The sequence below is a fragment of the Tissierella pigra genome (assembly GCF_009695605.1).
GTDB lineage: Bacteria > Bacillota > Clostridia > Tissierellales > Tissierellaceae > Tissierella > Tissierella pigra.
On record NZ_VUNQ01000001.1, the window covers coordinates 1 to 57,671 of the forward strand.

Consider the following 57,671-nt stretch of genomic DNA (forward strand, 5'->3'; position numbering starts at 1 on the left):
GATTCCATTTTAAATCCCGTCCAAAAGTGTGCATAGTAGAGATAATACCAGGTTTAAAATTCTCAGATTTATTAAGCTTAGAAAACCAAGTAAGAATAGTGTCGGCACTAGCTTTAAAGAGTAAATGTAGTAAATTCCTGTCTTTACGAAAGAAGATACGAAGTTCTTCTGGAATGGTAAAAACAATATGTCTATGTTTACAATTAATAAGCTTGGAAGAAATCTTAGAGGCACGATCTTGAATATATTTAGCACCACAAGAATTACAAAACCTGCTCTTACAAGTAAAATAAACATGTTTGAATTTACCACAATGGTCGCAATGATAAAGAGCATGACCCATAGAAGGGTCACCACATTTAATGATTTTATCAACATTTTTTAAGACAGCAGGACGAAGGGGATATCCTTGCAAGACAAAGGCATCCCAATGGTCCAAAAAAACATCTTTTATTTTAATAGAAGAACTGCTCATATTATCACCAATTTATTTATACCAAAAATAAATAGAATATTAACATGAGCAGAAAAATTTAATTTTCAAATCGAAGTATAGTACGCAAATATTTAACGCGTCGTAGACGCTCTTTTTATGATATATGAATGTTGACAAAAATACTAGGTTATAATATACTTATAATAAATACCAAGTGAACTAGTGGGGATTAAAAAGAGGTGAAAAGATGAAGCTTTCTACAAGAGGAAGATATGGGCTAAAGTCAATGTTTCAGTTATCTTTATACTATGGTAATGGACCCATAGCTTTGAAACAAATTGCTGATGAACAAAATCTATCTGAAAACTATTTAGAACAACTTTTCTCCACTCTTAAAAAAGAAGGATTAATAAATAGTGTTAGGGGTGCACAAGGTGGGTACATGTTATCAAAGGAGCCTAAAGAGATTACCGTAGGGCAAATATTAAGAGTATTAGAAGGGAATATGGCACCATCAGATTGTGTAATGGGTGATGAACATGAATGTTCTAGAGAAGATAGATGTGTGACTAAACAGGTGTGGGTAAGGATAAAAGATAGTATAGATGAAGTCATAGACTCTATTACTTTGCAAGATATGATAGATGATGAAAATAAACTAAATGGAAAAGAATAGGTATAGGAGGAAAACAGATGGATAAATATATATATATGGATAATGCAGCTACTACTCCAGTAAAGAAAGAAGTCTTAGATGAAATGATACCATATTTTACTGAGAAATATGGTAACCCGTCATCAGTATATTCTCTAGGTTCCATATCAAAAAGAGCTATGGAAGATTCAAGAGAGAAGATTGCGAAAATAATAAATGCAGATAAAAGAGAAATGTTTTTTACAGGTGGTGGATCTGAAGCTGACAACTGGGCAATAAAAGGTATTGCTTATGGAAACAAACAAAAAGGAAACCATATAATAACTACTAAAATTGAACACCATGCAGTATTACATACTTGCGATTATTTACAAAAAAATGGATTTGACATAACTTATCTAGATGTAGACGAATATGGTATGATAAGTTTAGATGAACTAAAAGAGGCAATAACAGATAGAACAATACTTATATCTATTATGTTTGCAAACAATGAAATAGGAACTATTCAACCTATTAAAGAAATAGGAGAAATAGCTAAAGAAAGAAAAATATATTTCCACACTGATGCTGTTCAAGCCATTGGAAATATAAAAATAGATGTAAAAGAATTAAATATAGATTTAATGTCCATATCAGCTCACAAATTCTATGGACCAAAAGGCATAGGAGCATTATACATTAAGCAAGGAGTAAAAATCGATCCTCTTATATCTGGTGGAGGACAGGAAAGAAATAGAAGAGCAGGTACAGAAAATGTAGCAGCTATAGTAGGAATGGGTAAAGCTATAGAACTAGCATATGAAGATTTAGAAGAGCATAATGACAGGTTAACTAAACTAAGAGATAGTTTAATTAAAAAAATAGAAGATAATATTCCTTATGTAAGATTAAATGGTCATCCAACTAAAAGATTACCTGGAAATGTAAATATTTGTTTTAGATTTATTGAAGGAGAATCGTTACTTCTTAGTTTAGATATGGAAAAAATAGCTGGTTCTAGTGGTTCAGCTTGTACTTCTGGATCTTTAGATCCATCTCATGTACTTTTAGCTATTGGACTTCCTCATGAAATCGCTCATGGTTCTTTGAGATTAAGCTTAGGTGACTTCAATACTGAAGAAGAAATTGATTTTGTAGTAGAGAAGCTTGTAAAAATAGTAGATAGACTAAGACAAATGTCACCATTATACGAAAAGATAAAGGAGGAACAATAATGTATTCAGAAAAAGTAATGGAACATTTTCAAAATCCACGAAATGTAGGAGAAATATTAAATGCAGATGGAGTAGGAGAAGTAGGAAATGCAAAATGTGGAGATATAATGAAAATGTATCTTAAAATAGAAGATGGTGTAATTGAAGATGTTAAATTTAAAACCTTTGGTTGTGGCTCTGCCATAGCATCTTCCAGTATGGCTACAGAGTTGATTAAAGGAAAAACTATAGAAGAAGCTATGAATTTAACAAATAAAGCAGTGGCAGAAGCCCTAGATGGACTACCACCAGTTAAAATGCACTGTTCGGTTTTAGCAGAACAAGCTATTAAATCTGCTTTGTTAGATTATTCGAAAAAAAATAATATTCATATTGATGGATTAGAAGATATAAATTTTGATGATGACCATCATGCACATGAGTTAGAAGAACTATAAAATAATATTGGATAAATTTGATAGAATTATTATCTCCTTTTAGTGGAAAGATATAATATGTAAATGACTATAAAGGAGATGATATAATGTTTAACAGTAGAAATAAATATAATAATGGAGCTTTTTGGGGAACTATTATAGGAACATCTATAGGTATAATAATAAGTAATCAAATGACTCCAATGAATAGAAAAAAGATGATGAGATCTACTAAAAAAATGAGTTCCAATTTAATAGATGGAATGAATAACTTGTGGAAATAGGCGGCTATTGCTGCCTTTTACCACTCAAAGGGGTGTATATTATGTTAGATTATTATCAGCCTGGTTTTTTTACTAAAATATTTTGGAGTCTATTAGTAATATTACTTATGTTAGTTATCTATTATTTAATCAATATAGGAAATAAATTTGTGCCAGATAGAAAAAAGATTAGCATAAATGATAAAAAAATTCTTCCTATATTATTAGGAATTATATTTTTATTTTTATTTTTTAATTTAATTAACAAATATCAAATATTATCAGATACTTTTTATACTATAATTTTTTCTGCAATATTAGCATATCTATTTAATCCAATAATTAATTACCTAGAAAAGAAAAAAATAAACAGAGGTCTAGGTGTTCTAATACTATACATAATGATAATATGTATGTTTTTAATTGTAGCTTTTTTAGTAGTTCCAAGATCTGGTACTGAACTTAAAAAATTAGTTACAAATATGCCTATATATTTAGAAAAGGCTTCATTTTTAATGGATGAAATTTATAATAAATATTATTCAACTTTAGGAGATTTGCCACCTTTATTCCAAGGAATTCAACAAGTAGTTATGGAAAACATAGTTGGATTGGAACATATGATTACAGGTACTATTAAGAGCTTTATTGGGGGAGTAGCAAATACCTTTTCAAAAATTGTTAGTTTAATATTGACTCCAATACTTACATTCTACTTTTTAGTAGATAAAAACTATTTTAAAGAAAAACTTATGTTGTTTATCCCAAAAAAACACAGAAAAGAATGTACTAAATTATTTATTCAAATAGACGATTCTTTATCTAAATTCGTTAGAGGAAAAATAATTATGGCAATTTATGTGGGAGTTGCCACATCTATAGTTTTACTTTTTATGAGGATTGACTTTGCTTTAGTTATTGGATTTATTACGGGGGTAGCAGATATAATTCCTTATATAGGACCATTCCTAGGTTTTGCTCCAGCAGTATTCTTTGCTTACCTGGATAATCCAATAAAAGCTTTATGGGTAGGATTGTTTTTCTTATTTATTCAATGGGCAGAAAATAATATATTAGCTCCTAAGATAATAGGAGAATCAACAGGAATACATCCTTTGATAATACTAGTTTCCATAATAATTGGAGGAGGGATATTTGGAGTACTTGGAATGATTTTAGCAGTTCCTTTTGTTGCAATATTGTTTATTCTAATTACCTTTATAAGAGAAAAGTTTAAAAAATCTCCAAGGGTTCAGAAATAGATAGTATTTATTGACAAAGACAAGATATTAAATTATAATCCAAATATATCAAAGAGAGAATATCGTCCCTCTACAGGGGCGATTTTTTATAATGAATATAGAAAGTTCTATTTCAAAATTCTATAAAGAGGTGTATATAATGAAAAAAATTGGACTACATGAAATAAGAAAAGAATTTTTAGACTTTTTTAGGGAAAAAGAACATTTAGTTGCACCTAGTTTTTCCCTTGTACCTAAAAATGATAAATCTTTACTATTAATTGGAGCTGGTATGGCTCCATTAAAAAAATATTTTACAGGAGAACAAACACCACCTAATAAAAGAATGGCCACTTGTCAAAAATGTATTAGAACAGGTGATATAGATAATGTAGGTAAAACTGATAGACATGCAACTTTCTTTGAAATGCTAGGTAACTTTTCCTTTGGAGACTATTTCAAAAAAGAAGCTACTGCATGGGCGTGGGAATTTTTAAACAAAAGAATGGAAATTCCAGAAGAAAATTTATGGGTAACAATATATGAAGATGATGATGAGGCTTTTGAAATATGGAATAAAGATGTTGGCGTTTCAGCTGAAAGAATAGTTAGATTGGGAAAAGAAGATAACTTTTGGGAATTGGAAGTAGGACCATCAGGACCTTGTTCAGAAATATATGTAGATAGAGGACAAAAGCATGGCTGTGGATGTCCAGACTGTAAACCAGGATGTGAATGTGATAGATTTATTGAGGTATGGAATTTAGTATTTACTCAATTCGATAAGGATGAAAAGGGAGTGTACCATCCATTACCTAAGCCAAATATAGATACAGGTATGGGACTTGAGAGGATTACCTGTGTAATGGAAGGTGCAAAGACTATATTTGATATTGAAGCCATTAGAGAAATATTAAGAAAAGTAGAAGAAGTTGCGGAAGTTGATTATGGGAAGGATCCTAAAAAAGATGAATCCATAAGAGTAATTACAGATCATACAAGAGCTATGACTTTTCTAGTATCGGATGGAGTACTGCCTAGTAATGAAGGAAGAGGTTATGTACTTAGAAGACTGATTCGTAGGGCAGCAAGACATGGTAAACTTTTAGGTATAGAAAAAGCTTTCTTGAGTTCTGTAGTAGAGGTTTTAATCAACTCATGGCAAATAGAGTATCCAGATTTAAAAACAAGAGAAGAACAGATTAAGAAGATAATTAAGGCAGAAGAAGACAAATTCCAAGAGACTATTCATCAAGGATTATCAATATTGGAAGGTTATATTGAAGAAATAAAAAATAAAGATGCGAAAGTGTTAAGTGGAGAAAAAGCATTTAAATTATATGATACTTATGGTTTCCCGTTGGATTTAACAAAAGAAATTCTTGAGGAAAAATCATTAGAGGTAGACGAAGAAGAATTCAATAGGAATATGGAAGAACAAAGAAATAGAGCAAGACGTGCTAGAGAAGAAGGAGATAGTGGATGGTCAAGTAACAGTGAAGAAGATATATTTGGAAATTTAAAAACCATATTTAGAGGTTATGAAAAGATAAATATTGTATCGGAAGTAACTGGATTATTTTCTAATAATGAAAAAGTAGAAAGTCTGACTGTCGATGAAGAAGGGATAATCATATTAAACGAATCCCCTTTCTATGGAGAGTCTGGAGGACAATTGGGAGACACAGGAATTATAGAAAGTTCTAACTTTAAAGCTAAAGTATTAGATACTAAACATTCAGGAGAGCATTTAATTCATATAATAAAGATAATAGAGGGAGAAGCAAGAGTAGGAGATAAAGTAATAGCCAACGTAGATGAAAATAGAAGGAACTCCATTAGAAGAAACCACTCAGCAACCCATCTTCTTCATAGAGCATTAAAAGATGTACTAGGTGAACATGTTAATCAAGCAGGTTCCATTGTAATGCCCAATAGATTAAGGTTTGACTTTACTCACTTTGAAGGAGTAACACAAGAAGAACTGAAAGAAATTGAAAAAATAGTCAACTCTAAAATCTTAGATAGCCTAGAAGTAGTTACTATAGAGACATCTTTAACTAAGGCTCAAGAAATGGGAGTTGTAGGATTATTTGAAGATAAATATAAAGATGAAGTAAGAGTTTTAAAAATTGGGAACTATTCACAAGAGTTATGTGGGGGAACTCATGTATTTAATACTGCAAATATAGGGATGTTCAAAATAGTTTCAGAATCAAGTATTGCTTCAGGAGTAAGAAGAATAGAGGCCATAACTGGCGAAGCTGTATATAATTATTTAAACCAAGTAGAAAATGAAATAGATGAAATAGCTATTATGTTAAAGGCTAATAAAAATAATCTATTGGACAAAGTTAAAGTCCTAACTGAAGATATAAAAGATAAAGAAAAAGAAATAGAATCTCTTAAAGGTAAAATGGCATCATCTATTGCAGATAAAATATTATCAATGAAGGTGGAAATAGAGGGAATATCATTAATTGCTGAAAAAGTAGATAATTTAGATATGAACGGTTTAAGAAACTTAGGCGATGAAATAAGAAATCGATTAGGAACAGGAGTAGTAGTTCTTGGAAGTGTGAAAAATGATAAACTTTCTTTTATAGCAATGGTAACAAAAGATTTAACAAATAAGGGAATCCATGCTGGAAACATAATAAAAGAAGTTGCAGGTAGAACTGGAGGCGGTGGCGGAGGCAAACCAGATATGGCCCAAGCTGGTGGTAAGGATATTACTAAAATAGGGGAAGCTTTAGCCATAGTTCCTGATTTAATTCGTTCTCAAATAAAATAATGAATGAAATAAATATTAGTCTATGACTAATATTTATTTCTTATAAAGATATAGAAAAACTTTGGATTTATATTTATATATAATTTTTAATATAGTACTGTAATAGAAACTTTCTTTATTACCAAAGTATAATATGTGGTATAATAATAGTATAATAGGGGGTGTTTGTGTGAATAATAATTTAAATGAAACTATGAAGTTTGAAGTACCAAAGGATAAACAAAGCTCAGTAAGAAATATAATTTTATCTGTATTTTCATCTTTGGAGGAAAAAGGATATGATCCAGTTAATCAGATAATTGGCTATATGCTATCAGGAGATCCATCCTATATTACTAGTCACAACAATGCCAGATCCACCATATGTAGTATAGAAAGAGATGAATTATTAGAAGAATTGTTGAGAACTTACTTGAAGAATTAAGGATTTCTAAGGGAGAATTAATGTGAAAGTAAGAAAGCTTTTATTATTTTTTATATTGCTTATAATTATAATACCGAGTATATCTTTTGGGGCTAAGGATAATAAAAAAGTATATTTAATAGTAGTAAATAAACTTACCTTAAAAGATATAGAAACTATGGAAAAATTAAAGGATATAATAAAAGAAGGAAGTATTGGACTAATGAATACTAGAGGTACTTCAGGATATAGCGGTGCCGAAAGCTTTCTTACAATTAATTCTTCAGAAAAGTCTTATGCAAACTATAGTAGTATTGATTTTAAAACTATGGACGATGGTAAAATAGTAAATCGTTCTTTTAGTAGATTGATTAATTTAAATGAAAATAATAAATATACACCTTATTTAGGTGCAATTGGCGATAATTTACATAGTAAAGGGCTTAAAACAGCCATATATGGAAATAGCAATTTAGAAGATATGCAATTAAACACTTCAGCCTTAATCCCCATGGATTCTAGAGGTTTGATTGATTATGGAAATATAGATAATATAACTATTGAAACTGAGGACTATCCATTTCTTATAAAAACAGATTATAGCAAAATGTTAAAGGAAGTTGAAAATAGCCTTGGAGATTTAATTGTCGTAGATACAGGAGATATAGAGAGAATTTATAGATATAAAGATTATGTATCTAATGAAGAATTTAAAATGATACGAAAAGAGATCTTATTAGATATAGATAGGTTTATTGAAAACTTAATTAAAGGTTTAAGTAAAGAAAATTCTTTTGTTATAATTACAAGTCCTAATAGTGGGGATATGACAATTGATAGTAATAGTAAATTGTCTCCGATTATACTTTGGGGAAATGGAGTAGAAAATGGAACGTTAACATCTCAAACAACTAAAAAGGACAATATAGTTTCTAATATAGATATTGGTCCAACTATTATGGATTTTTTCGGAGCATCTACAGACAATATGTCTGGAAATAAAATTAACTCAATTAGGAAAAATATAAAATTAATAGATCTTATGAAAGAAAACAATCAAATTAATACTGTATCTAAGGTAAGATATAATACATTATATTATTATGGGTTATTTTCCATGATATCTCTGGGAATAGTAATTATTTTGATTGTTGTCAAGGTCAAGCTTTCAGAGGTGGCTAAAAAATATATTAAGGTATTATTTGGAATGGTAATTATTTTACCTACCGTTTTTAATTTTCTATCTATACTTAGACTAGAAAGTGTTTATAGTTTTACTTTGTTTTTATTATTATTTATATTGGTTTCTATATTTATTTTATGGTTAACTAAAAAAAGCAGTAATCAAATTATGTATATTAGCGGAGTTTCTATTTTTATAATAATTTCTGATTTGATTTTTAAGGGAAATATAATCAAATATTCAGTTTTATCCTATGATCCAACAATAGGGGCTAGGTACTATGGTATAGGAAATGAAATGGTGGGCTTTTTTTTAGGATCTATAACTATCTTTTCCATAAATATATTGAGAAAATATAAGAGAAAGATAATACCACTGATATTATTGATTTTAGGTACCATATTAGTTGGACATCCAAGATACGGTGCCAATGTTGGTGGAACTATGGCCTTTATAATGGCTTTAGTTTTTTATATTATGGAAATATTCAATAAGGAATTAAATATAAAAAGGTTATTAATTTCTTTACTGTTAATAGTATTTTTAGTTTTCGTAATGGGTTATATAGATATTAAGATTAACTCAAATACCACTCATTTAGGAAATACATTGTTACTTGTTAGAAAAAATGGATTATATTATTTAAGGAATGTAATCTTTAGAAAAATTCTTATGAATATAAAATTAGTAGGTAATTCTTTTTGGACGTATTTATTGTTAATAAATATGACTTTTCATAGTGTTATATTTGGCAACAGAAAAGATAATACTGATTGGATGGGTAGAGTAGCAGGAATAGCAGGAGCTATAGGTGGTTTTTTATTAAATGACTCAGGACTAATTTTAACTGCCATATGTATGAATTTAATCAGCACAGAGTTATATTTAGATTATATAGAGTAAGGTGAAACAATTGAAAAAAGTAAATTTAGGAAATACAGGTATTGAAGTATCAAAGCTATGCTTTGGTTCTCTTACTATGACTCCTTTTCAAGCTAATTTAACAATAAAGGAAGGAGCTTACTTAATAGAATATGCTTATAATAAAGGGATTAACTTTATTGATACGGCGGAAATCTATGAGAATTATAAATATATAAAAGAAGCTTTAAAGAATATAAATAGAGAGGATTATCATATAGCAACAAAAACTTATGCTTATACAAAAGAACTTGCACAAGAAAGTTTGGAACTGGCTTTAAATGAATTAGGAACTGATTATATAGATGTTTTTTTATTACATGAACAAGAAAGTATTCATACTGTAAAAGGTCATTTTGAAGCTATAGAATATTTCTTAAGACAAAAAGAAAAAGGGAAAATTAGAGCTATAGGAATATCAACTCATAAGGTAGCAGGTGCACAAGCAGTAAGGGAAGTAAAGGAATTAGAAATTATCCACCCAATAATTAATAAATATGGCATTGGCATACAGGATGGTACTGTAGAGGATATGTTAAGAGAATTAGAGATAATTCATAATATGGGTAAAGGAATTTATGGAATGAAGCCTTTAGGTGGGGGACATTTAATAAAGGATGTGGAAAATGCCTTTAACTTTGTTAAAGATATTCCATATATAGATTCCATAGCTATAGGAATGCAGTCAATAGATGAAATAGATGCTAATATTTATCTGTTGGAAAATGGATTTATTCCTGAAGATTTAAAGGCTAACCTAAGAACCAAGAAAAGAAAGTTAATAATTGCAGACTATTGTTTAGGCTGCGGTAATTGTGTTAAAAGATGTAATCAAAATGGTATAGAGATAATAGATGGAGTAGCGACTCCAAATGAAAATTGCATTCTATGCGGATATTGTGCAAAGGTATGTCCTGAGTTTTGTATAAAAGTAATTTAATATAGGAGAGATTAATGGAAAGAATAATGGGTTTAGATGTTGGAGATAAGACTATAGGGGTTTCAGTATCGGATTTATTGCAGATAACAGCTCAAGGTGTAACTACCATTAGAAGAGAAAGCAAAGAAAAGGATTTTAAAGCTTTAGAGGATTTAATAAAGGAATATAATATTAAAAAAGTCGTAGTAGGTCTGCCTAAGAATATGAATGGAACTTTAGGGCCACAAGGCGAAAAGACTATGAAGTTTGCTGAAAAACTTAAAAATAAATTTCATATTCAAATCATATATGAAGATGAAAGATTAACTACTATGGCAGCCGAAAAGCTTTTAATTGAAGGAGACGTAAGACGTGAAAAAAGAAAAGGTGTAATAGATAAAGTTGCAGCAAACTTTATATTACAGACTTACTTAGATAGACAAGGGAGGATATAATATGCAAGAAAAAATAGTATTATTAGATGAGGATGGAAAGCCACAGGAGTTCGTTATATTAGCAACTTTTGGACTAGACGATGACGATTATGCAGCTTTAATGCCAGCTGATAATATAGATAGTCCAACTTATATTTTAAGAATGGAAAGAGATGATGATGGGGATTTAATCTTAGTTGGAATAGATGATGATGAAGAATTAGAAGATGCAATAGAAGCTTATGAAGATATGCAGAAAGAAAATCTTCAATAGTTGACAAATATGGGAAATAATAGTATTGTTAATTTAAGATTATAGTCGGGTGAATAAAATGGATATTAATATAAATGCTATAAAAGGAAAACTTCAAAATGAAGGATATAAACTTACAACTCAAAGAAGAGCTATATTGAACGTAATGATAGACAATTCCGAAGAACATTTGAGTCCTGAGGAAGTATATAATATTGTCAAAAAGGAATATCCGGATTTAGGTATTGCCACTGTATATAGAACTTTACAGTTGTTTGAAAAATTAAATATAATTTGTAAATTAAATTTTGATGATGGATGCAGTAGATATGAATTAAGTACAGATTCTGAAGGACATCATCACCATCATTTAATATGTTTAAGTTGCGGTAAGGTTATAGAGGTAAAGCTTGATCTTTTAGAAGCTTTAGAGGAGGAAATAGAGAAAGAAGGGCAGTTTACTATAGTAGATCATAATGTAAAATTTTATGGACATTGTAGTGAGTGTAAAAATAAATCCCTATAGGGATTTATTTTTTCGGAAAATCTTATTTTACGAGACTATAAATTAGAAAAATGGAAAAAATAAAGATAGAAGAGGAGTGATTCGGTGCGAAAACCAAATAAATTAAAAGTTATTCCCTTAGGAGGACTAGGGGAAGTTGGAAAAAACATTACTGCAATTGAATATAAAGAAGATATAATTCTAATAGATTGTGGAATGACCTTCCCAGAAGATGAAATGTTGGGAATTGATGTTGTTATTCCCGATATAACTTATATCTTGAAGAACAAAGAAAAAATAAGAGCTATAGTTTTAACTCACGGTCATGAGGATCATATTGGTGCTTTACCATATGTTCTAAATAAAATAAATATACCTATTTATGGAACCAAATTGACTTTAGGACTAGTTGAAACTAAACTGAAAGAACATAAGCTAGATAATGTAAATATGAATATAGTAAAGCATGGTGAAACCATAAAGTTAGGAGTATTCGATGTTGAATTCATAAAAACAGGTCATAGTATACCAGATAGTGCGGCTTTAGCTATTCATACTCCAATAGGAGTAGTGGTTCATACTGGAGACTTTAAAATAGACTATACTCCAATAGATGGTGATGTAATAGACCTAAATCGTTTTGCAGAGTTGGGAAATCAAGGAGTACTACTGCTTATGTCAGATAGTACTAACGCAGAAAGACCAGGCTATACTATGAGTGAAAGAACAGTAGGTAATACTTTTAGAGAAATATTTTTAAATCATAAACATAGAATCTTAGTTGCTACTTTTGCCTCCAATGTTCATAGAATACAACAGATAATACATGCCTCTGAAGAGAATAGCAGAAAGGTAGTTTTATCTGGTAGATCCATGATAAATACCATAGGAGTAGCATTGGAGCTAGGCTATCTTCATATGAAGGAAGGTACTTTAATAGATATAAATGATATGAATAAATATCCAAGTAATGAAATTACAATAATTACTACAGGCAGCCAAGGAGAACCTATGTCAGCATTATCTAGAATAGCATCAGGAGAACATAAAAAAGTTCAAATTCAGCCTGAAGACTTGGTTATAATCTCTGCTACACCTATACCAGGAAATGAAAAAACAGTTTCTAGAGTAATAAATAATTTGGTGGAAAAAGGGACAGAAGTCATATTTGAATCCTTAGCAGATGTTCACGTATCGGGTCATGCTTGTCAAGAAGAGTTAAAACTAATGCAGACTTTAGTTAAACCAAAATATTTTATACCTGTACATGGTGAATTTAGGCATCTTAAAAAGCATGCAGAAATAGCTGAAACATTAGGGACTCCACCAGAAAATATATTTATTTTAAGTAATGGTGAAATAATGGAATTCACTAAAGATACAGCAGAAATAGGTGGGAATGTACAATCAGGAAATATTTTAGTAGATGGACTAGGAGTTGGCGATGTAGGGAATATCGTTCTTAGAGATAGAAAACATTTATCAGAAGATGGTTTAATAGTAGTTGTAGTTACTATTAGCAAGAAAGAAGGTACTATACTGGCGGGCCCAGATATTATCTCTCGTGGATTTGTATATGTAAGAGAATCAGAAGATTTAATGGAAGAAGCTAGAACAGTAGTGAGAGCAGTCCTTGAAGATTGTGAAAAGAAAAAAATAACAGATTGGGCAACATTAAAATCAAATATCCGTGATACTTTAAGAAATCATTTATATGGAAAGATTAAAAGAAATCCTATGATATTGCCGATTATAATGGAAGTATAATAAAAAACCCTGGTATAGATTTATGCCAGGGTTTTTGATATAATAATATGCGAACAAAGTTCCCAATTATAAATTGTAAATCTTTAATTAAATTTTCTATTATATTAACCATGAAATAGAAGTGTATATATTCATTATATAAAGAAGGAGGAAATATGAATACAAGATTTTTAACCAAAGCAAGTTTAATTGCGGCAATATATATAGTGCTAGTTCTAATTCAAATGCTACCAATGCCTTTAGTTAATTTAACTTTTGGTGCAATACAGCTTAGAATAGCAGAAGGATTGACCTTGTTGCCATTAGTAGAATCAGCAGCCATTCCAGGAGTATTTGTTGGATGTTTATTGGCTAATTTACTTCTGGCACCCTATACAGGATTTGGATTAGTAGATATATTGGGGGGCAGTTTAGTTACACTTATTGCAGCTTATATAACCTCTAAAATGAAAAACAAAGTAATGGCAATGGTTCCTCCAATAGTATTAAATGGATTAATTGTATCAATTTGGGTATCATACTATACAAGCGTACCATATTTAGTTACAGCATTAGGTATAGGGGGAGGAGAGTTATTATCAGTAGCAATTTTTGGAACTTTAATTTTATCGGTATACAAGAAGGCAGCTAATTTGAAAGAATATTAAAGATAGTTAATAGGTTCAATTTTATTAGAAGATTTTAGAGCTATTACTGACCAAAAAAGGGAGTTGTTATAGAAATGGAGAAGGCTAAAATGAGGAAATCAAGGAAACGAAGATTTTCTATATTTATATTATTTATAGTTTTATTAGTAAGTGGAGTTTTTATGAACAATTATTATAAGGAAGGGCTAAAGGCAATGAATCCAGACGACCCTTCAGATGTATTAGTGGTTATTCCATCTTCTAGTTCAGTTAATACTATAAGTAATATATTGTATGAAAATAAGCTTATAAAAAATCCGATTATATTTAAGATTAAAGTAAAGACAAGCAATACAGCTAGTACTCTTAAAGCAGGAGAGTACAACCTATCTACAGATATGGATTTAGATACTATAATAAGTAAACTAGTAAAAGGTGGTAAGGATAGAAATACAGTAAGATTTACTATACCAGAAGGTTATGAATTAGAACAAATGGCTGAGAAATTGGCCAAAGAAGGAATAATAGATAAAGATAGATTTATACAGCTATCCAGTGATAAAAAGAATTTTGAAGAAGAATTTTCATTTCTGAAGCAATTGGAAAAAGGCCAAAGCTTGGAGGGGTTCTTATTTCCATCAACTTATGAAATATTTACAGGTACAAAAGAAGAAGAGATTATAGGGAAAATGCTTCATGAATTTGAAAAGATATATGAAAAGGACTTAGAATCAAAGCTTACAGAGCTGAATATGACTTTGAATGAAGCCGTTACATTGGCTTCCATAGTAGAAAGAGAAGGTAAAGTCGATGAAGAAAGACCATTGATGTCAGCAGTATTTCTTAATAGAATAGAGAAAGGCATGATGTTACAGTCCTGTGCCACAGTACAATATGTTTTAGGAGAAAGAAAAGAAGTGTTAAGTAATGCAGATACAAGAATAGACTCACCTTATAACACTTATATCAACGAAGGATTACCTCCAGGACCAATAGCTTCTCCAGGGGAAGAATCCCTTGTAGCAGCAGTAAATCCAGCAGATGTAGATTATTTATTTTTTGTGCTGACAGGTAATGGAACCCATACTTTTACAAAGACTTATGAAGAACATTTACAAGCTAAACCAAAGAAATAAAAGAGGATGGTTAAATTGAATCAAATTAATGAAGAATATATAGAAGATTATATAAGAAGCCTATTACCTAAGAACAATCAAAACTTGCAGATAATGGAGAAGTATGCATCTGATTATCATGTTCCCATAGTACAACCAGAAGTGGCTCAGTTACTAAAACTTCTATTAAAAATGAAAAAACCAAAAAATATACTAGAGGTAGGTACAGCCATAGGCTATTCTACCCTTATAATGGCAGAAGCAACGGAAGGTAAAGCAAATATAACTACAATAGAAAGAAGAAAAGACATGATAGAATTGGCTATAGAAAATATATCCAATACCATCTATAAAGATAATATTGAAATACTAGAGGGAAATGCAGAAGATGTATTGCTTACATTAGATAAAAAATATGACTTTATTTTTCTAGATGCTGCTAAAGGTCAATATATGGATTTTTTTAATAAATGTATTAAATACTTAAATAGTGATGGAATTATTGTATCAGATAATGTACTCTATAAAGGTATGGTTGCAACAGATACTTTAGTTGTTAGAAGAAAGAAAACCATAGTAAAAAGGCTTAGAGCATTTCTGCAATATATAAATCAGATAGAAGGCTATACATCAAGTACTATACCTATAGGAGATGGAGTAGCCATAACATATAGAGAGGAGTAATATTTTGGATAAAATTGAATTACTGGCACCAGCAGGAGATTTAGAAAAATTAAAAATGGCTATTAGATATGGGGCAGATGCAGTATATCTAGGGGGAGAAAGTTTTGGACTAAGAAGGGCATCTAAAAACTTTTCCATTGAACAAATTGAAGAAGGTATAAAATTTGCCCATGAAAGAGGAAAAAAAGTATATATTACTTTAAATATAGTACCCCACGATAAAGATATGGAAGGGCTGGAAGAATACGTTACAAAGCTTTATGAAATAAAGGCAGATGCAGTTATAGTATCTGATGTAGGTATGTACTCAGTAATTAAAAGAACAGTACCAGAACTGCCTATTCACATAAGTACTCAAGCATCAGTAACAAACTATGAAACTATAATGTTTTGGTATAATTTAGGAGTAAGAAGAGTTGTTCTGGCACGTGAATTATCTTTCGAAGAAATAAAAAGTTTAACTAACAGGATTCCAGAGGATTTAGAAATAGAGGCATTTGTTCATGGGGCTATGTGTATGTCATATTCAGGAAGATGTTTAATTAGCAATTACATGACAGGAAGAGATGCTAATAGAGGAGATTGTGCTCATCCATGCAGGTATAAATATGCCCTTGTGGAAGAAAAAAGACCTGGAGAATATTTCCCAGTATTTGAAGATGAAGATGGAACATTTATAATGAACTCTAAAGATCTTTGTATGATAGAACATATAGATAAAGTAGTGAACTCAGGAATTAAAAGTTTTAAAATAGAAGGAAGAGTTAAATCTGCATATTATGTAGCTACAGTTATTAGAGCTTATAGAATAGTAATAGATGAATACTATAAAGACCCTGAAAATTATATATTTGATAATAAATGGCTTAAAGAAATTAAAAAAGCAAGTCATAGAGATTTTACAACAGGATTTTATTTTGGTAAACCGACCCATGAAGCACAAGTATATTCAACATCTTCTTATGTAAGAGGATATGATTTTATAGGAATGATATTAGATTATAATGAGGAAACTAAGATTGCTACAATAGAACAAAGAAATAGAATATTTAAAGGTGAAGAAATAGAAATTTTTGGTCCTTATAAAGAATTTTTCACTCAAACTATTGAAAAGATGTGGGATGAGAATATGAATGAAATAGAAGTAGCTCCTCATCCACAACAAATAGTTAAAATTCTAATGAAAAATCCAGTAGAGGCCATGGATATGATTAGAAAAGAGAAGGAGGATTAAGGCTTTGAAAAGACCATTACTTATAGGAATCACTGGAGGGACAGGCTCTGGAAAATCTACTGTGTCCAAGGAGATATTTAAATCTATCCACGAAAAGAAAATTGCCATAATAGAACAAGATTCTTACTATAAGGATCAATCTCACTTAACCTTTGAAGAAAGAGTAAATACAAATTACGATCATCCTTTTGCTTTTGACAATCAACTACTTATCAAGCAATTAAAAGATTTATTAAACAATAAGGCTATTGAAAAACCTATTTATGATTTCGAGAGACATACAAGAAAAAAAGAAACTGAAATAGTAGAACCAAAGGATATAATTATCTTAGAGGGTATTTTAATACTATCTGAAGAAGAGATAAGAAATCTTTTGGATATTAAAATTTTTGTAGATACAGACTCAGATGTACGAGTTATTAGAAGAATATTAAGGGATATTAAAGATAGAGGACGTACTTTAGATTCAGTAATTCTGCAATATATGGAGACAGTAAGACCAGCTCACTTACAGTTTATAGAACCAACTAAAAGATATGCCGATATTATAATACCAGAAGGTGGGTACAATAAAGTTGCTATAGATATAATAGTGGGAAAAATTGAATCCATATTAAATAATTAATAAATAATCTTCCTAAAAGTGGAAACACTATTTTAGGGAGGTTTTTTTATGGCTAGGGAAATTAGAAATATGATTAGTTCAAGAGTAAAAGGTTTTTATTTTATTTCATTTATAATATTTTTAGGGCTTATAGGACGACTATATTACATTCAGGTATATGATAATGAAGAGCTTAAATTTCAAAGCTTAAAACAAAGAAGCACAGAGATAAGCCTAATATCTAAAAGAGGAACTATTTATGATAGAAATGGCATTCCTATAACCAATAGAGAGAGTACCAAAACATTAGTAGCACCCAGAGAGGAAATTAAAAGCAACAAAGAAATATATGAAAAAGTAAGGAAAAATACCTTATTATCCTTAATGGAAATAGAAGAAATATTGAATAGTAAAAACAAGTTGATTCAAATTCCTTTGAAAAGAGAAATAGATATATCAAATAATCATAATATGTTTATAGTAGATATTACAGATAGATATTCTAAAGATAATATATTATCCCATGTAATTGGATACGTTAATAAAGCAGAAAATAGAGGAGAGTCTGGTATAGAAAAGGTATATGATGAGTTTTTAAATAAAAATAATAAAGAATCTTTATTTGTAGAATACGATAAATTTAGATCTCTAATATTAGGTGGTTCTCACTATGCAGATAATGCTATATCTTCAGAAGAGCCTTCAGCAGTAAGATTGACTATAGATTATAATATTCAAAAGAAATTGGAAGAAATATTAGAATCAAGTTCCATAAAGGGATCTGTAATAGTGGCAGATGCTAAAACTTCTGAAATATTAGCAATGGGAAGTCGACCAAATTTCAACCCAAACTATATGGAAGAGTATTTCTCCAGAGATGATATGGCTTTATATAATAAGGCAATTCAAGTATCTTATCCCCCAGGGTCTATTTTTAAAATAGTAGTATTATTGGCAGCTTTAGAAGAAGATCCTAACTTTATAAACAGAGAATTTTATTGTAACGGACGTGAAGAGTTAGGTAAATTGGTTATAAATTGTAATAATCTTGGAGGTCATGGAAATATATCATTGAAGGATGGATTTGCAAAATCATGTAATTCAGTTTTTATTCAAATAGGAAAGAAAATTGGTGCTAAAAAAATCATGGATATGGCAAAAACTTTGGGATTTGGTGAAAAGGTGGGAATAGGACTTATAGAAGAGGTAAAAGGAATACTACCAGAAGGAGAAGAATTACTAGGTCCAGTTATAGGGAATATTTCCATAGGCCAAGGCAAGATAGAAACCACACCTTTACAGATTACTAATATGATGGCAACTATTGCCAATAATGGACTTCAAAAGGATATGACTATAATTCAAGGTGTAACAAATAAAGATGGTAGAATTATAAAGGCATATAATACCATAGACGATTTAAAAATAATAAGTAGTAAATCATCTAAGACAGTTAAAACTCTGTTAGAAGAAGTAGTAAATACAGGTACAGCAAAAAATATTGATTCAGAATACTTAGGTGGTGTAGCAGGTAAAACTGGTTCAGCAGAAGGAACCCTAAATGGTAAAGCTACTATATATGGTTGGTTTTCAGGATATTTTCCTACAGATAATCCAGAGTATATAATTACTGTATTAGTAGAAGAAGCCAATTCAGGTTCTAAATCTGCATTGCCCATATTTGAAAAGATTTCTAAAGAGATTGTAGATCTAAATAGATAGGACTAGCAAGAAATTATACTTCCAATCATATAATTATATATGAAATGGGGGTGTAATAAGTGAAAAATTGGATTCTATTAATTCTTAGCATAATATCAAAACCCTTTGTAATACTTTGTGGATATATGATTAATTCCAATTCTTTTCCAAAGCCATTATCTAGAGAAGAAGAGGAAAAATATTTAGATCTTTATGCTAAAGGTGATGAGAATGCAAGAAATATATTAATAGAAAGAAATTTAAGATTGGTAGCACATATAGTGAAAAAATACAATAATACTGGAAAGGATACAGAGGATCTAATTTCAATTGGTACTATAGGTTTAATAAAAGGAATATCAACCTACGATCCATCGAAAGGTGTACGATTAGCTACATATTCTGCCAGATGTATCGAAAATGAAATATTAATGACCATAAGATCAACTAAAAAAACAAAGGCAGAAATATCTATGCATGGTCCAATAGGTACAGATAAAGAAGGAAATGAAATTAATCTATTAGACATTCTTGGTTCAGATCCTGATGAAATATTAGATGAAGTACATTTAAAACTACAAGTTAAAAAATTATATAAAGCCATAAATGAAGTTTTAAAAGATAGAGAAAAGGCAATTATAGAACTAAGATATGGTTTAATAGATGGTGTATGTAAGACACAAAGAGAAATTGCAGTAATATTAGGAATATCTAGATCCTATGTATCAAGAATCGAAACAAGAGCTTTAAATAAATTGAATAAAGCTTTAGTAGATAAATAAATTAATCCAGGTAATTTTATGCCTGGATTAATTTATTATCTTGTTATCTTACAGGAGCAGTTATTCTGTTAATTATATCTTTTATTTCATTAGTAAAACCAGTTATAGGGTGTCCATTGTCATAAATATCTGTACTCATAGTTCTTATTCTACCATAAAGAATAGGGTCAGATGTTACAGATACAGTTTTTATATTTTTATCAGCTACTTTAACAGCAGCTTCTACTTTTTGCCTTAAATTATTACTTATAGCATTGGTAGCACTGTTACTTACATCACAGCCGACTATAGCAGTGTTATCATGTATTATTACAGAAGCATCATTTACTTCTGGTAATGCAGCTACTCTTTTAGCTATAGCATTAGCTCTACTGGACATATTATTAGTATTTGTATCTGTTATCATAGTTTGATTTCTTAAACTATCATAATTCATTGGAGTATTAGCAAGATTGTTATTATTTAAACCAGTATTGTTTCTTACCATACCATTACTTAAGTTGTTATTTCTAACTACACCATCATTTACATTAGTATTTAATCTACCTTTAGTGTTTAATCCAGTGTTATCCATCCAACGATTATTAACATTTCCATTTAATCTAGCTTGGGTAGACATGTTTCTATAATTTGTATTCTTAGCACCACAACCAGCTACTGTTATTGCTATAATTAAACTTAATCCTAATAATTTGAATTTATTATTTTTCAAATTCATCCACCTCCTAAGAATAGTTTGAACCATAAACAAATTTTTATTTAGGCTAGTTTTTATACAATTTGTAAAATGTCACCATAATTAGATATTAGTACTTTTTTTACTGAATAAACAGACAATTAAAGTAGAACAAAGGAAAAAACTATGATATAATAAATCAAATTAATAGGAGGCGAATATGGAAATCACTTATAATACCAAATTATATTCACTAATAGGAAATCCAATTGATAAATCTTTATCTCCCATCATACACAATAATATTTTTAAAAATTTAAAACAAAATAATATATATTTAGCTTTTAACATAAATCAGGAAAATTTAAAATCTACAATCGAGGGATTTAAAGCTATGAATGTTGGAGGGTTCAATGTAACTATTCCTTATAAAAAATCAATTATTAAATATTTAGATGATTTATCTACTGAAGCTAAAATAATAGGGGCTATTAATACTGTAAAAAATAAAAATGGAAAGTTTATAGGATATAATACAGACGGAGAAGGATTTCTACAAACTTTTTATAATAACAATATATCTATAAAAGATAAAAACTGTTTGATTTTAGGTGCAGGCGGTGCAGCCTATGGTATAGGAAGCACACTGGCTATGCATAAAGTAAAGAGTATATATATTGCAAATAGAACTTTAGAAAGTGCTATTAAATTGGAAAAAAATATAAAAAATATAGATAAGAGTATTTTCACACAAATATTTGACCTAAACCTACAAGGTTTACATAAAGAAAATATTCATATTATTATTAATACCACAAATATTGGAATGTATCCTTTAGAAAATATGGCGCCAGTGGAATTAAATGGATTTTCTAAAAATACTATAGTCTATGACATAATATATAAGCCTAAAGAAACTAAACTAATAAAAGAAGCTGAAAGTAAGGGAATGATAACCTTTAATGGTTTATCTATGCTCTTAAATCAAGCTATACTAAGTCAGAAAATTTGGAGTAACGGAAATTTAGAAATAGGACATAAAGAATTAGAAGAAATAGAAAAAAAATTAAATATATAAAATCCAAAGGTGATAAAATGGTAAAAAAAAGATTAAAGCTGGGCGAACTTTTACTATACTCTGGAAAAATAACTGAAAAACAATTGAAAGACTCCTTAGATATTCAAAATAAGTCAGGAAAAAAGTTAGGAGAAATTCTAGTAGAGGAAAAGTTTATTACAGAAGATGAAATTATTGAAATATTAGAATTTCAATTGGGAATTCCTCATATAGATTTGAACAAATATGATATAAATAAATCAGTAGTTACATTAATCCCGGAATCTGTAGTAAGGAGATATGAGCTTATAGCAATAGATAAAAAGGATAATACAATAATAGTAGCCATGGTAGATCCATTAAATATATTTGCATTAGACGATGTAAAGATCTTTGTGAAATCAGAGATTCAACCAGTTATATCCACTAGAGATAACATTTTAAAAGCAATAGATAGGTTTTATAGTAAAGAGTCTACGAAAAAAGTGGTTGAAGAATTTGAAGAAAGTTTTCTACCTATTAATACAGATGATTTGGAGGATTCAGAACTATTAGAGGTAACTGCTGCACCAATAGTCAGACTTTTAAACTCACTTATTGAACAAGCAGTGAGAGAAAAAGCAAGTGATATACATATAGAACCCTATGCCAATGATGTAAGGGTAAGATTTCGGATAGATGGAGATTTAAGAGAAATAACTACATTGAATAAAACTAGTCATTCAGGAATAATTACAAGAATAAAGATTATTGGAAAAATGAATATAGCAGAAAAAAGAATACCTCAAGATGGTAGAGTAGAGGCTAAAATAAATGGAAAAGAAATAGATATGAGAATATCTACATTGCCTACAGTATATGGAGAAAAAATTGTAATTAGGCTTCTTGATAGAACCAATTTTATGTTTACAAAGGAAAATATAGGATTTAGTAAAAGAGATTTAGAAATTTTTGATAAGATACTAACTCAACCATATGGAATGATTTTAGTTACAGGACCGACTGGTAGTGGCAAGACTACGACTCTATATACAATATTACAACAGTTAAATAAAATAGAAAAAAATATAATTACTATAGAGGACCCCGTAGAATATAAGCTAAGTGGCATAAATCAAGTACAAATAAATCAAAAAACAGGTCTTACATTTGCATCAGGTCTTAGATCTGTTCTTAGACAAGACCCTGATATAGTAATGGTAGGAGAAATTAGAGATTCTGAAACAGCAGAAATAGCTATTAGGGCTGCAATTACAGGACATCTTGTACTTTCTACACTACATACTAATGATAGTCCATCTACTATTTTAAGACTGCTAGATATGGGAATAGAACCATATTTAGCATCATCAGCAATTATAGGTGTAGTATCTCAAAGACTAATTAAATTACTTTGTCCAAAGTGTAAAAGATCATATGAGGCAAGTCATATAGAAAAAACAGTTTTAGGAGTAAATATGAATGAAAAGCTAATATTGAATGAAGCTGTAGGATGTAGTTCTTGTAACAATGGATATAAAGGAAGAAGAGCAATACATGAATTGATGCCAGTAAATGAAGAAATCAGATATTTAATAGATAATAATACTAATATAGACGAATTGAGAAATAAAGCCATAGAAAATGGTATGGCTACACTTTTACAATCAGCAGCTAATTTAGTCATAAATGGCGATACTTCCTATGAAGAAGTACTAAGAGTAGGATTTACATTGGGATAGGAGAGATAATAAAATGAACGTAGTAGAATTAGTAAATATAGCAACAGAAAAAAAAGCATCGGATATTCATATAACAGTTGGTACTCCACCTGTTTTAAGGATCAATGGAGAATTATTAGTCCTTGAAGGTGAAAAATTGATGCCACAAGATACCAAAGCCTTAGTTTATGAAACTTTAGATGAAAGGACAATAGAGGAATTAGAAGAAAATGGAGAAGTAGACACATCTTTTTCCAGTCCGGGAGTAGGACGATATAGAGTGAACGCATATAAGCAAAGAGGCTCTTATGGTATGGCACTTAGGATAATTCCTTTAGAGGTTCCTACCATTGACGAACTGGGACTTCCAGGTGTAGTCAAAGATTTAGCTAGACTTCCTCGTGGACTTATTTTAGTTACAGGACCTACAGGAAGTGGAAAGTCAACAACCTTAGCTTCTATGATAGATTTAATCAATAAAGAAAAAAAATGTCATATACTAACATTGGAAGACCCAATAGAATATCTTCATAAACACAATAAAAGTATAGTAAATCAGAGGGAAATAGGAATAGACTCTAACTCCTTTGCCAACAGCCTAAGAGCTGCACTTCGTCAAGACCCTGATGTTATACTAGTGGGAGAAATGAGAGATTTAGAGACTATATCCATAGCCATTACAGCAGCGGAAACAGGACATTTAGTATTGTCCACTTTACACACAATAGGTTCTGCTAAAACCATAGATAGGATAATAGATGTATTTCCTCCTCACCAGCAGCAACAAGTGAGGGTACAGTTTGCATCAGTAGTTCAAGCTATAATATCACAACAACTACTGCCTAAGGCAGACGGTAGTGGTAGAACAGCTGCTTTTGAAGTCATGGTAGCAACCTCTGCCATAAGAAACTTAATTAGAGAGGAAAAAATACATCAAATAGATACAGCAATCCAAACGGGAGCAAAATTTCAAATGCAAACCATGGATAATTCTTTATTAGATTTATATAAGAAAGGATTAATAACTAAGGAAATAGCTTTGATGCAGGCCATTAATCAAGATAATATTAAAAAATATATTATTTAGGATGTGGTATCTATGATATATAAATATAAAGCAGTATCTCAAGATACAGGACAAATCGTAGAAGGGTTTTTTGAAGGGGAAGAAGAATCTGATGTGTTGGCTATGATAAAAGGTAATAATTATGTGCCTATATTTATTGAAAAAGATATAGAATTAGATGGGAAAATAGATTTATTCTCTAAAAAAGTAAAAAAGAGAGATTTAGCAGTATTTTGCAGGCAGTTTTATACAATGTTAGATGCTGGAATAGGTATAATAAAATGTTTGGAAATATTGGAAAAACAATCTGAAAATAAAACCTTAGTAAAATCTTTAGGTGGAATTTATGAGGATGTGCAAAAAGGATTTACATTATCAGAAAGCATGAGAAAACATAAAAAAATATTTCCTCCACTCCTTATAAATATGGTTCAAGCAGGAGAAGTAAGTGGAAATTTAGATACTATAATGGAAAGAATGGCAGTTCATTTTGAAAAGGAAAATAAATTGGAACAAAAAATTAAATCAGCCATGATATATCCAATAATACTTAGTATAGTATCTATAGCAGTAGTTATATTTTTACTTGTGGCAGTAATGCCTACATTTATAGGAATGTTTGAAAGTAGTGGAGAGGTCTTGCCAGTACCTACACAGATACTATTGAATATAAGTAATTGGCTTACGGAGTTTTGGTATTTGTTCTTAGGAGTAGTAATTTTATCTATAACTGGATTTATGTTATATAAAGAAACTCCATCTGGAAAAACAACATTAGATAATATAAAGCTAAAGATACCAATAGTAAAGGATACTAATGTAAAAATAATAACATCTAGATTTACAAGAACATTGTCAACTCTTATGTCCAGTGGTATACCACTATTGGAGTCCATAGAAGTAGTAGGTAGAGTAGTGGGGAATAAAGTAGTAGAAAATAAATTGGAAAAATCCATAGAAGATATAAGAAAAGGAGTAACTTTGTCAAGAGCAGTAAATGAAATGAAACTATTTCCACCAATGGTAGATTCCATGATAAAAGTAGGTGAGGAATCTGGAGCCTTAGATGATATCTTATATAAGACAGCAGATTTCTATGATGATGAAGTAGAAGTAGCCTTACAAAGGATGACGACCTTAATGGAACCCATGATGTTAGTAATCATGGCTATAATAATAGGTTTTATAGTAATAGCTATGACGATGCCAATGTTTGACATGGTAAATACCATTTGATTCTAAATTAGGGGTATGATGTACTTATAAAGTAATAGAAGAATCTTATATTTCACCATAGAATGACATTATAAGAGAAAACAATAAAAAAATTAAATGAAATTAGCGAAATCTCTGTATTTCCAGGGCAAAGCTAGGGAAACCTAGTGACGCAAAGCCTGAGTCTAAAGTTATCAAGAGATAATAATGATCGTTCGGCTGCATAAATTAATAGTAATATTATTTATGCAGTTTTTTTGTATAAAAAGTTCATTATAATTATTAGTTGTGTCAAAGGTGGTGATTTAAAAAAGGAAGGGATCATATAAAATACTAAAATTTAAAATTAAGGGGGAAAAGAAAATGTTGCAATGGTTAAGTAGGAAAATGAAGAAAAGAAAAGGTTTTACTTTAGTGGAATTAGTAGTGGTTATTGCGATATTGGGGATTTTAGCAGGAATTGCTGTACCAAAATTAGGATCATCAAAAAATACTGCCAAGATAGCTGCTCATAATACTAATATTAGGATATTAAAAAGTACAGCAGCTATGTATTTAGCAGATTATCCTAATACAGAGAAGACAGAATTAACAGAGGAAGACTTAAAAGACTATCTTGATGGAGAAAAATTTCCAAAAGTTCCAAGTGGATTAAAAAATGATGAAGATAAGCCTATAGATGAAAAATATACAATTACAATAGATGAAAAAGGAAATATAATTATTGAACCAAAGGAAATTACACCAAAAGAAGAAACCAATTCAGGTGACTAATAAAGGTATATAATATACCTTGAGATTTATATAAGTTGAAGTAATATATCAACAAAAGGAGCAATAAAAATGGTTATACTAATTTTCCTATATGGATTATTAATAGGTTCATTTCTAAATGTGTGTATATACAGGATACCAAGAGAGGAGAATATTGCTTATCCAGCATCTCATTGTCCTAATTGCAATACAAACTTGAAATGGTACAATTTAATACCAATATTTAGTTTTATAGTTCAAAGGGGGAAATGTGGATACTGCAGGGAGGAAATCTCCTTTCAGTATCCTATAGTTGAACTATTAAATACTATTACATATTTATTTATCTATACAAAGTATGGTTTAACATTAGAATTTTTCTTTTATGCAGTTATTTTTTCTATACTTATTATAATTACCTTAATAGACTTAAAGGAAATGATTATTCCAGATATTTTAGTAATATTGATCTTAGTAATTACTATTGTCTATAAAATATTTTCATACATATTATATAATAAATCACCACAGTTTTTAAATAGTATAGGAGGCCTAGTTTTATCTTCTTTACTATTTAGCATAATTATTTTAGTTTCACAGGGTGGAATGGGTGGAGGAGATCTTACTTTAATTGGTTCACTAGGTTTTATCTTAGGAACCAAGAAAATATTTCTAACTATATTTCTATCCTTTATATTAGGAGCAATTATATCAGTTCTTTTATTAATTACTAAAATTAAGGGAAGAAAGGACCCTATTCCTTTTGGACCTTTTATTATATTGGGATTTTTTATAACAGTATTTTGGGGAGAAGGGTTGATAGGTTGGTATTGGAATTTATTTTTCTAATTAATCCAAAAGAGCAATAATTATATTTATAATCAAACCTAGGAGGTAAGATTATTTTGAGAAATAGAAAAGGTTCAACTATAGTAATGACATTAATTGTATTTACAGTATTGATGATATTTGGTATATCTATTTTAAATCTTATGGTAAATGAAAACAAAATGTCATTATATCACCAGTATAAAACTCAAGCATATTACATAGCTAGGGCCGGAGCAGAAGCCGTTGAGGCTGCAATATTGGAGATGGATGAGGAAGAACTTGAGAAATTAAATGAAAAGCTTGAAGATAATAATAAGGTAGATGTTGAAGAAATATTAATCGGAGAAGGTAAGGCTAAAGAAGAATTAATTAAAGAAGATAATGTTCTGACTATAAAATCCATAGGAGAGGTTAAAGGAGTAAAAAATATTTTAAGTAAAATAATGAAAGAAGAACTTCGAAAAGGTAAGACTAAGATAGATTATGCAATTTTTTCATCTGGCGATATAAAACTAGGCAATGGAACTATAGAGGGTAATATTGGTACAAATCATTCTGTGATTGTAGCAAATGGGAATCCAAATTTAAATGGGGATATTTATCTTACAGAGAAAGGTAATCTTTCAGCCCCCGATTGGTGGGAAAAGTCTTGGGTTAAAACCCATTACATTAAAAGTGGGAAGGAAATACATTATGAATCAATTAAGTTTCCGAGTTTTCCAATAAATAATTCAAATATTGATCTTATTCAGGGTGGAAGCAATCAAACCACAATATCTACAAGTAAAGATTATAATAAGTTTGAAGTAAATGCAAATACAAAAATATATATTGATAACACAAAAGAAGATATAATATTAAAAATTAAACAGTTTAATTTAAATAATGGTCATATAATTTTATTAGGAAATAATAAATTAACGATATATGTTGAAAATATGGTTATAGGTTCAGGTTCCACCATCAACTATGAAGGTAATCAGAAAAATACAAATGTGTTTTATTATGGAGCCTCTAGATTGATAATTAGTGGGAATCAGAAGCTTTTCGCTAATTTATATATTAATAATTCCGAGTTGGAATTAGGTGGCAGTGGAAGTATAGTTGGAAATGTATATTCTAATGGAGGTAATATTTTTTTATCTGGTAATTCTGACATAACTAAGGGATTAATATACGCTCCTAAGACTGATATTAACTTTACTGGTAGCGGAAAGGCATATGGTGCTGTTATTGGAAAGACTGTAAATATATCTGGTGGGGGGAAAGTAGTATATGATCCAAATTATGTAGATAATTCAATAATAGGAGGAGAATCTACTGAAAAAATACTTTTTAAACCAAGCCACTACAAATAAAGGCGATTATATGAAAAATAACAAAGGACTAACATTAATAGAAATAGTAATCACAATAGCCATAACTTCAATAATGGCTATTGCTGTATTAACTATGTTCAATATTAGTATTACAAATATATCTGAATCGGGGAATAAAACAGAAAGGGTTTTAAGAATTAAGGAAGAAGTAGATGAAGAAATAATAAATAATAAAGAAAAAACAACAAATACAGATAAAGTTAAAGTTACTATAGATGGTATTATTAAAGATAGAGAGGTAGATGGCAAGATAATAGAAATTAAAGATTCGGACATTAAAATAACGACCTTTGTTCCAAATAAACCTAAGTCGACAAAATAGAGGTGTTATAATGAAAAATATTAAATTTGACAATAAAGGACTTACGTTAATAGAATTAATTGTCACAATAGCGATTATGGGTATTGCTTTACAGATGATTTATTCCCTATTTTTTGTGGGAAATAAATCATTTAACTTTGGAAAAAACAAGGGATTTGCACAGCAAAATGCAAGGACAGTATCAGAATTACTTATAAATGAGCTTAGAACTGCAAAGGATATAAGGTTTAATGAAGGAACAATAAAAGAAGAACATTTTTCATTGGAAGTAGATAATGAAAATTTAATAAAAAAGACTTATGATAGTATTGGAACAGAAGATGTAGAAAAAAGAAAAACCTTATTTACAGATTTTTTAGAAAGTATAGAATTTAATTCCCAAGACACAAATGGAAATGGTATAATAAATATAACTATTAAGGTAGTGGAAGAAGGAAATAAAGTTAATGAAATATATAGTGTGAATTTCAATATTCTCTTAGAGAATATATTAAATTATAAAGAAAATAATATTCAAAATAAAATTTACTACTCAAAATACAATTAAAAATCTTTCCATTAAGGAACTAAGGAGGTAATGCCATTGAAGTTACCATCAATAAGTAGAAAAACTCTATCTATGGACTTTGGTTCTAAAGAAATCAAAGTTATAGAAGGGAAATATACAAAAGATAACGTACAAATATTAAAAGCTTTCACAATATCAGTAGAACCTCATTTTTATCTAAATGGAGAAATATTAAATAAAGATGTATTGGCCACAAGCATAAAAAATAAATTAAAGGAAAATAAAATATCTACTACTATTACATATGGTATTATCAATAGTTCGAAAGTAATTACTAGGGAAATAATCATCCCAAAGGTTTCTCTTAAGGAGCTTAAATCTGTTGTTAGTTATCAGGTAGCTGATTATCTTCCGATTAATATAGATGATTATGTGGTTAAATATTTAAATCTAGGAAATATACATGAAGGAGATATGGAAAAGATAAAGATTCTTTTACTAGCTATACCAAACAATATTGTTCTAAGTCATTTAGAGCTATTGAAAGATTCTGGTCTTAAGCCAGAAATTCTAGACTATCAAGGTAATGCCATAGCAAAATTATTAAACTATAATGACTTAGTAAATAGTGACTATAACACTAGGGATTTAGTAATAGCTTCAGTAGATATAGGATATAGTAACTCTAAACTTACCATAATAAAAAATGGGAAAATAGAAGTAACTAGGGTTATTGATACTGGAGGTAAAGCAATGTATGACAATATATTTTCATTTTTTGATTACTCCATAGAAGATGTAGAAGAGAAATTAGTTGAGATAAAAAGTTTAAATAATTTTCAAGATGAGTTTTCAGATAATTATAGATTATCAAACATTGTAAGGACAAGCTTGATTGACCTTTGTGAAAAAATAGAAGTAGTATTTAGATATTATAATACTAGAGAAACAGGAAATATGATAAATTATATTTTACTTCAAGGGGGATTTTCAAACATTAAGGAGATAGACAATTTGTTTTCCACCTACTTTAATATTCCAACTATGCAGTTATCCACTTTAGATAAGATTAATTGGAGTGAAAATTTATCTAAATATGCCAATGCCATTGGTGGATTAATTAGGATTGATGAGGTGTAAGATGAGAGACTTAAACTTTTTTGAAAGTTATATAGAAAAAAGAGAATTCAAACTAGATAAAAAGCTAATATATTTTTCTTTATTAAGCCTTTTTTTCTTTTCTTTAATAGTATATACAGTTTATTATTCAATAATGATTAGCAAAGAAACTAAAATAGTAAATACTCTTAAACTTACTGTAGAAGACCCTAATATTTTAAAAAAAGTAGAGGAAATCAAGGAAAAAGAAATAGAAGTAAATGAATTTAAAATGTCAGTTGATAAAATTAAAGTATTAGATAAAATCATTCAAGAAAGAGATAAAATTGATGAAGTCCTTTTAAATAAGATCAATGATAATATACCAGAGGATTTGTTTCTTACTTCCCTTAGTATTCAAAATGGAGAAATTTATATAGTTGGTATATCCAGAGATAAATGGTCTATAGCAGAGTTTCAAAAAGGATTGGAATCTCTAGATGATTATGAAGAGATATTTGTATCTAATATTTCATTGCAAAATGATTATTATAATTTTAGTCTGAACATTACATTAGGGAGTGTTGATAATGGAGAAATTGGGGAAGAAGAAACTGAAAACTAGAGAACTAACTAAGAATGAAAAATTTCTTTTAAGTATTTTAGTCACTATTTTAGTAGTTTGGGGAAGTTACAGATTTGTTATTACACCACTGGACCATAAGTTATCAAGCCTTAATGCACAAAGAATAAGATATGAAGAAAAAATTGATGAAATAAACACTATTCTAAGAAATGAAGAGACTATTAACAATAATTGGGATATTTTACATAAAGAAAAAGAAAATATTATATCTAAATACTTTCCAAAATTAGACCAAGCTCAGATAATTTACTTATTAAATGATTTAGTGGAGAAAGAAACTGTATCTGTTGTAGATATGAATTTCAATAGACCAAATTATGAAGATATTGGAGAATTTCAAGTGAAAAATATGGATATATCTATTCCATATAAAGGTACTTATGATGGAATTGTAGATGTTATAAGAGCATTGAAAACCAGCCCTAGAAAAATATTATTAGACAGTGTAACTATGGATAGAGATAATGAGGGCAAACTAAACGGAAATATGTCTTTAAAGGTATATAGTTTAGATGGAATAACTAATACAGATAATGATGTGGTATATATAGATACTGAAAAATTGGAACAAAAGATTACTCCTTTTTCACCTTACAAAGATTATACTGATAGTATTATAGAAGTTGATACTCCATTAGAGGAGATAGTAGAAATAAAAGAAGTCAATCATTATATTGAAGAAACTCTATTGGATTTTGAAAATAGAAATATGTTTTTCTTACCTTCTCAAGAGTTGGTTAAAGGAAATGTAGAACAATCTACAAAATCAAAGTCTAAAAAATATTCCCTAAGATTTGAATATAATATTGTGGCAGTAGAAGAAGAAAATCGTGGATATATAGATCTTACTAGAAATAATATAAATATTAAATATCCACCACAGACCATAGGGTTATGGGTTTATTCTTATGATTATTCTCCTGCCACTGTTGGGTTAGCTTTTAGAGGACAAATGGGAGAGGAGATATTAGTTTCTATTACTGAAGGAATCAGTTGGACTGGATGGAAGTATATAGAAACTAATCCACCAGAAGATTTAAGTTTATATCCATTAAAATTAGAAAGTCTATATCTGGAAATACCTAAAAATAGGGAAGATTATGGCGTGATTTTAATAGATAAGTTACAGGCTGTATATGAAAGAAATCTTGATGAAAATGGCAAAGATGTAAGTGTTGGTGATTATATATTCCATGTGGTAAAAGAAGGAGATACTCCAGAGAAAATAAGCCAATTATATTATGGAACTAGTAACTATAAAAGTGAAATATTAAAATTAAATGAATTAAAATCAACTGATACATTACCCACTGGAAAAGTTCTGGTACTAAAAAAGAGATAAGAAGGTGAAACCATGAGAAAATATAGTCTAATAATCTATACATTAGTATTTGTCATATTATTTAGTTCTATAAATGTATTTGCGGATACTAATTCTGAAGATATTAAAAAAGCATTTGAAGAAGGTTTTAAAATAGGAGAGAAAATTGGCAAAAACCAAGCACTAAAAAATAATATAGATAATAAATTTCCTTTCTATAATGAGATTAAACCTACTAGATATGATGTAAAGGTAGAAAATAATGATTATTTAAAAGGTAAGGAAGAAGAATTTATAGATAGTTTCATAAATGGCTATTTAGAAGGACATGAGAAAGGTTATAAAGAAAACATAAAATCAAATGATGATGGAACTACAATAATTTATGGTTCGGAAGACTTTGGTACTATAATGGGTAGAATAGATGGGTATATTGCATACAAATCAGGAAGCAGGAATAATTGGGAAAGATATATTCCTAGTGATAGGGAATTAATTAATATGTTTGAGCTTAATAGGGAATCTAGAGAACATAGAAATTGTTTTATAGATGACTTTAAAAAATCTTATAGAATATCCTTTGAAGCTGCATTCCAAGTGGCTAAATTGGGAGAAAGAGATTATTCATATGAGGAGGGGCTAAAAGATGGAGATGAATATGCTAGAAATTTAGCTGATTTAAATGCTAGAAAAGATTATTTACTAGGTCTTAGGAATGATTATAAAAGAAATATGCCTTCCAATAAAGAAATAATTACTATGTTTAATCTAAATAAAGAATCCGGTGAATATAGAGATGCTTTTTTAGCAGGATTTGAATTTGGTAGAAGTACATCTGGAGGTAAAACTGAAGGTGGATATATACTTTATTATAACGATGCCTATAGAAAAGCCAATAGAGAAACTACAGAAACACCTGATTTAAATGGTGAAGAAGGCGGAAGAACCATAGGTAAAATGAAGGGCGAATATGCAGCAATTATGGATATTACCATGGATAAGACCAATTTATGGAGTAGTCATAAGGTAAATGATGAAATTATTATAAATGAATATGGACTTCAGTTTCAATCTGAAAATTATAGATTGGCTTTTATAATTGGATATTGGAATGAATTTATGAAATCTTATAATGAGACGTACAAGAAACTTCAACAGGATAGAAATAGAGTGAAAACCCATACTGAAAAGATTTCAATTGATGGCAAGGATAATATTGGTATACCAGATGATGATAAATTTTTAGTAGATATTGAGGCTGGAACTTATTATAATGATGCTATTGTAACCATAGATAGTATACCGATCACCTATGTAAATCCTAATTCTACAAGACATACACAAGCTTCAGGAGTCTATGGATTAAAGGTTATGAATCTAGCAAACACATTTGATAGAAATAAAAGGATTACCATTAAATTTAAGTCCTATGGTAATGATATTAAATATGGTATATACAAATATCATTATAATAAATGGATTTACATACCATCAAAACAAGAAGGAGATTACTTAGTTGCAGATATAAACTTAAATAATATAGACTTAACTGGAAATATTTATTCTGTAAGAGTTGATAATGAACTGCCAATATTTCATGAATCTAGAGGACATTGGGCTAGAGATGAAATCAATACTTATGTTAAGAGAGAAATCATATATGGATACCCTGATAAATCTTTTAAGCCAGATAAGGAAATTTCAAGAGGAGAGTTTGTGACGATGCTAAGTAGATTATATGATTGGTATCCCCCATATGACTCTACAAATATTATTAAGTTTAAGGACTATAAAGAATTTGGCTATGCAGAAAAGGCTATATCCTATGCAACTTACTATAAAATAGTAAATGGATATATTGATAATACTTTTAAGCCACATGATTCAATTACTTATAAAGAGGTTGAGATTATAATGTCGAGGGTATTAAAAAATAAAGATTTCAAATGGGATTATTTTGCTAATAAAATGATATATGAGAAAAAGGTTCGCTCAAGGAGTAAAGATAGTATGAATAATAAAATAACTAGAGCAGAATTCACATTCTTGCTGTATCAATTAAATGAGTGGCAATATTAATAATAAAGAATATAGTAGCAAATATGGATATACTCTAGTGGAATTACTAGTTGTACTAGCTATATTTGCCGTTGTTTTATCCATAGGAATACCTAGCATAAGGATTATATTTAATACAAATGAGAAAAAAGAACTTATGGAGTTTAAAAGGGATATTATATATGCTAGGAATAGTGCAATTGTAGAGAATTGTAACTACACTTTACTCCTAAATATTGAAAAGAATAGTTACATAATAAAACAAGAAAATAAAACCATAAAAAATATTGAATTTTCCAAGGGCATAGTATTAAAGTCAAGTAACTTTGGTACTTCTATTTATTTCACACCCACTGGAGCTCCAAGCAAAGCTGGAACTATCTCGCTTTTAAATAGAAAAAAACAAAAAATTGATATTACCATTAATGTAGCTACTGGAAAAGTAAATCTTTATATTAATAGTAAATAAAAGGAGAAGCATTATGAAAAGAAAGGGTTTTACCTTAGTAGAAGTCATAATGGGATTGTTTTTATTGGGTTTAATTTTTGCAACTATTTTGCCTATAATGAGTACTTCTTTTCTTAGATTAAATAATCAAAAAATGAGAATAGAAATGATCCATTTGGGAGAAATGGTTGTGGAAAGGATAAAAGCCTTTAAAGAGGAATGTTCTGAATCTATAACTATATATGATGTAAATGTGGAGGATTTAATAGAAGAATTTAAAAAAGACAAAATCGTAGAAATAATTTTACCAGAAGATAAAAGTAGTGAAAGATATTCTTTAAAGATAATTAAAGATGAAAAATTCAATAATTTATGGCTTTTATCGGTTTATGTATATCATAATAAAGAGGGAGAGATTTTAGATTATGTTGAATTTAAGGGATATATACCGAAAAAGTGATGGATTTACTTTAATAGAAGTAATTTTAGTTTTATTTATTTCGTCTATAATTATAATTCCTATTTTTAGTATTCTAGGTTTTTCTATTAAATCCTGTGCAAAAGGTGATGAAAAAGATCAAGTAATGATGAATGGCAGATATGCTATTGAATATATTAAAAATGATATAAAGTCTGCAGATAAAATTGTTTCCGTTGATAAAATAGAAGGACTAGACAAAAAATTCCCTAATAATATAGGATTTGTTATTTTAAAAATCAATGAGGAGAGTATTTCTGATAAGTATACATATATATTATACTACAAAAAAAATAGTAGTATAATCAGGATAGCCTATAATTTAGTAAATGAAAAGTATCCTACGGCAAGTTTCAATTACGGAAGTAATGAACTTTGTGAGTTTGCAGACTGTATAAATAATACTAAAATTGATATAGAAAATTCTATAATTTACTTAGAGTTGGATTTCAAGCATAATAGTGGAGAAAGACTAAGGCTAAAATCTGATATTTATATTAGATGTCCTATAGAATATTAATAGTAGGAGGATATATGAAAAATAGAAGGGGTTTTATATCTGTTATTGCTTTAATTGTAATGTCTGTACTTATGACAGTGATATTATACTTTGAAAGTACTACAAGATACGAACATCTTATTCTAAATTCAACTAAAAATAATATTCAATCCTATTATCTGGCAGAAGGAAAAATACTTATGGTCCTTAATGAAAATAGATATTATAAAAATCAGTTATTACCCATGATAAATGAATACTTTAGAAGTTTTCCTATTGTAAAATATCCAACTCATATTAAAATCTCCAAAGAAGATTTGATTCTTGGAGATACTAAAGACATTGTCAAAGTACGTATAGTAGACAAGGATAATAAAAAACAACTTAAACTCATTGCAGAAAGTGATTTTAATGGACTTAAAGTCACTGTAACTTCGTACTTAAATATGGTAAATCATCTATTTGATTTAGAGATACCTGTTTTAGATAGAAAATTAATAGATGATATTTATGAAAAGCAGTTAGAGGATTTATTGCTAAATATAGAAAAAAATATTGTTATAAGTAATGGAGATATTCCAAATACACTGTACCAAATGAATTCATCAATTTTTAGTGATATTGTTTTGGAAAAGAGTGGCAATAATTTTCAAATATCCTCTTTCAGAAAGAATATGACAGAGCCATATATTGAAAGATTTACGAATAAAAATGTAATAATTATATTAAAACATACAGGGGAAGATCCTATAAATTTTTTTATTCAAAATAGTGATGAAAATAAAGATACTATAAATCTTTCAGGAGTTATATATGTTGAAGGAAATATACTTATATCTAGTGATTTTGAGTTTAAAGGAATAATTATAATAAAAAATGGAGAAATAAACATAGATCCCATTATAAAACCTAAAATAAAGGGAATAATGATAACTGATAACTTGGTTAATTATAATTTTATAGAAAAAGCCGATATAGTTTATAATAGGGAGAATATTTATAAATATGGTACTTATATACCTAGATTTTTAGACTTAAATATGACTATAATAAAGAGTAATTAGCTAAGGGGGTAATAATAAAAATGGAACTTTATAATTTAATGGAAGATGAAGTAATTAAGGTTATAGAAAGTATGAAAAATGATATACCTGATATATGTTATTGTGATAAATGCAAATTGGATATGGCTGCCATTGCGTTAAATAACCTAAGTCCAAAATATGTTGTTACAGATACGGGATATGTATATGCTAAAGCAAATAATTTTAATACTCAATTTAACACAGATATATTAACAGCCATAACAAAAGCTATTGGGATTGTAGGTAAAAATCCTAGACATAAATAAGGTGATAACTTTGAAAAATATTATATTAATTGGTATGAGTGGTACGGGAAAGACAACTGTTGGAAAGAACTTATCTTCAAAATTGGGAATGGAGTTCTTAGATACTGATATTTTTATTGAGCAAATGGAAAAAAATAAAATAGAAGATATTTTTTCTTTATATGGAGAAGCATATTTTAGAAGATTAGAATCTTGTGCCATAGATAAATTATATGAAAAAGAAAATATAATAATATCTACAGGTGGTGGTATGATACTAAGTGATAAATTTATTAAATTAAAAGAAAAAGGAATAGCAATACTTTTGGAATCTTCAATAGATAATATAGTAAATAATATTAAAAACTCCACTACTGTTAGGCCATTGTTAAATAATCAAGAAAATCTTTATGAAAGAATAAATACATTATATAACAACAGAAAAAAAACATATAAATTTCTTGCAGATTTCACAATTTTTGTAGATAATAAGTCAATAGATTTAATTGTCTATGAAATATTGGAGAAATGTGTTAAAATTAATTCTTGAGGTAAATAATAGAGGCTGATATAATAAGATTGAAAGTAGAGGAGAATTCTCATGAAAGTACTTATTATTCATGGTCCAAATTTGAATCTTTTAGGGAAAAGAGACAGTTCTATATATGGGGAAAAAACTTTGGAAGAAATTAATAATCTCATTAAATCTAGAGCTTCCCAGTTAGATATGGAAGTTGAAATATTTCAATCGAACCATGAAGGACAGATTGTAGATAAAATTCAGGATATTGTAAGTAAGGACTATAAAGGACTTATTATTAATCCAGCTGCCTTTACACATTATAGTATAGCTATTAGAGATGCCATAGAAATCTTAGATGTACCCGTTATAGAAGTCCATCTATCTAATATTTATAAAAGGGAAAATTTTAGAAAAGAATCTGTTATTGTACCTGTATGTACAGGACAAATTTCAGGTTTAGGATATAACGGTTATTTAGTAGCTATAGATGCTTTAAAAATTATTGAGTAAGTAGATTATAGGAGGGTAAGAATATGATATCAGCAGGTGATTTTAGAAAAGGCATCACATTTGAAATGGATGGAGATGTTTTTCAAGTAATTGATTTTCAACACGTTAAACCTGGAAAAGGAGCAGCTTTTGTTAGAACAAAGATTAAATCTGTAATGTCTGGTGGAACTAAAGAAGTTACATTTAACCCAACTGAAAAGTTCCCTAAGGCTCAAATTGAAACTAAGGAAATGCAATACTTATATAATGATGGTGAATTATTTTACTTTATGGATACTGACACCTATGAACAACTTCCATTAGATAAGGAAGCTGTAGAGGATGCAATAGTATATTTAAAAGAAAATGACAATGCTACAATTAGATTTTTCCATGGTAAAGCTTTTGAAGTATTACCGCCAAACTTTGTTGAACTAGAAGTAACTGCTACTGAACCAGGAGTAAAAGGTGATACTGCTTCAGGTGCAACTAAACCAGCTACAGTTGAGACTGGGGCAATTATTCAAGTGCCTTTATTTGTCAATGTTGGTGATATACTAAAGATAGATACAAGAACTGGTGATTATTTATCAAGAAAATAGGTAATAATGTTTTAAAATATAAATTATGGAGGGATAAAAATGGATTATTTAATTCAAAAAGTATCTTACTTAAGAGGTTTAGCTGATGGTTTAGGTATTGATGAAAGCTCTAAAGAAGGAAAACTACTTCTTCATATAGTAGATATACTAGAAGAGTTTGCAGACGTACTAGATGAAACAATCGAAAACCAAGAAGATTTAGAAGAATATGTAACATTCATAGATGAAGACTTAGCAGATGTTGAAGATGATATCTATGGAGAAGATGATGAAGATGATGACTATTATTATGACGATGAAGAATTTGACTTTGATGATTTTTGTGACGATGATGACTGTTGTTGTCATTGTGAAGAAGATTTTGAAGAAGAATAATAAAATTAAAAAAGCTCTAAGGCTGAAAAAAGCCTTAGAGCTTTTTTTTATTTTTGTCATATATAGTTTGTACAATCATAGAATTTATATAAGGGAGGGACAGGTTGTGCTAAATAATATAAATTTATATGATTCTGTAATTGAAAATTTATGTGATGAATTAAATAAAATATTGATAAAAATACCTCATAACCATAAATTAAAAACTGAAGAAATAAGATTAAGAAATGGCAGACCTTTAAGCATTTCATATGGAGGAAAAGATTATTTTGTAAACATAAATGGGAATCTAAGTTCTAATCCATCTAATGCCGTAATAGTCAATGAAAGGCATATTATGGATACCTTTCAGCTAATAAGCAACTACTCTGTATATGCCTATACAGAAGAAATAAGAAACGGTTATATAACCATTAGAGGAGGTCATAGGGTAGGGATCGGAGGGAAGGTTATTTATGGATTAAATGGAGTTGAAAATATAAGAAACATTTCATCTCTAAATATAAGAATAGGCAGAGAGGTTCTAGGAGTTTCAAATAATATTCTTTCATATATAATCAAAAACACTAATGGTTTTTATAATACCTTAATTATATCTCCTCCTCAATGCGGTAAGACAACCTTACTTAGAGATATAGTTAGAAATTTAAGTAATGGAACTGAAGGGAATTTTAAAGGCTTTAAAGTAAGTCTTGTAGACGAAAGATCAGAGTTAGCAGGAATGTATAATGGCATGGCTCAAAAAGATGTGGGAATGAGAACAGATATATTAGATGGATGTTTAAAGTCAGATGGAATTATAATGGCCATCAGAGCCTTATCTCCAGATATAATAGCTGTTGATGAAATTGGTGGAAAAAAAGATGCAGAAGCAATTCATGAGGCTCTAAGGGCAGGAATAAAACTTATGGCAACTGTTCATGGAAGTAGTTTAGAAGAAGTAAGAAACAAATCTAGTATAAGGGAATTATTTACAGAAAATATATTTGAACGATTTATTATACTAGATAGGTCTGATGGAGTTGGAACTATAAAGGAAATAGTAGATGGATATAGCTATAAGCCTATTTTTTTTAGAAAGAGTGATTTAAATGGGAGTTCTTAAATCAATATTATTATTGTTAATTTTTTTGACTTGCAGTATTATAGGCTATCTTTATGGAAAGAGCTTCTCATTAAGGCTGGAAAACCTAATAATTCTGGAGCAATGTATTAAGATTTTAGAAACTGAGGTGGTATATGGATTGACCCCTCTTCCAGAGGCGCTGTCCAATGTTCATAAAAAGGGAAAAGTTAAAGTATCTTATATATTTTCGGAAATTAAAAACGATTTAATTCAAAACAAGAGAGGAGGCGTATACGATAGTTTTTTATCTGTTGAAGACAAATTATATAACAATCTTAATTTTAAGAAAGAAGATGTAGAAACTTTTTTATCATTAGGCAGGGTTTTAGGTACATCCGATAGGACAGATCAACAGAAAAATTTTATATTAGTATCAAATCAAATAGCCACTCAAATATTTGAGGCAAGAGAAGAAAAAAATAAGAATGAAAAGTTATATAGAAATTTAGGAGTCATAACTGGTACAGCAATAATAATTTTACTGATATAGAGGAGGATAATCATGGATGTGGATTTAATCTTTAAAATAGCAGGATTGGGAATTCTAGTAGCAATAATACATACTTTACTTGATAAGTTTGGTAAAGAAGAATATGCATATATTGTAACTTTAGTAGGATTGGTATTTGCTTTTGGCATGGTAGTTAATTTAGTAAGTAAACTTTTCGACAATCTAAAAATATTGTTTAGATTATAGTGAGGAGAATCGTTATGGATATTTTCAAAGTAGTTGGTATTGGTATAATAGCTACCATTGCAATAGTAATACTTAAAAATGTAAAATCGGAATTTGCCTTATATATAAGTTTAATTACTGGTGTTATTATATTTACCATGATTTTAGGTGAATTGTCCTATGTAATAGAGACCTTAAATACTTTAGCTAGAAGAGTAAATATAGAATTTGCATATTTTTCTACAATTCTCAGAATAATTGGAATGGCTTATATAGTAGAATTTGGAGCACAACTATCTAGAGATGCAGGAGAAGAAGGTATAGCTATGAAGATAGAATTAGGTGGTAAAGTCATGATTATGGTTCTAGCGATACCCATTCTTCTTGCACTTATGGAATTGATTATAAAAATACTTCCTTAAAAGGTGAAACTTATGAAAAAAATTTATATTTTATTTATTTTATGTATGTTGATGTTTGGAAGCAATGTATATGCAGAAGAGTTAGATTTATTTATTATAGACGAACAAATAGACGCTTTAAATATTGGAGAACTAGAAAAAATAGTAGAAGATACCATAAAAGAAAATGAAATACTACCTCAATTTAATGTAAGAGAATTTTTAATAAATCTCGTAAAAGGAAATGTATCTTTAAGTCTTAAGGATATAGGAAAAGGGCTTTATCAAATATTCTTTAAAGAAATAAGAACATCTTTGATATTATTGGCTAAAATTTTAGTGATTACACTTATTTCTTCAATACTTACAAATCTCCAATCTACTTTTGAAAATACTTCTGTTTCTGAGTTGGCTAACTATATATCCTATGTTCTAATAGCGATTTTAGTAATTAGTAGTTTCAATCAAGTTATGGACTTAGCAAAGGGTACTATTGATAAGATGGTTGGATTTATGCAAGCTATTCTTCCAGTTTTACTTACATTACTTACAGCGGCTTCTGGACCTAATACCAAGATTTTATTTCATCCTATGATAATAATGACAGTAAATCTTATCGGTATTTTGATAAAAACTATAATTTTACCTTTAATATTTTTTTCGTTTATTATAAGTATTATAAGCAATATATCTAGCAGAGCAGAGTTTAGTAAATTATCTGAATTAGGTAGACAAGTAATAACTTTAATAATAACTGGTGCCTTAACTTTGTTCATAGGAATCATTACTATATATGGATTAGGTACCAAAATAGATGGAATAACCATAAGGACAGCTAAGTTTGCTATAGATAAATTTATTCCCATAGTGGGAGGATTTCTATCAGATGCTGTTGATGCAGTGGTAGGATGTTCTGCTATTCTTAAAAATGGACTTGGATTTATTGGACTTTTAGTCCTATTGTTTATATGTATACTACCTGTAATTAAGATTATAGTGCTTTTGTTTACCTATAAAATAATTACAGTTGTTATTCAGCCTATTGGTTCACCAAACTTAGTTGAGTTTTTTAATCAAGTTGGAAAATCACTGTTGCTTATTTTAGTTAGTTTAATTTCAACAGGAACAATGTTTTTTATTACTATAACTATTATTGTGGAAGCAGGTAATAGTTTACTAATGTTAAGGTAGGTGAAAGGATGAATATAATAACTTTTTTATCCTCTTGGCTAAAGGATATTGTAATACTTTTTATACTTATATCTATTGCAGAACTTGCAATGCCTAATGGAAATATGAAAAAGTATATCAATATGGTAATCGGTTTACTTATTATATTTACCATAGTAAGTCCTTTTGCAAAACTAATTAAAATGGATTTTAATTTAGATAAGGCGGTATTTAATTATTCACGGTCAAGTAACTCAAATGGAGAACCTAAAAATAATTTCTATGCTGAACAGGAAAAGCAAATAGAAAAAGTTTATAAAGAAAAAATATGTAGAGAAGTTACAGCACTAATTGAGGATAATACAGACCATAAAGTCCTAGATATTAAAGTTGATATACTGAATACAGAAGAACATTATGGGGAAATAGACAATTTAAATATTATTCTAGGAAATAAAGAAAACTCATCTAAGGATAAGATTTCCATAGATAATATAGTTCCTGTTGAGATAAATAAAAATCAAAACCATAAAAAGACATCAGAAGATGATTTTGAAAGTTTAAAAGAATTAATAGGAAACAGTTATTCAGTTAATAAGGACAAGATAAACATAAAAAATAATGAAAAGAGGAAGGATGAGTAGGATGAAAGAAATTCTCAATAAGATCAAGGAATATCTAGAAAAAAATAATAATAAAAAATTTATTAATAATTTATTCATAATATTACTGGTATCTGTCATATTTTTAATTGTAACCAATAATTTTTTAAGACCTAAAGAAGAAGGTATTGAAAATCCAAAAGAAAATACTAAGGAGGTATATAAATATGAATCTGAAGAAGATTATAGCAGTTATTTAGAAAAAAAATTAACTAATATTCTTACCAAATTAAATGGAGTAGGCAAAGTAAGTGTTATGGTAACTTTGGAGAACAGTATTGAAAAGGTCGCCGCTTCAAATACAACAAAGACTACAGAAGAAACCATAGAGAATGATTCAGAAGGAGGGACAAGGGAAATACACAGGGAAGATATAACCACTCAAGTAATGACTAGAGGCAGTGATGGATCGTTATTAGTAGTAAAAGAAATAAAACCTACTGTACAAGGAGTTATTGTAGTTGCAGAGGGGGCAGATGATCCTATATTAAAAGAGATGCTCTATGAGGCTGTAAAGACTGTCTTAGGCATAAAGGGAAATAAAGTTCAAGTATACTCAAGTAAATAAGGGGGAATAGCTATGTTTAAAATTAAAAGACCAGCAATTATCGGTTTATTAGTAGTATTATTGGTATTTACAGGATACTTAAATCACGAATTGACACAACAAGCTCAACGTAAATCATCAAGAGATTATCAAAACCATGAGTTAGCAGAAATGGCCAAGATGAACAAAGAAAATGATTTAGAAGAAGATACGACAGAAGTGGATTTAGAGAACCTAGATACAGTTGATTCAGCTGAAGTATCTAGTGATAGTGTTGATGTAATAGATTCAGCTAAAAATGATGAAAATGAAGCTTTAGAAACCATGTATACAGAAGGAAGTAAAGGGATTAAGAACTACTTTGTTGAATATAGATTATCTAGAGATAAATTAAGGGCTACTTTAGTAGATAGATTAGATCAAATTGTAAATAATGAAAAAACAGCAGAAAATATAAGAACGGATGCTCAAAAAGAAATAATTAAATTAGGAAACAATTCAGAGCAGGAACTTCAAATTGAAGGATTAATAAAAGGGAAAGGTTTTGAAGATGCAATAGTATTTTTAACAGATAAAGATATTAAAATAGTTGTATCAAAAGATGATCTAAATGAACAAGATATGGTAAAGATCTTAGACATAGTAAAATCGGAGACAGAATATAATGCTAATAATATTAAAATAATGAAAAAGCAATAGGAAATGTTTGTAAATAGGATAATCCTTTGATATAATAACTTTAAGAACTATAGTAGCAATGGAGGTGTTTGTTTTGAATGAGTTTTCAAATAATGAAAGTATTGAAAATGGAACAGTAAAAATCGCAGATGACGTAGTTGCAATTATTGCTGGAATAGCAGCTACAGAAGTAGAAGGTGTAGCAGGTATGAGTGGCGGTATTACTGGTGGCATTACTGAAATGTTAGGAATGAAAAATTTATCTAAGGGTGTTAAAGTAGAAGTTGGAGATGAAGAAGCAGCCATAGATTTATATATCATAGTAGAATATGGCTCAAATATTTCAGAACTAGGAAAGAAAGTGCAAGAAAATGTTAAGAATACATTGGAAACTATGACGGGGTTAAATATCATAGAAGTAAATGTAAATATTTTAGGTGTAAACTTTCCAAAAGAGCCTAAGATAGAAGCAGAAGCAAGAGTAAAGTAGTATTTTACCCTCTGATTATCAGAGGGTAATTTTAAATACTAGAAAGGAGATACCAATGAAGATAATTGATAGGTTTATTATTGCTTTATTTTCTTTATTTGTATTAGCATTATCTGTATTTTTAATCATAATTCCATTCAATATAAATGGTTTTTTTTCAATTCAAAATATGAATTATTTTATTTTGAGTATGCACAGAAACTATTATTATACTTTGTTTGGAATTCTTTTATTTATTGCCAGTATAAGAATTATATTTTCAGGATTTTCTAGAAAAGGTGTGGAAAGTAAAGGTGGTTCATATTTAATTACTAGAAATGATTTAGGTGAGATAATGATTTATTCTGCTACAATAGTTTCTCTTGTGGAAACTGCAGTTGAAAAATTTTCAGGTGTAAGTAATATAAAGATTGATGTAGAACTTATAGAAGGACAAGTTGGAATTAATCTTACAGGAGATGTATCTCCGGGAGTTAGTATTCCAGAGGTAACTAAAGAGTTACAATCTGTAGTTAAGGGATATATTGAAAATGCAACAGGAGCTAAAGTAAGTGAGATAAATGTAAAAACAAATAATGTATCAGTACCTACTAGAGCAATACGATAAAAATGAGGTGTGATATGATTAAACAAATATTAAGAGAACTTCTAGAGATTATCAATAATAATAGAGGAAAATTTTTTGGAGCCTTGGCAGGATTCTTAGTAGCTGTTTCAATTCTTATTATTGGTTTTTTTAAAACCTTGTTTATTTTTCTATGTACTTGTATAGGATATATTCTAGGAAGCAAATCATATAAAAAAATAGACTTTAGGGAAATACTAGAAAAGATACTTCCTCTAGGTGGTAGAAGTTAATAATTATAGTTTGAATTAATTAGGAGGAAAACATGGGAAGAAAACAAGCAAGAGAAGGAACTATGAAATTGCTTTATCAAATGTCAGTAAATGAAGATTTTTCTGATGAGGCTTTGGATGTTTATTTTACGGAATATACTTTTGATGAATCAGAAAAAGAGTATATACTAGATGCTATAAATCAGATAAAACAAAATGTAGATTCCATTGATAATTATATTGAAAAACATTTGGAAGGCTGGAATATCCATAGAATAGCCAAAGTTGATTTGGCAGTTTTAAGAATAGCTGTATATGAAATTATATATAGAAAAGATATTCCAGTTCAGGTATCCATTAATGAAGCCATTGAAACAGTAAAAAGATACAGTACTGAAGAATCTTTTAAATTTATAAATGGAGTTCTGGGAGGGCTAGTTCGTTCTATTAATAAAGAATAATTCTTAGGAGGTAGGTCATGGGACCTCTAAAGGTAAGTGAAGTTAATAACTATATTAAAAGAGTATTTTTATCTGATATGATTTTATCTTCTTTAAGTATAGAAGGAGAAATTTCTAACTTTAAACATCATTATAGCGGACATATGTATTTTAATCTTAAAGATGAAAAGGGAAAGATTAAATCAGTTATGTTCAAAAGTGATAATGAGAATTTAAAGGTTAAATTAGAAGAAGGCATGAAGATAATAGCAACAGGATATATCTCCCTATATGAAAAAGAGGGAGATTATCAATTTTACATTAGACATATTAAAGAAAGTGGTTTAGGAGATCTTTATAGGGAGTTTGAAGAATTAAAAAAGAAGCTAGAATCTGAAGGGCTATTTTCAGAAAGCAATAAAAAGAAAATACCTACTATGCCTAAAAAGATAGGTATAGTAACATCATCTACTGGTGCTGCCATTAGAGATATTATTACGGTAATCAAGAGAAGATTTCCACCTTGTAACATATTAATATATCCATCCTTAGTCCAAGGACCACAAGCTCCCAAGGAGATTTGTAAAGGTCTTAAATATTTAGATAGCAGGCAAGATATAGATTTAATAATTACAGGAAGAGGTGGTGGTTCCATAGAAGAGTTATTTGCCTTTAACGATGAATATGTAGCTAGAACTATCTACGATCTAGAAACCCCTATTATATCTGCCGTAGGTCATGAAACGGATTTCACCATAGCAGATTTTGTTGCAGATTTAAGAGCTCCCACACCTTCAGCTGCTGCAGAACTTGCTGTACCCAATATATGTAGTTTAAATAATGATCTACAAAATAAATATAATAGATTAATCAAAGGGATTTTACAAATTCTTGGACAGCATAAAGTAAGGATAAATCATTTAAATAAAAATTTAAAGTTTTTTAATCCAGTGAATCAGTTAAAAGATAAAAGACAGGAATTAGACAATTTATTTAAAGACTTAAATTATCTAGTGGAAAAGAACTTTATGAACAGGAAAAGTCAACTAGGAACCTTAAAAAATAGCCTAGATTTATTAAATCCATTATTAGCTTTAGATAGGGGTTACGGTATTTTAATGAATAAAGATGGAAAACTTATTAAATCCGTTGAAAATATCGTATTAAATGAAGAAATCGATATATTGCTAAAGGATGGACAAATAAATACAATAGTAAAAGCTATTGATAAAGGAGGATTAGCAGATGAAGAATAAAAATTTAGCTTATGAAGATGCTATTTCAAAATTAGAATCTATTTTAGAAGAATTAGAAGAAGATGGCTGTACCTTAGATGAATCCATTGATAAATTTAAAAAAGGTATAGAATTATATAATTACTGTAATAATTTATTATATAAGGCAGAAGGAGAAGTAAAGATTTTACTAGAAGATAAGGAAGGCAATATGTTAGATATTGAATTCCCTATGGAGGGATAGTTATGGATTTAAATAATGAGCTAAAAAGAATTAATTCTGTAATTGACATGGAATTTAAAAATATATTTAAAGACAAAGATGTTTATCAAAAAAGGATTATCGAGACAATAGATTATAGTTTATTTACTGGTGGTAAAAGACTAAGACCTATAATGGCTATTAAAAGCTATGAACTTTTTAAAGATGATATAGAGGAAATATTGCCTTATGCAGTAGCTATCGAAATGATACATACATATTCTTTGATACATGATGACCTACCATCAATGGATGATGATGATTTTAGAAGAGGGAAACCTACTAGTCATAAAGTATTTGGTGAAGCTATGGCAATTTTAGCAGGAGACGGTCTTTTGAATTTAGCTTTTGAAACCATGGCAGATCATATAGATAAAAAAGCTAAGACTATTGAAGATTATAAAAAATATACTAAAGCTTTTAAGGAAATAAGCGGGTATTCCGGAATATACGGTATGATAGGAGGACAAGTAGTTGATCTTCTAGCAACTCATAATACTATGTCTGAAGAAAAACTTCTATTTATGTATAAGACTAAGACTGCTGCCTTAATCCAGTCCGCTTTAGTAACAGGTGCTATTATTGGTGAGGCTTCAGATATTGAGGTAGAAGCTATGAGGGAATTTGGATTAAACCTTGGGTTAGCATATCAGATTAGAGATGATATTCTAGATATAAATCAGGATAAAATTATAAAAAAATTGACCTATTTATCATTTCATGATTTAGATAGAGCAAAAATAGCAGTGGAGGAATATAGTAATAAGGCAATGAATTCTTTAAAAGGATTAAACAATAGAAATACTGACTTCTTTGTGGCTTTAACTGAAGAACTAATAAGTCGTGATAAATAAGATTTGTTGAATTTGAATATTATTTATGCTATAATATTTTTAGCTTGAGTGGTACAGTATTCTAGTCAGTACAACTATTCTAGAGGGCGGGGCTAAAAATCCGTCGAAGGGCATATCGATGAAGTTCCTTGTTTCGGCTTGCGACGCCCAGTCGTGGGCTGTTGCTGGGAGTAAGAGGGATGGGGCGATCTGCAATGGCATGCAGGCGTTGACCCTACTCTCGTGGAGACATGATAATTTAGAATAAATAATCATGATAAACCTGCTATGTCTTGGGACAAATAGCAGAGTAGCCTGCCTTGAGTGAAGTATGGCGGATGATAAGTTCAATTTAAATTGTTGAAGGGCCCGATACATTTTAAATTCTGTTATCGAAACCTATTTTGCAAAAGAGGCTAAGGAATAGAATGGCTGTAGAGGAAAACTCCTAGACTGTTCCAAAAGAAGTAAGCTGTGGATTACAGTGCGGACTAAGTGGCAATCCAGTTCTATCTTTGGTGACAAGATTGTAATAGAATTAAAGGGAAACCGCTGTTATGGCGACAGACAGTTTTTATTAGGGAAATCCTGCTGGACCTAAAGCCGTAAGATTTACACAGTTTACTACCACTCTTAAAGCTGATAGCTTATGGCTATCAGCTTTTTGTATATACAAATGTATTTACATATAAGTAATTGGAGGTAGCATATGAATAAAAAAGAAGATGAAAAAACCTTTAGTAGTAGATATAATATAAAATGGGTTTTTCTTATAAGTATATGGACTTTTTTCATGTCTGGTACTATTTCAATAATTACTGGAAATCTAGTAAATAATTTAGATATTTTAATGGCTTTTCTTGTTCTAATTATAATAATGCTAATAGGTATTATATTTGATATTATTGGTATAGCCGTAACAACAGCCGAAGAGAAACCTTTTCATGCTATGGCGGCAAATAAAGTAGAAGAAGCTAAATTTTGTATAAAACTTGTAAGAAGTGCAGGACAGGTTTCTAACTTTTGTAATGATGTTATAGGAGATATTTGTGGAATAGTCTCTGGAGCTGCTGGTACTACCATAATATATAAATTAATGTCAAGATATGATTTAATAGATGGAACAGTTTTTAGTATAATTATTACATCATTAGTTGCATCATTAACTGTAGGTGGTAAGGCATTTGGCAAGTCCATAGCCTTGTTTAATTATGAAAAGATTATTTATGGTATAGCTAAGATATTAAATTTTACCAATAAACACTTAGGCATAGATATATTGCCTAATAAAAGGAAAAATAAAAAGTGACTAATATGGAGAGATGATAAGTGAAAAAAAGAGCAGATATAATTCTTTATGAAAAGGGTTTAGTAGATTCACGAGAAAAGGGTAAAAGAGTAATAATGGAAGGCTCAGTTTTTGTTGGGAATCAGCGTATAGATAAACCAGGGGAAAAAATAGATGAAAATACAGAAATTACTATTAAAGAAAATCCGAATATATATGTAAGTCGTGGAGGATTGAAACTAGAAAAGGCTATAGCATCATTTGACCTAAATTTGGAAAACAAGGTTTGCATGGATATAGGGGCTTCTACTGGAGGATTTACGGACTGTATGTTAAAAAGCGGAGCATCTAAAAGCTTTGCTGTTGATGTAGGATATGGACAATTAGATTGGAAACTAAGAAATGACTCAAGAGTAATAGTTATGGAAAGAACTAATATAAGAAATGTAACTAAGGAAGATATTAAAGAGGAAATTGACTTTATATCCATTGATGTATCCTTTATTTCTTTACGCTTAGTTTTACCTGTAGCTAAGAGTTTATTAAGCGAAAATGGAGAAATTATTGCATTGATAAAACCACAATTTGAAGCTGGTAGAGATAAGGTGGGTAAAAAAGGAATAATTAGAGATAAGGATATTCACTTTGAGGTGATAAAAACTGTAGCTGAATTTTCTAATGAACTTGGGTTAGGAGTTTCGTGTCTTACTTATTCACCTATAACTGGAGCTACTGGAAATATTGAATTTCTAATATATTTAAAAAATGATATAAATGATTCTATTAAGGAAGAATTAATTGCCAAAGTTATTGAAGAAGCTCACAATACTCTTAGTTAAATATGATTTTAATCATTTGGGGGTTTTTATATGTTAGTTGAATTAAGTATTAAAAATTTTGCAATTATTGAGGACTTAAAAATAAATTTTACTAAGGGTTTAAATATTATTACAGGAGAAACAGGATCGGGAAAATCAATTTTAATTGAAGCCATAGGTATAATTTTAGGTTCAAGGTCCAGTCGAGATTTTATTCAATCTGGGAAGGAGAAAGCATTACTAGAAGGAGTATTCCATATAGAGAATCCATCTGTTATAAGACCTATATTAAACGAATACTCCATAGATATGGATGAGGACAATATATTGATTATCTCTAAAGAAATCTATTTGAATGGACCTAGTTTATCTAGAGTAAATGGAAGAAGTATTACTTTAACTATGTTAAAAAATATAACAACAAAATTAGTAGATATTTTTGGACAACACGAACATCAATCTCTTTTAGATTCATCTAATCATCAATTATTAGTTGATTCTTTCGGGGATAAAGAATTATTTGAATTAAAATTCCAAATTAAAAATTATTATGAAGAATGGTCAAATGAAAAAAATAAATTAAAAAATCTTTCCATAAGTGGAAGTGAAAGAGATAGAGAAATAGATATATTAAAGTTTCAAATAGAAGAAATAGTTGATATTGAATTAACTCCAGATGATGAAAGTAATATAGAAATAGAATATAAAAAACTATCAAATATCGAAGAGATAACTAAGCTTATGGAAGAAACATTACTTTGTATAAACAATGAAAACTTTGATTCTCCCAATATATCCACTTTAATAAATAGAAGTATTTCTGCTATGAATAGTGCAAAAAAATTAGATGAGGAAATCATAGATTTTTATAAAAGACTTGTAGATATAAATTATGAATTTCAAGATTTATATAGGGAAATGCAAAAATATTTTGAGAATATCTTTATAGACTCAGAAAGATTAAGTTTTTTATATGAAAGAATCAATATGGTAAATAAATTGAAAAAAAAATATGGAAATACCCTAGATGAAATTTTAGCTTTTAAAGATAAGTCTCAAGAAAGGTTAGATGAACTTTTAAACTTTGAAAAAGAATTCGAACAAACAAATGCTAAAATAATTGAACTGGAAAAAAAACTAAAACTTATTTCTGAAAAGTTAACTGAAAAAAGAAAAATAATATCTAGAAAATTGGAAACGGATATAAAAGATGAATTAAGGTTTTTAGGAATGACAAAAATAGATTTTAAAGTAAATTTTGAAAAAACTTCTACATTTACTTCTGAGGGAGCAGATAAAATAGAATTTCTTATATCTACAAATTTAGGAGAAGATTTAAAACCTTTATCAAAAATTGTATCTGGTGGAGAAATGTCTAGAATAATGTTAGCTTTCAAAAGCATTTTAGCTTTTTCTGATAATATACCTACTATGATATTTGATGAAATAGATACAGGAATTTCAGGAAGAACTGCTCAAATTGTAGGAGAAAAAATTCATCAAATTTCAAATAATCATCAAGTAATATGTATATCACATTTGCCACAAATTACTGCATTAGCAGATAGCCATTTTGTTATAAATAAAATTACTTTAGAAAACAAAACTAGAACCATAGTAAATAAACTTTCAGATGAGGATAGAGTAAAAGAAATGGCTAGATTATTAGGTGGCATTGATTTAACAGATACTACTCTTAAACATGCGTATGAAATGATAGAAATGTCTAAAAAAATTAAAAGATCTAATTAATTCATTAAATTTTATAACACAAGCTTCTATATAAAATTTATTTACAGAAAGTATGTTTTTATAAAAGATAAAAGGTAGAATTTCTTATTCATTATAAAAAAATTATACAAATAAGATTCTCTAAAGACTTCCTTATAATATTTTCAAGGTAGTCTTTTTTATATGGAAAAACTTAAGTTAGTTGACATTTAAAAATTTTTTATTAGAGAATAATTAGTTTGAAAAAAGGCTAAATTATATATGAATTTAAAAGTTGGAGGTGAAGACGACTAAGCAAAATAGGAGAGTGATAGTTCTTGGGGAGATTAAAATTTGGCCATAAAATTCTAATTTCGATTCTAATATTATTTATTCTAAGTTTAAGTGTAAAAACTAACAAAATTTTATTTTATCCTTCTAATATAAATGTGGTAAAAGGAGAAAATAAAAGCCTAGATATATCATTTCCATTTTTTTTAAGTATTAACCATGAAAAAGAAAATGTAGTAGAGGCTAGTTTAAGTGCAGCTGAAAATATTGGATTGAAAAAGTCCTATAAATTAAATGGCTTAGATTCAGGAGAAGCAGAAATTCAATTAAAACTTTTAGGTTTTATACCTATAAAAAACTATAATATAAATGTAATTAATAGGCCTCATCTAATACCTGGAGGAAATGCTATTGGTGTCAGACTAAATACAAAAGGTGTATTAGTAGTGGCTGTAACTGATGTAATTGATGTTAATGGAGAAAGAAAGAGTCCAGCTAAAGATGCAGGTTTAAAAGTAGGAGACAGTATTTTAGAGATAAATGGAACAAAAGTTACAGATGCACAGCATGTAGTTAATGTTCTAAATGATTTAAAAGATACTACAGTAGAAATACTTGTACAAAGAAATAAAGCAGAGTTTTTGACAAAATCAATACCTGTTAAAAGTATCCAAGATAATTGTTATAGATTAGGAATTTGGGTAAGAGATAAAACTTCAGGTATAGGAACATTGACTTACTATAACAAAGAAACTAATGAATTTGGAGCATTAGGTCATGGAATTGTAGATACAGATACAGGAGGTTTGCTATCTGTAGAAAAAGGTAAAATAATGAATGCTAAAATATCGAAGATTGAACAGGGTAAAAAAGGAACTCCTGGGGAAATTAGAGGAGTATTTTATGAAACCAAAAACCTGTTAGGAGATATATCAATAAATAGTCCTTATGGTATATATGGAACTATAAATGAAGAAAACTTAAATTTCAATCTTAGTGAACCTATACCAATTGGATTTAAAGAAGAAGTAAAAGAAGGAAAAGCATATATATTAAGTACAGTTGATGATAATAAAGTAGAAAAATTTGAAATTGAAATAACTAAAATACAGCAGCAATCAAAAGCTGATCAAAAAAGCATGATTGTTAAGATTACTGATTCAAGACTTTTAGATAAAACTGGTGGAATAGTACAGGGAATGAGTGGAAGTCCTATAATTCAAGATGATAAACTAATTGGAGCTATTACTCATGTTTTTGTAAATGATCCCACTAAAGGTTATGGAATATATATTGAATGGATGTTAGAACAAACAAATAAGCCTTAAAGGCTTATTTGTTTAAATTTTTTTGAAAAAAAGAAGGAGTTTTTGTAAATTTGTCGAATTAGTATATTATGTTGCTATAAATTTCACGAAACAGGGGGATAAAATATGAGCAAAATAAAAGTTGTAATAGCAGATGATAATAGGGAGTTTAGTGACATTTTAACTCGCTTTATATCATCCTATGATGATTTTCAAGTAGTGGGTACGGCAAAGGATGGAATAGAAGCTTTAGAGGTTATAGAGAGAGAAGAACCAGAGGTATTAATATTAGATATAATTATGCCTCATTTAGATGGGTTAGAGGTATTAGAGAGATTAAGAGAGTCCAGTTCATTTAATTCCAATAGGCAACCAAAGGTAATCGTATTATCAGCAGTAGGACAAGATAAAATAACTCAAAGGGCTATAGAATTAGGGGCACACTATTATGTAGTAAAGCCTTTTGATTTTCAGGTATTTATAAAGAGATTAAAACAAGTTGTAGGAATTGACAATACTATTATATATTCTAAAGAAACACCTGAATCCTATATGAGTAATGTACCCAATATACCTAGTAAAATTAATATTGCTGGTGAAAAAAACTTAGAAGCAAAAATAACTAAAATAATACATGAAATAGGAATTCCTGCACATATAAAGGGATATTTATATTTGAGAGAGGCTATCTTTATGGTAATTGAGGATATGGACTTTTTAGGTGCTATAACCAAGGAATTGTATCCTAACATTGCAATTAAATTTAATACAACTCCTTCTAGGGTAGAAAGGGCAATTAGACACGCTATTGAAGTAGCTTGGACTAGAGGGAAAATAGATACTATAAATAGGCTATTTGGTTATACTGTAAGCAATAACAAAGGGAAACCAACAAATAGTGAGTTTATAGCACTCATCGCCGATAAGTTAAGATTAGAACAAGAAGGATTATCCTCAAGCTTTTAATTAAAGACACTCTTCAAATTTTCTTTAGAAGAGTGTCTTTAAAATTAATTATAATTAAGCTAATAATATGATATAATATATTGTATTTTGTCAATAATAGTATATACATTGTTCGGAGGTAGTTTATGTATATAAAAGGAATTATAAAAAAAGATAAGAAAACGAAAAATCTAGTAAATAGATTAGAAAGTAAAGACATTGCAGTTATATCTCATAAAGATTTAGACGAAATAGCCGCTTTATCTTTAGTAGATAAGAAAGTTTCCTGTATAATTAATACAGAGAAAACCATAAGTGGAAAATATCCAAATAGGGGACCAGCAATTTTAATGGAAAAAGAAATACCAATATTTGAAGTTGAAAATGAATATATATTTGAAAAAGTTAAAGAAGGAGATTTTATTGAAATCATTGATGAATCCATAATTTTTATGGGAAAAGAAATAGGAAAGTGCACATATATTAGTCCTAGTATGATTGAAGAATTAACAAAATTAGGTTATGATAATATAGAAAGAGAATTAGATGCTTTTATTGAAAATACATTAGAATATGCAAAAAAGGAGAAAAGCTTAGTTACTGGTAATATTAAAATCCCTGAAGTTAATACTGATATAAATGAAAGACATGCATTAGTTGTAGTAAGAGGCAAGGATTATAAGGTAGATCTAATTACGATAAAATCTTATATAGAGGATGTAAAACCAGTTTTAATTGGTGTAGATGGTGGAGGAGATGCTTTACTTGAATTTGGATTTACTCCAGACATTATAATTGGTGATATGGATAGTGTATCAGATAAAGCCTTATTGATGGCCAAAGATGTAGTAGTACATGCCTATGCCAATGGAAAAGCTCCAGGTTTAGATAGAGTAAGGTCCATAGGCATAGAACCTAAAATCTTTACATTACCAGGAACCAGTGAGGATATAGCTTTGCTTTTAGCATATGAAAAAGGTGCTGATTTAATTGTAGCAGTAGGAACTCATACAAATATGATTGATTTTTTAGAAAAAGGAAGAAAAGGTATGTCTAGTACGTTTTTAGTAAGGCTTAAAGTTGGTGGAAAGTTGGTAGACGCTAGAGGTGTAAATAAACTTTATACTTCTACATTTAAACCTAAGTATCTCTGGTTCATTGTAGTGGCAGCTCTCATTCCTATATCTATCTTAATTCTTATAAATCCTATTACTAGAAGCTTTTTAACATTACTGAAAATTAAACTAAGACTATTTTTAGGTCACTAAGGAGGTAAGATATGTTACCTAGTATGCGATTTTATATAATCTCTATTGTTTCTATTTTTATAGCACTGGGTATAGGAATATTTATTGGATTTACCATTGATACTCAAGATTTTATAACTGAGCAAAAGGATATAATAGGAGAAATAGTAGAATCACAATTTGAAACTTTAATTATAGAAAACAAAGAACTTAAATTAAATGAAGAACAATTAGAATTAGAAATTGGATATAAAGATGAATATATTGATTCTAGTTATGGATATTTAATAAAAGATAAATTAAAAGGATTAAATATAGGAATCATAGGAACCAATGAAGATTACGTTACGTCTGGAATAGGTAGGGATTTGGAATTAGCAGGTGCTAAAGTAATAAATGTTACTACATTAAATAATATTATGACCAATAAAGAGGATTTAAATGATTTATATAAGAGTTTAGAACTAAATATATCTAAGAATCCAGTAGAATCTACAGCAACTATAATAGCAGAATCCATAATAACAGGAAAAACAAATCATATATTTGATGACTTGGAGAGATGGGGGTTCATAGAAACTATTGGTAATTATGAAGAAAGTGTAGATTATATTATTATATGTGGAGGAAGTTTAATTGAATCCCCTAAGAGGATAAATCAGCTAGACAGATATATTGTTGAAACAGCTAAAAAATACAATATACCAATATTAGGTGTAGAAAAATCTAATGTTAATTATTCCTATATGCCTGGATACAAAGACTTGGGAATTTCTACAGTAGATAATGTAGATATGACCATAGGCAAAGTAGCAATGATATTTGCCATAGATGGAATGGGCGGACATTATGGAATTAAAAACATTTCAGAAAGTATAATTCCTCATTTTCGTGATGCAGTTGAAGAATGAATAGGAGAGATAATATGGAGGAAAAAGGTAGACTCGTATGTGTAGTTCCTGTTTATAATGAGTCAGATTTAATTGTAAATACAATAGAAAGCTTAAAGAAAATAGACTTAATTGATGAAATTGTTGTGGTAAATGATGGTTCACAAGACAATACATTAGAAGTCATCAATTCTCTTGATGTATCTGTAATTAACTTAGAAAAAAATTGTGGCAAAGGCTATGCAATGAGAAAAGCAATAGAGACTTTAAAATATGATTATATTGCATTTA

Annotated in this window: 67 protein-coding genes and 1 riboswitch (1 of these 68 running past the window's edge); of the genes, 65 read left to right on the forward strand and 2 right to left on the reverse strand. The window is 29.1% G+C overall.

The features are described 5' to 3' along the window. Window positions 1-475, reverse strand: a 475-nt coding sequence (locus FYJ83_RS00005) for an IS91 family transposase (protein WP_195837871.1), incomplete at its 3' end; no start/stop codon positions are given. 208 nt (window positions 476-683) lie between these two features. On the opposite strand from FYJ83_RS00005, the gene FYJ83_RS00010 reads away from it, so the two are divergent. The 20 genes from FYJ83_RS00010 (at window position 684) to sigK (ending at window position 20,153) form a co-directional block, all read left to right on the forward strand. Continuing rightward, window positions 684-1,112, forward strand: coding sequence for an RrF2 family transcriptional regulator (locus FYJ83_RS00010; protein WP_154437840.1), 429 nt, complete (start codon window positions 684-686; stop codon window positions 1,110-1,112). A 17-nt stretch (window positions 1,113-1,129) separates the two neighbouring features. Further along, the gene (gene nifS, locus FYJ83_RS00015) at window positions 1,130-2,308 is read left to right on the forward strand and encodes a cysteine desulfurase NifS (RefSeq protein ID WP_154437842.1); all 1,179 of its coding nucleotides are present in this window, start codon (window positions 1,130-1,132) and stop codon (window positions 2,306-2,308) included. Beyond that, entirely contained in the window at window positions 2,308-2,745 is a 438-nt protein-coding gene (gene nifU / locus FYJ83_RS00020) for a Fe-S cluster assembly scaffold protein NifU (RefSeq protein WP_154437844.1), read from the forward strand. The genes nifS and nifU overlap by 1 nt, the downstream gene beginning before the upstream one ends. An 86-nt stretch (window positions 2,746-2,831) precedes the next feature. Further along, window positions 2,832-3,008, forward strand: a complete 177-nt coding sequence (locus FYJ83_RS00025; protein WP_154437846.1) for a hypothetical protein — start codon at window positions 2,832-2,834, stop codon at window positions 3,006-3,008. A gap of 41 nt (window positions 3,009-3,049) precedes the next feature. Beyond that, window positions 3,050-4,249, forward strand: coding sequence for an AI-2E family transporter (locus FYJ83_RS00030; protein ID WP_154437848.1), 1,200 nt, complete (start codon window positions 3,050-3,052; stop codon window positions 4,247-4,249). Window positions 4,250-4,388: 139 nt separating this feature from the next. Further along, window positions 4,389-7,022, forward strand: a complete 2,634-nt coding sequence (alaS, locus tag FYJ83_RS00035; RefSeq protein WP_154437850.1) for an alanine--tRNA ligase — start codon at window positions 4,389-4,391, stop codon at window positions 7,020-7,022. 169 nt (window positions 7,023-7,191) lie between these two features. Then, complete coding sequence (locus FYJ83_RS00040; protein WP_326828268.1) at window positions 7,192-7,446, forward strand: IreB family regulatory phosphoprotein; 255 nt, start codon at window positions 7,192-7,194, stop codon at window positions 7,444-7,446. A 22-nt stretch (window positions 7,447-7,468) separates the two neighbouring features. Then, complete coding sequence (locus tag FYJ83_RS00045) at window positions 7,469-9,511, forward strand: alkaline phosphatase family protein (RefSeq protein ID WP_154437854.1); 2,043 nt, start codon at window positions 7,469-7,471, stop codon at window positions 9,509-9,511. A gap of 1 nt (window position 9,512) precedes the next feature. Continuing rightward, on the forward strand, window positions 9,513-10,469 hold the full coding sequence (locus tag FYJ83_RS00050; protein WP_326828269.1) for an aldo/keto reductase: 957 nt from the start codon (window positions 9,513-9,515) through the stop codon (window positions 10,467-10,469). 14 nt (window positions 10,470-10,483) lie between these two features. Beyond that, window positions 10,484-10,903: a Holliday junction resolvase RuvX gene (ruvX, locus tag FYJ83_RS00055; protein ID WP_154437858.1), complete on the forward strand. Its 420-nt coding sequence runs from the start codon at window positions 10,484-10,486 to the stop codon at window positions 10,901-10,903. 1 nt (window position 10,904) lies between these two features. Beyond that, window positions 10,905-11,156 (forward strand): DUF1292 domain-containing protein, encoded by a 252-nt coding sequence (locus tag FYJ83_RS00060; protein ID WP_154437860.1) that lies wholly within the window; start codon window positions 10,905-10,907, stop codon window positions 11,154-11,156. A gap of 58 nt (window positions 11,157-11,214) precedes the next feature. Then, window positions 11,215-11,661 (forward strand): Fur family transcriptional regulator, encoded by a 447-nt coding sequence (locus tag FYJ83_RS00065; protein ID WP_154437862.1) that lies wholly within the window; start codon window positions 11,215-11,217, stop codon window positions 11,659-11,661. Window positions 11,662-11,745: 84 nt separating this feature from the next. Further along, window positions 11,746-13,407: a ribonuclease J gene (locus tag FYJ83_RS00070; protein WP_216585202.1), complete on the forward strand. Its 1,662-nt coding sequence runs from the start codon at window positions 11,746-11,748 to the stop codon at window positions 13,405-13,407. A 155-nt stretch (window positions 13,408-13,562) separates the two neighbouring features. After that, window positions 13,563-14,054 carry a QueT transporter family protein gene (locus tag FYJ83_RS00075; RefSeq protein ID WP_154437864.1) on the forward strand — a complete coding sequence of 164 codons (492 nt, stop codon included), beginning with the start codon at window positions 13,563-13,565 and terminating at the stop codon, window positions 14,052-14,054. Window positions 14,055-14,128: 74 nt separating this feature from the next. Continuing rightward, window positions 14,129-15,169 (forward strand): endolytic transglycosylase MltG, encoded by a 1,041-nt coding sequence (gene mltG, locus FYJ83_RS00080; protein WP_154437866.1) that lies wholly within the window; start codon window positions 14,129-14,131, stop codon window positions 15,167-15,169. Between the two features lie 6 nt (window positions 15,170-15,175). Then, window positions 15,176-15,832: an O-methyltransferase gene (locus tag FYJ83_RS00085; RefSeq protein ID WP_229768440.1), complete on the forward strand. Its 657-nt coding sequence runs from the start codon at window positions 15,176-15,178 to the stop codon at window positions 15,830-15,832. 4 nt (window positions 15,833-15,836) lie between these two features. Beyond that, window positions 15,837-17,066 (forward strand): peptidase U32 family protein, encoded by a 1,230-nt coding sequence (locus tag FYJ83_RS00090; RefSeq protein ID WP_154437870.1) that lies wholly within the window; start codon window positions 15,837-15,839, stop codon window positions 17,064-17,066. 4 nt (window positions 17,067-17,070) lie between these two features. Next, window positions 17,071-17,691: a uridine kinase gene (udk, locus tag FYJ83_RS00095; protein ID WP_154437872.1), complete on the forward strand. Its 621-nt coding sequence runs from the start codon at window positions 17,071-17,073 to the stop codon at window positions 17,689-17,691. A gap of 48 nt (window positions 17,692-17,739) precedes the next feature. After that, on the forward strand, window positions 17,740-19,392 hold the full coding sequence (locus tag FYJ83_RS00100) for a peptidoglycan D,D-transpeptidase FtsI family protein (RefSeq protein WP_154437874.1): 1,653 nt from the start codon (window positions 17,740-17,742) through the stop codon (window positions 19,390-19,392). Between the two features lie 59 nt (window positions 19,393-19,451). Next, window positions 19,452-20,153: an RNA polymerase sporulation sigma factor SigK gene (sigK, locus tag FYJ83_RS00105; protein ID WP_216585200.1), complete on the forward strand. Its 702-nt coding sequence runs from the start codon at window positions 19,452-19,454 to the stop codon at window positions 20,151-20,153. A 43-nt stretch (window positions 20,154-20,196) separates the two neighbouring features. Here the strand turns inward: sigK and FYJ83_RS00110 are convergent, their stop codons facing one another. Beyond that, window positions 20,197-20,865 carry a YhcN/YlaJ family sporulation lipoprotein gene (locus tag FYJ83_RS00110; protein WP_195837872.1) on the reverse strand — a complete coding sequence of 223 codons (669 nt, stop codon included), beginning with the start codon at window positions 20,863-20,865 and terminating at the stop codon, window positions 20,197-20,199. Between the two features lie 184 nt (window positions 20,866-21,049). On the opposite strand from FYJ83_RS00110, the gene aroE reads away from it, so the two are divergent. The 45 genes from aroE to FYJ83_RS00335 form a co-directional block, all read left to right on the forward strand. Beyond that, window positions 21,050-21,907, forward strand: a complete 858-nt coding sequence (aroE, locus tag FYJ83_RS00115; RefSeq protein WP_154437877.1) for a shikimate dehydrogenase — start codon at window positions 21,050-21,052, stop codon at window positions 21,905-21,907. A 17-nt stretch (window positions 21,908-21,924) separates the two neighbouring features. Then, window positions 21,925-23,607 carry a GspE/PulE family protein gene (locus FYJ83_RS00120; protein ID WP_154437879.1) on the forward strand — a complete coding sequence of 561 codons (1,683 nt, stop codon included), beginning with the start codon at window positions 21,925-21,927 and terminating at the stop codon, window positions 23,605-23,607. A gap of 13 nt (window positions 23,608-23,620) precedes the next feature. After that, the gene (locus FYJ83_RS00125; RefSeq protein ID WP_154437881.1) at window positions 23,621-24,673 is read left to right on the forward strand and encodes a type IV pilus twitching motility protein PilT; all 1,053 of its coding nucleotides are present in this window, start codon (window positions 23,621-23,623) and stop codon (window positions 24,671-24,673) included. Window positions 24,674-24,685: 12 nt separating this feature from the next. Further along, window positions 24,686-25,888: a type II secretion system F family protein gene (locus FYJ83_RS00130; RefSeq protein WP_154437883.1), complete on the forward strand. Its 1,203-nt coding sequence runs from the start codon at window positions 24,686-24,688 to the stop codon at window positions 25,886-25,888. A gap of 116 nt (window positions 25,889-26,004) precedes the next feature. Beyond that, window positions 26,005-26,094, forward strand: a riboswitch (cyclic di-GMP riboswitch). Between the two features lie 136 nt (window positions 26,095-26,230). Further along, window positions 26,231-26,641, forward strand: a complete 411-nt coding sequence (locus FYJ83_RS20400) for a type II secretion system protein (RefSeq protein WP_154437885.1) — start codon at window positions 26,231-26,233, stop codon at window positions 26,639-26,641. Between the two features lie 69 nt (window positions 26,642-26,710). Further along, window positions 26,711-27,469 carry a prepilin peptidase gene (locus FYJ83_RS00140; RefSeq protein WP_154437887.1) on the forward strand — a complete coding sequence of 253 codons (759 nt, stop codon included), beginning with the start codon at window positions 26,711-26,713 and terminating at the stop codon, window positions 27,467-27,469. Window positions 27,470-27,525: 56 nt separating this feature from the next. Beyond that, window positions 27,526-28,809 carry a DUF7305 domain-containing protein gene (locus FYJ83_RS00145; RefSeq protein WP_154437889.1) on the forward strand — a complete coding sequence of 428 codons (1,284 nt, stop codon included), beginning with the start codon at window positions 27,526-27,528 and terminating at the stop codon, window positions 28,807-28,809. 10 nt (window positions 28,810-28,819) lie between these two features. Beyond that, entirely contained in the window at window positions 28,820-29,152 is a 333-nt protein-coding gene (locus FYJ83_RS00150; protein ID WP_154437891.1) for a PulJ/GspJ family protein, read from the forward strand. Window positions 29,153-29,162: 10 nt separating this feature from the next. Next, the gene (locus tag FYJ83_RS00155; RefSeq protein WP_154437893.1) at window positions 29,163-29,699 is read left to right on the forward strand and encodes a PilW family protein; all 537 of its coding nucleotides are present in this window, start codon (window positions 29,163-29,165) and stop codon (window positions 29,697-29,699) included. 36 nt (window positions 29,700-29,735) lie between these two features. Further along, complete coding sequence (pilM, locus tag FYJ83_RS00160) at window positions 29,736-30,800, forward strand: pilus assembly protein PilM (protein WP_195837873.1); 1,065 nt, start codon at window positions 29,736-29,738, stop codon at window positions 30,798-30,800. Window position 30,801: 1 nt separating this feature from the next. Next, window positions 30,802-31,383, forward strand: coding sequence for a PilN domain-containing protein (locus FYJ83_RS00165; protein WP_195837874.1), 582 nt, complete (start codon window positions 30,802-30,804; stop codon window positions 31,381-31,383). Then, window positions 31,349-32,746: a LysM peptidoglycan-binding domain-containing protein gene (locus FYJ83_RS00170; protein WP_154437899.1), complete on the forward strand. Its 1,398-nt coding sequence runs from the start codon at window positions 31,349-31,351 to the stop codon at window positions 32,744-32,746. Before FYJ83_RS00165 ends, FYJ83_RS00170 begins: the two co-directional genes overlap by 35 nt. Window positions 32,747-32,758: 12 nt before the next feature. Continuing rightward, on the forward strand, window positions 32,759-34,804 hold the full coding sequence (locus FYJ83_RS00175) for an S-layer homology domain-containing protein (protein ID WP_154437901.1): 2,046 nt from the start codon (window positions 32,759-32,761) through the stop codon (window positions 34,802-34,804). Beyond that, window positions 34,788-35,252, forward strand: a complete 465-nt coding sequence (locus FYJ83_RS00180; RefSeq protein ID WP_154437903.1) for a prepilin-type N-terminal cleavage/methylation domain-containing protein — start codon at window positions 34,788-34,790, stop codon at window positions 35,250-35,252. Before FYJ83_RS00175 ends, FYJ83_RS00180 begins: the two co-directional genes overlap by 17 nt. Before the next feature lie 13 nt (window positions 35,253-35,265). Further along, window positions 35,266-35,691 carry a type IV pilus modification PilV family protein gene (locus tag FYJ83_RS00185; RefSeq protein ID WP_154437905.1) on the forward strand — a complete coding sequence of 142 codons (426 nt, stop codon included), beginning with the start codon at window positions 35,266-35,268 and terminating at the stop codon, window positions 35,689-35,691. Further along, on the forward strand, window positions 35,657-36,229 hold the full coding sequence (locus tag FYJ83_RS00190; RefSeq protein WP_154437907.1) for a prepilin-type N-terminal cleavage/methylation domain-containing protein: 573 nt from the start codon (window positions 35,657-35,659) through the stop codon (window positions 36,227-36,229). Before FYJ83_RS00185 ends, FYJ83_RS00190 begins: the two co-directional genes overlap by 35 nt. 14 nt (window positions 36,230-36,243) lie before the next feature. Further along, window positions 36,244-37,272: a hypothetical protein gene (locus FYJ83_RS00195; protein WP_154437909.1), complete on the forward strand. Its 1,029-nt coding sequence runs from the start codon at window positions 36,244-36,246 to the stop codon at window positions 37,270-37,272. Window positions 37,273-37,292: 20 nt separating this feature from the next. Continuing rightward, window positions 37,293-37,559: a late competence development ComFB family protein gene (locus FYJ83_RS00200; protein ID WP_154437911.1), complete on the forward strand. Its 267-nt coding sequence runs from the start codon at window positions 37,293-37,295 to the stop codon at window positions 37,557-37,559. A 10-nt stretch (window positions 37,560-37,569) separates the two neighbouring features. Then, window positions 37,570-38,088: a shikimate kinase gene (locus FYJ83_RS00205; RefSeq protein WP_154437913.1), complete on the forward strand. Its 519-nt coding sequence runs from the start codon at window positions 37,570-37,572 to the stop codon at window positions 38,086-38,088. 51 nt (window positions 38,089-38,139) lie between these two features. Then, on the forward strand, window positions 38,140-38,571 hold the full coding sequence (aroQ, locus tag FYJ83_RS00210; protein WP_154437915.1) for a type II 3-dehydroquinate dehydratase: 432 nt from the start codon (window positions 38,140-38,142) through the stop codon (window positions 38,569-38,571). Between the two features lie 23 nt (window positions 38,572-38,594). After that, a complete protein-coding gene (gene efp, locus FYJ83_RS00215) occupies window positions 38,595-39,152 on the forward strand; it encodes an elongation factor P (RefSeq protein WP_154437917.1) in 558 nt (185 codons plus the stop codon). Window positions 39,153-39,191: 39 nt separating this feature from the next. After that, window positions 39,192-39,527, forward strand: a complete 336-nt coding sequence (locus tag FYJ83_RS00220; RefSeq protein WP_154437918.1) for a CD1247 N-terminal domain-containing protein — start codon at window positions 39,192-39,194, stop codon at window positions 39,525-39,527. A 106-nt stretch (window positions 39,528-39,633) separates the two neighbouring features. Then, the gene (gene spoIIIAA / locus FYJ83_RS00225) at window positions 39,634-40,632 is read left to right on the forward strand and encodes a stage III sporulation protein AA (protein WP_326828270.1); all 999 of its coding nucleotides are present in this window, start codon (window positions 39,634-39,636) and stop codon (window positions 40,630-40,632) included. Next, window positions 40,619-41,143: a stage III sporulation protein AB gene (locus FYJ83_RS00230; protein ID WP_154437920.1), complete on the forward strand. Its 525-nt coding sequence runs from the start codon at window positions 40,619-40,621 to the stop codon at window positions 41,141-41,143. Before spoIIIAA ends, FYJ83_RS00230 begins: the two co-directional genes overlap by 14 nt. 12 nt (window positions 41,144-41,155) lie before the next feature. Then, the gene (spoIIIAC, locus tag FYJ83_RS00235) at window positions 41,156-41,350 is read left to right on the forward strand and encodes a stage III sporulation protein AC (RefSeq protein ID WP_154437922.1); all 195 of its coding nucleotides are present in this window, start codon (window positions 41,156-41,158) and stop codon (window positions 41,348-41,350) included. Window positions 41,351-41,364: 14 nt separating this feature from the next. Continuing rightward, window positions 41,365-41,751 (forward strand): stage III sporulation protein AD, encoded by a 387-nt coding sequence (spoIIIAD, locus tag FYJ83_RS00240; RefSeq protein WP_154437924.1) that lies wholly within the window; start codon window positions 41,365-41,367, stop codon window positions 41,749-41,751. A gap of 12 nt (window positions 41,752-41,763) precedes the next feature. Further along, a complete protein-coding gene (spoIIIAE, locus tag FYJ83_RS00245; protein ID WP_154437926.1) occupies window positions 41,764-42,921 on the forward strand; it encodes a stage III sporulation protein AE in 1,158 nt (385 codons plus the stop codon). Between the two features lie 8 nt (window positions 42,922-42,929). Beyond that, entirely contained in the window at window positions 42,930-43,544 is a 615-nt protein-coding gene (spoIIIAF, locus tag FYJ83_RS00250; protein WP_154437928.1) for a stage III sporulation protein AF, read from the forward strand. Then, window positions 43,537-44,130: a sporulation stage III protein AG gene (locus tag FYJ83_RS00255; RefSeq protein WP_229768441.1), complete on the forward strand. Its 594-nt coding sequence runs from the start codon at window positions 43,537-43,539 to the stop codon at window positions 44,128-44,130. Before spoIIIAF ends, FYJ83_RS00255 begins: the two co-directional genes overlap by 8 nt. Before the next feature lie 12 nt (window positions 44,131-44,142). After that, on the forward strand, window positions 44,143-44,808 hold the full coding sequence (locus tag FYJ83_RS00260; protein ID WP_154437932.1) for a SpoIIIAH-like family protein: 666 nt from the start codon (window positions 44,143-44,145) through the stop codon (window positions 44,806-44,808). A gap of 64 nt (window positions 44,809-44,872) precedes the next feature. Further along, window positions 44,873-45,277 carry an Asp23/Gls24 family envelope stress response protein gene (locus tag FYJ83_RS00265; protein WP_326828275.1) on the forward strand — a complete coding sequence of 135 codons (405 nt, stop codon included), beginning with the start codon at window positions 44,873-44,875 and terminating at the stop codon, window positions 45,275-45,277. Window positions 45,278-45,332: 55 nt separating this feature from the next. Next, a complete protein-coding gene (amaP, locus tag FYJ83_RS00270; protein ID WP_154437936.1) occupies window positions 45,333-45,884 on the forward strand; it encodes an alkaline shock response membrane anchor protein AmaP in 552 nt (183 codons plus the stop codon). A gap of 14 nt (window positions 45,885-45,898) precedes the next feature. Next, a complete protein-coding gene (locus tag FYJ83_RS00275) occupies window positions 45,899-46,135 on the forward strand; it encodes a DUF2273 domain-containing protein (RefSeq protein WP_154437938.1) in 237 nt (78 codons plus the stop codon). Between the two features lie 32 nt (window positions 46,136-46,167). Further along, window positions 46,168-46,575 carry a transcription antitermination factor NusB gene (nusB, locus tag FYJ83_RS00280; protein WP_154437940.1) on the forward strand — a complete coding sequence of 136 codons (408 nt, stop codon included), beginning with the start codon at window positions 46,168-46,170 and terminating at the stop codon, window positions 46,573-46,575. Window positions 46,576-46,592: 17 nt separating this feature from the next. Then, window positions 46,593-47,810 (forward strand): exodeoxyribonuclease VII large subunit, encoded by a 1,218-nt coding sequence (xseA, locus tag FYJ83_RS00285; RefSeq protein WP_154437942.1) that lies wholly within the window; start codon window positions 46,593-46,595, stop codon window positions 47,808-47,810. After that, entirely contained in the window at window positions 47,800-48,033 is a 234-nt protein-coding gene (gene xseB / locus FYJ83_RS00290) for an exodeoxyribonuclease VII small subunit (RefSeq protein WP_154437944.1), read from the forward strand. Before xseA ends, xseB begins: the two co-directional genes overlap by 11 nt. A gap of 2 nt (window positions 48,034-48,035) precedes the next feature. Continuing rightward, on the forward strand, window positions 48,036-48,905 hold the full coding sequence (locus tag FYJ83_RS00295) for a polyprenyl synthetase family protein (protein ID WP_154437946.1): 870 nt from the start codon (window positions 48,036-48,038) through the stop codon (window positions 48,903-48,905). A 688-nt stretch (window positions 48,906-49,593) separates the two neighbouring features. Next, the gene (locus tag FYJ83_RS00300; RefSeq protein ID WP_154437948.1) at window positions 49,594-50,193 is read left to right on the forward strand and encodes a hypothetical protein; all 600 of its coding nucleotides are present in this window, start codon (window positions 49,594-49,596) and stop codon (window positions 50,191-50,193) included. Window positions 50,194-50,213: 20 nt separating this feature from the next. Continuing rightward, window positions 50,214-51,011 carry a TlyA family RNA methyltransferase gene (locus FYJ83_RS00305; RefSeq protein ID WP_326828271.1) on the forward strand — a complete coding sequence of 266 codons (798 nt, stop codon included), beginning with the start codon at window positions 50,214-50,216 and terminating at the stop codon, window positions 51,009-51,011. 30 nt (window positions 51,012-51,041) lie between these two features. Beyond that, window positions 51,042-52,742: a DNA repair protein RecN gene (gene recN / locus FYJ83_RS00310; protein ID WP_154437950.1), complete on the forward strand. Its 1,701-nt coding sequence runs from the start codon at window positions 51,042-51,044 to the stop codon at window positions 52,740-52,742. Between the two features lie 296 nt (window positions 52,743-53,038). Further along, window positions 53,039-54,319 carry a SpoIVB peptidase gene (spoIVB, locus tag FYJ83_RS00315; protein ID WP_154437952.1) on the forward strand — a complete coding sequence of 427 codons (1,281 nt, stop codon included), beginning with the start codon at window positions 53,039-53,041 and terminating at the stop codon, window positions 54,317-54,319. Between the two features lie 105 nt (window positions 54,320-54,424). Continuing rightward, the gene (spo0A, locus tag FYJ83_RS00320; protein ID WP_154437954.1) at window positions 54,425-55,264 is read left to right on the forward strand and encodes a sporulation transcription factor Spo0A; all 840 of its coding nucleotides are present in this window, start codon (window positions 54,425-54,427) and stop codon (window positions 55,262-55,264) included. 125 nt (window positions 55,265-55,389) lie between these two features. Continuing rightward, entirely contained in the window at window positions 55,390-56,511 is a 1,122-nt protein-coding gene (gene steA, locus FYJ83_RS00325) for a putative cytokinetic ring protein SteA (protein ID WP_154437956.1), read from the forward strand. 11 nt (window positions 56,512-56,522) lie between these two features. Then, window positions 56,523-57,401 carry a copper transporter gene (locus FYJ83_RS00330; protein ID WP_154437958.1) on the forward strand — a complete coding sequence of 293 codons (879 nt, stop codon included), beginning with the start codon at window positions 56,523-56,525 and terminating at the stop codon, window positions 57,399-57,401. Window positions 57,402-57,415: 14 nt separating this feature from the next. After that, on the forward strand, window positions 57,416-57,671 hold the start of the coding sequence (locus FYJ83_RS00335; protein ID WP_154437960.1) for a glycosyltransferase family 2 protein. Its footprint extends 437 nt past the window's final position; 256 of the gene's 693 nt are visible here — the first part of the coding sequence; its start codon is at window positions 57,416-57,418; its stop codon lies beyond the right edge, outside the window.

Excerpts from the sequence above, each read along its gene's own strand:
- steA (WP_154437956.1), top strand. The coding sequence starts at position 55,390 with ATGTATATAAAAGGAATTATAAAAAAAGATAAGAAAACGAAAAATCTA.
- FYJ83_RS00165 (WP_195837874.1), top strand. The coding sequence starts at position 30,802 with ATGAGAGACTTAAACTTTTTTGAAAGTTATATAGAAAAAAGAGAATTC.
- FYJ83_RS00190 (WP_154437907.1), top strand. The coding sequence starts at position 35,657 with ATGTTGAATTTAAGGGATATATACCGAAAAAGTGATGGATTTACTTTA.
- FYJ83_RS00010 (WP_154437840.1), top strand. The coding sequence starts at position 684 with ATGAAGCTTTCTACAAGAGGAAGATATGGGCTAAAGTCAATGTTTCAG.
- FYJ83_RS00220 (WP_154437918.1), top strand. The coding sequence starts at position 39,192 with ATGGATTATTTAATTCAAAAAGTATCTTACTTAAGAGGTTTAGCTGAT.
- FYJ83_RS00060 (WP_154437860.1), top strand. The coding sequence starts at position 10,905 with ATGCAAGAAAAAATAGTATTATTAGATGAGGATGGAAAGCCACAGGAG.
- recN (WP_154437950.1), top strand. The coding sequence starts at position 51,042 with ATGTTAGTTGAATTAAGTATTAAAAATTTTGCAATTATTGAGGACTTA.
- FYJ83_RS00100 (WP_154437874.1), top strand. The coding sequence starts at position 17,740 with ATGGCTAGGGAAATTAGAAATATGATTAGTTCAAGAGTAAAAGGTTTT.
- xseA (WP_154437942.1), top strand. The coding sequence starts at position 46,593 with ATGGGACCTCTAAAGGTAAGTGAAGTTAATAACTATATTAAAAGAGTA.
- xseB (WP_154437944.1), top strand. The coding sequence starts at position 47,800 with ATGAAGAATAAAAATTTAGCTTATGAAGATGCTATTTCAAAATTAGAA.
- FYJ83_RS20400 (WP_154437885.1), top strand. The coding sequence starts at position 26,231 with ATGTTGCAATGGTTAAGTAGGAAAATGAAGAAAAGAAAAGGTTTTACT.
- FYJ83_RS00170 (WP_154437899.1), top strand. The coding sequence starts at position 31,349 with ATGGAGAAATTGGGGAAGAAGAAACTGAAAACTAGAGAACTAACTAAG.
- FYJ83_RS00275 (WP_154437938.1), top strand. The coding sequence starts at position 45,899 with ATGATTAAACAAATATTAAGAGAACTTCTAGAGATTATCAATAATAAT.
- spoIIIAD (WP_154437924.1), top strand. The coding sequence starts at position 41,365 with ATGGATATTTTCAAAGTAGTTGGTATTGGTATAATAGCTACCATTGCA.
- FYJ83_RS00330 (WP_154437958.1), top strand. The coding sequence starts at position 56,523 with ATGTTACCTAGTATGCGATTTTATATAATCTCTATTGTTTCTATTTTT.
- FYJ83_RS00195 (WP_154437909.1), top strand. The coding sequence starts at position 36,244 with ATGAAAAATAGAAGGGGTTTTATATCTGTTATTGCTTTAATTGTAATG.
- nusB (WP_154437940.1), top strand. The coding sequence starts at position 46,168 with ATGGGAAGAAAACAAGCAAGAGAAGGAACTATGAAATTGCTTTATCAA.
- FYJ83_RS00180 (WP_154437903.1), top strand. The coding sequence starts at position 34,788 with ATGAGTGGCAATATTAATAATAAAGAATATAGTAGCAAATATGGATAT.
- FYJ83_RS00230 (WP_154437920.1), top strand. The coding sequence starts at position 40,619 with ATGGGAGTTCTTAAATCAATATTATTATTGTTAATTTTTTTGACTTGC.
- amaP (WP_154437936.1), top strand. The coding sequence starts at position 45,333 with ATGAAGATAATTGATAGGTTTATTATTGCTTTATTTTCTTTATTTGTA.
- FYJ83_RS00175 (WP_154437901.1), top strand. The coding sequence starts at position 32,759 with ATGAGAAAATATAGTCTAATAATCTATACATTAGTATTTGTCATATTA.
- nifS (WP_154437842.1), top strand. The coding sequence starts at position 1,130 with ATGGATAAATATATATATATGGATAATGCAGCTACTACTCCAGTAAAG.
- aroE (WP_154437877.1), top strand. The coding sequence starts at position 21,050 with ATGGAAATCACTTATAATACCAAATTATATTCACTAATAGGAAATCCA.
- FYJ83_RS00255 (WP_229768441.1), top strand. The coding sequence starts at position 43,537 with ATGAGTAGGATGAAAGAAATTCTCAATAAGATCAAGGAATATCTAGAA.
- FYJ83_RS00120 (WP_154437879.1), top strand. The coding sequence starts at position 21,925 with ATGGTAAAAAAAAGATTAAAGCTGGGCGAACTTTTACTATACTCTGGA.
- FYJ83_RS00295 (WP_154437946.1), top strand. The coding sequence starts at position 48,036 with ATGGATTTAAATAATGAGCTAAAAAGAATTAATTCTGTAATTGACATG.
- alaS (WP_154437850.1), top strand. The coding sequence starts at position 4,389 with ATGAAAAAAATTGGACTACATGAAATAAGAAAAGAATTTTTAGACTTT.
- nifU (WP_154437844.1), top strand. The coding sequence starts at position 2,308 with ATGTATTCAGAAAAAGTAATGGAACATTTTCAAAATCCACGAAATGTA.
- FYJ83_RS00030 (WP_154437848.1), top strand. The coding sequence starts at position 3,050 with ATGTTAGATTATTATCAGCCTGGTTTTTTTACTAAAATATTTTGGAGT.
- FYJ83_RS00150 (WP_154437891.1), top strand. The coding sequence starts at position 28,820 with ATGAAAAATAACAAAGGACTAACATTAATAGAAATAGTAATCACAATA.
- efp (WP_154437917.1), top strand. The coding sequence starts at position 38,595 with ATGATATCAGCAGGTGATTTTAGAAAAGGCATCACATTTGAAATGGAT.
- spoIIIAC (WP_154437922.1), top strand. The coding sequence starts at position 41,156 with ATGGATGTGGATTTAATCTTTAAAATAGCAGGATTGGGAATTCTAGTA.
- FYJ83_RS00300 (WP_154437948.1), top strand. The coding sequence starts at position 49,594 with ATGAATAAAAAAGAAGATGAAAAAACCTTTAGTAGTAGATATAATATA.
- aroQ (WP_154437915.1), top strand. The coding sequence starts at position 38,140 with ATGAAAGTACTTATTATTCATGGTCCAAATTTGAATCTTTTAGGGAAA.
- FYJ83_RS00185 (WP_154437905.1), top strand. The coding sequence starts at position 35,266 with ATGAAAAGAAAGGGTTTTACCTTAGTAGAAGTCATAATGGGATTGTTT.
- FYJ83_RS00125 (WP_154437881.1), top strand. The coding sequence starts at position 23,621 with ATGAACGTAGTAGAATTAGTAAATATAGCAACAGAAAAAAAAGCATCG.
- FYJ83_RS00155 (WP_154437893.1), top strand. The coding sequence starts at position 29,163 with ATGAAAAATATTAAATTTGACAATAAAGGACTTACGTTAATAGAATTA.
- FYJ83_RS00025 (WP_154437846.1), top strand. The coding sequence starts at position 2,832 with ATGTTTAACAGTAGAAATAAATATAATAATGGAGCTTTTTGGGGAACT.
- FYJ83_RS00065 (WP_154437862.1), top strand. The coding sequence starts at position 11,215 with ATGGATATTAATATAAATGCTATAAAAGGAAAACTTCAAAATGAAGGA.
- FYJ83_RS00140 (WP_154437887.1), top strand. The coding sequence starts at position 26,711 with ATGGTTATACTAATTTTCCTATATGGATTATTAATAGGTTCATTTCTA.
- mltG (WP_154437866.1), top strand. The coding sequence starts at position 14,129 with ATGGAGAAGGCTAAAATGAGGAAATCAAGGAAACGAAGATTTTCTATA.
- FYJ83_RS00130 (WP_154437883.1), top strand. The coding sequence starts at position 24,686 with ATGATATATAAATATAAAGCAGTATCTCAAGATACAGGACAAATCGTA.
- FYJ83_RS00260 (WP_154437932.1), top strand. The coding sequence starts at position 44,143 with ATGTTTAAAATTAAAAGACCAGCAATTATCGGTTTATTAGTAGTATTA.
- spoIIIAE (WP_154437926.1), top strand. The coding sequence starts at position 41,764 with ATGAAAAAAATTTATATTTTATTTATTTTATGTATGTTGATGTTTGGA.
- spoIIIAF (WP_154437928.1), top strand. The coding sequence starts at position 42,930 with ATGAATATAATAACTTTTTTATCCTCTTGGCTAAAGGATATTGTAATA.
- ruvX (WP_154437858.1), top strand. The coding sequence starts at position 10,484 with ATGGAAAGAATAATGGGTTTAGATGTTGGAGATAAGACTATAGGGGTT.
- spo0A (WP_154437954.1), top strand. The coding sequence starts at position 54,425 with ATGAGCAAAATAAAAGTTGTAATAGCAGATGATAATAGGGAGTTTAGT.
- FYJ83_RS00075 (WP_154437864.1), top strand. The coding sequence starts at position 13,563 with ATGAATACAAGATTTTTAACCAAAGCAAGTTTAATTGCGGCAATATAT.
- FYJ83_RS00200 (WP_154437911.1), top strand. The coding sequence starts at position 37,293 with ATGGAACTTTATAATTTAATGGAAGATGAAGTAATTAAGGTTATAGAA.
- FYJ83_RS00085 (WP_229768440.1), top strand. The coding sequence starts at position 15,176 with ATGGTTAAATTGAATCAAATTAATGAAGAATATATAGAAGATTATATA.